58 protein-coding genes (2 of these 58 only partly in view) are annotated in these 54,631 nt (G+C 70.5%); 17 read left to right on the plus strand and 41 right to left on the minus strand.

Annotated features, from left to right (window positions below):
* Nucleotides 1–870 carry the 5' portion of a class I SAM-dependent methyltransferase gene (locus AB0K60_RS26460; RefSeq protein WP_364060452.1) on the minus strand. The gene continues 360 nt to the left of window position 1, outside the view, so the window shows 870 of its 1,230 coding nt (coding positions 1–870); its start codon is at nt 868–870; its stop codon lies beyond the left edge, outside the window.
* Nucleotides 871–980: 110 nt separating this feature from the next.
* On the opposite strand from AB0K60_RS26460, the gene rfbC reads away from it, so the two are divergent.
* On the plus strand, nt 981–1,589 hold the full coding sequence (rfbC, locus tag AB0K60_RS26465) for a dTDP-4-dehydrorhamnose 3,5-epimerase (RefSeq protein ID WP_364060455.1): 609 nt from the start codon (nt 981–983) through the stop codon (nt 1,587–1,589).
* 128 nt (nt 1,590–1,717) lie between these two features.
* On the opposite strand, the gene rfbD is transcribed toward rfbC, so the two are convergent.
* The 4 genes from rfbD to AB0K60_RS26485 all read right to left on the minus strand — a co-directional run bounded on the left by rfbD (nt 1,718) and on the right by AB0K60_RS26485 (nt 6,237).
* Entirely contained in the window at nt 1,718–2,611 is an 894-nt protein-coding gene (gene rfbD / locus AB0K60_RS26470; RefSeq protein WP_364060458.1) for a dTDP-4-dehydrorhamnose reductase, read from the minus strand.
* Nucleotides 2,608–3,552: a dTDP-glucose 4,6-dehydratase gene (gene rfbB, locus AB0K60_RS26475; RefSeq protein WP_364060461.1), complete on the minus strand. Its 945-nt coding sequence runs from the start codon at nt 3,550–3,552 to the stop codon at nt 2,608–2,610. The genes rfbD and rfbB overlap by 4 nt, the downstream gene beginning before the upstream one ends.
* A gap of 89 nt (nt 3,553–3,641) precedes the next feature.
* Complete coding sequence (locus AB0K60_RS26480; protein ID WP_364060464.1) at nt 3,642–4,709, minus strand: glucose-1-phosphate thymidylyltransferase; 1,068 nt, start codon at nt 4,707–4,709, stop codon at nt 3,642–3,644.
* A 1-nt stretch (nt 4,710) separates the two neighbouring features.
* Nucleotides 4,711–6,237, minus strand: coding sequence for a sugar transferase (locus AB0K60_RS26485; protein WP_364060467.1), 1,527 nt, complete (start codon nt 6,235–6,237; stop codon nt 4,711–4,713).
* Nucleotides 6,238–6,527: 290 nt separating this feature from the next.
* Between AB0K60_RS26485 and AB0K60_RS26490 the strand changes: the two genes are divergently transcribed.
* Nucleotides 6,528–7,286, plus strand: coding sequence for a crotonase/enoyl-CoA hydratase family protein (locus AB0K60_RS26490; protein WP_364060470.1), 759 nt, complete (start codon nt 6,528–6,530; stop codon nt 7,284–7,286).
* A gap of 57 nt (nt 7,287–7,343) precedes the next feature.
* Here AB0K60_RS26490 and AB0K60_RS26495 read toward each other — a convergent pair whose 3' ends face one another.
* Nucleotides 7,344–7,694 carry a hypothetical protein gene (locus AB0K60_RS26495; RefSeq protein ID WP_364060473.1) on the minus strand — a complete coding sequence of 117 codons (351 nt, stop codon included), beginning with the start codon at nt 7,692–7,694 and terminating at the stop codon, nt 7,344–7,346.
* Nucleotides 7,695–8,225: 531 nt separating this feature from the next.
* Here AB0K60_RS26495 and AB0K60_RS26500 point away from each other — a divergent pair.
* Nucleotides 8,226–9,356, plus strand: coding sequence for a lipopolysaccharide biosynthesis protein (locus tag AB0K60_RS26500; protein ID WP_364060476.1), 1,131 nt, complete (start codon nt 8,226–8,228; stop codon nt 9,354–9,356).
* Here AB0K60_RS26500 and AB0K60_RS26505 read toward each other — a convergent pair.
* Entirely contained in the window at nt 9,353–10,081 is a 729-nt protein-coding gene (locus AB0K60_RS26505) for a GntR family transcriptional regulator (RefSeq protein WP_364060479.1), read from the minus strand. The two genes, AB0K60_RS26500 and AB0K60_RS26505, sit on opposite strands and share 4 nt — an antisense overlap.
* A gap of 20 nt (nt 10,082–10,101) precedes the next feature.
* On the minus strand, nt 10,102–11,148 hold the full coding sequence (locus AB0K60_RS26510; protein WP_364060482.1) for an EamA family transporter: 1,047 nt from the start codon (nt 11,146–11,148) through the stop codon (nt 10,102–10,104).
* 607 nt (nt 11,149–11,755) lie between these two features.
* Between AB0K60_RS26510 and AB0K60_RS26515 the strand changes: the two genes are divergently transcribed.
* The 4 genes from AB0K60_RS26515 to AB0K60_RS26530 all read left to right on the plus strand — a co-directional run bounded on the left by AB0K60_RS26515 (nt 11,756) and on the right by AB0K60_RS26530 (nt 15,481).
* Nucleotides 11,756–14,125, plus strand: coding sequence for a nitrate- and nitrite sensing domain-containing protein (locus AB0K60_RS26515; protein WP_364060485.1), 2,370 nt, complete (start codon nt 11,756–11,758; stop codon nt 14,123–14,125).
* Nucleotides 14,122–14,484: a DUF742 domain-containing protein gene (locus AB0K60_RS26520; RefSeq protein WP_364060488.1), complete on the plus strand. Its 363-nt coding sequence runs from the start codon at nt 14,122–14,124 to the stop codon at nt 14,482–14,484. The genes AB0K60_RS26515 and AB0K60_RS26520 overlap by 4 nt, the downstream gene beginning before the upstream one ends.
* A gap of 677 nt (nt 14,485–15,161) precedes the next feature.
* Nucleotides 15,162–15,356, plus strand: a complete 195-nt coding sequence (locus AB0K60_RS26525) for a DUF5999 family protein (RefSeq protein WP_364060491.1) — start codon at nt 15,162–15,164, stop codon at nt 15,354–15,356.
* Nucleotides 15,353–15,481 carry a hypothetical protein gene (locus AB0K60_RS26530; protein ID WP_364060494.1) on the plus strand — a complete coding sequence of 43 codons (129 nt, stop codon included), beginning with the start codon at nt 15,353–15,355 and terminating at the stop codon, nt 15,479–15,481. Before AB0K60_RS26525 ends, AB0K60_RS26530 begins: the two co-directional genes overlap by 4 nt.
* Nucleotides 15,482–15,509: 28 nt before the next feature.
* Here the strand turns inward: AB0K60_RS26530 and AB0K60_RS26535 are convergent, their stop codons facing one another.
* Nucleotides 15,510–16,862, minus strand: a complete 1,353-nt coding sequence (locus tag AB0K60_RS26535) for a PAS domain-containing protein (protein ID WP_364060497.1) — start codon at nt 16,860–16,862, stop codon at nt 15,510–15,512.
* 291 nt (nt 16,863–17,153) lie between these two features.
* On the opposite strand from AB0K60_RS26535, the gene AB0K60_RS26540 reads away from it, so the two are divergent.
* The gene (locus AB0K60_RS26540) at nt 17,154–17,573 is read left to right on the plus strand and encodes a hypothetical protein (RefSeq protein ID WP_364060500.1); all 420 of its coding nucleotides are present in this window, start codon (nt 17,154–17,156) and stop codon (nt 17,571–17,573) included.
* Between the two features lies 1 nt (nt 17,574).
* The gene (locus AB0K60_RS26545) at nt 17,575–17,802 is read left to right on the plus strand and encodes a helix-turn-helix transcriptional regulator (RefSeq protein WP_364060503.1); all 228 of its coding nucleotides are present in this window, start codon (nt 17,575–17,577) and stop codon (nt 17,800–17,802) included.
* A 138-nt stretch (nt 17,803–17,940) separates the two neighbouring features.
* On the opposite strand, the gene AB0K60_RS26550 is transcribed toward AB0K60_RS26545, so the two are convergent.
* Complete coding sequence (locus AB0K60_RS26550; protein WP_364060506.1) at nt 17,941–18,924, minus strand: right-handed parallel beta-helix repeat-containing protein; 984 nt, start codon at nt 18,922–18,924, stop codon at nt 17,941–17,943.
* Nucleotides 18,925–19,347: 423 nt separating this feature from the next.
* Between AB0K60_RS26550 and AB0K60_RS26555 the strand changes: the two genes are divergently transcribed.
* On the plus strand, nt 19,348–19,605 hold the full coding sequence (locus AB0K60_RS26555) for a WGxxGxxG family protein (RefSeq protein ID WP_364060509.1): 258 nt from the start codon (nt 19,348–19,350) through the stop codon (nt 19,603–19,605).
* Between the two features lie 193 nt (nt 19,606–19,798).
* On the opposite strand, the gene AB0K60_RS26560 is transcribed toward AB0K60_RS26555, so the two are convergent.
* The 3 genes from AB0K60_RS26560 to msrA form a co-directional block, all read right to left on the minus strand.
* Nucleotides 19,799–20,215, minus strand: a complete 417-nt coding sequence (locus tag AB0K60_RS26560; RefSeq protein WP_364060512.1) for a PIN domain-containing protein — start codon at nt 20,213–20,215, stop codon at nt 19,799–19,801.
* Complete coding sequence (locus AB0K60_RS26565; RefSeq protein WP_364060515.1) at nt 20,191–20,502, minus strand: CopG family transcriptional regulator; 312 nt, start codon at nt 20,500–20,502, stop codon at nt 20,191–20,193. Before AB0K60_RS26565 ends, AB0K60_RS26560 begins: the two co-directional genes overlap by 25 nt.
* A gap of 61 nt (nt 20,503–20,563) precedes the next feature.
* On the minus strand, nt 20,564–21,226 hold the full coding sequence (gene msrA / locus AB0K60_RS26570) for a peptide-methionine (S)-S-oxide reductase MsrA (protein ID WP_364060518.1): 663 nt from the start codon (nt 21,224–21,226) through the stop codon (nt 20,564–20,566).
* Nucleotides 21,227–21,372: 146 nt separating this feature from the next.
* Between msrA and rarD the strand changes: the two genes are divergently transcribed.
* Nucleotides 21,373–22,296 carry an EamA family transporter RarD gene (gene rarD, locus AB0K60_RS26575; protein WP_364060521.1) on the plus strand — a complete coding sequence of 308 codons (924 nt, stop codon included), beginning with the start codon at nt 21,373–21,375 and terminating at the stop codon, nt 22,294–22,296.
* Here rarD and AB0K60_RS26580 read toward each other — a convergent pair.
* The 17 genes from AB0K60_RS26580 to AB0K60_RS26660 form a co-directional block, all read right to left on the minus strand.
* Nucleotides 22,293–23,288: a polyprenyl synthetase family protein gene (locus tag AB0K60_RS26580; RefSeq protein ID WP_364060524.1), complete on the minus strand. Its 996-nt coding sequence runs from the start codon at nt 23,286–23,288 to the stop codon at nt 22,293–22,295. The genes rarD and AB0K60_RS26580 overlap by 4 nt on opposite strands.
* A gap of 12 nt (nt 23,289–23,300) precedes the next feature.
* Nucleotides 23,301–24,845 (minus strand): NADH-quinone oxidoreductase subunit NuoN, encoded by a 1,545-nt coding sequence (gene nuoN, locus AB0K60_RS26585; RefSeq protein WP_364060527.1) that lies wholly within the window; start codon nt 24,843–24,845, stop codon nt 23,301–23,303.
* The gene (locus tag AB0K60_RS26590; RefSeq protein WP_364060530.1) at nt 24,842–26,386 is read right to left on the minus strand and encodes an NADH-quinone oxidoreductase subunit M; all 1,545 of its coding nucleotides are present in this window, start codon (nt 26,384–26,386) and stop codon (nt 24,842–24,844) included. Before AB0K60_RS26590 ends, nuoN begins: the two co-directional genes overlap by 4 nt.
* The gene (nuoL, locus tag AB0K60_RS26595) at nt 26,386–28,236 is read right to left on the minus strand and encodes an NADH-quinone oxidoreductase subunit L (RefSeq protein ID WP_364060854.1); all 1,851 of its coding nucleotides are present in this window, start codon (nt 28,234–28,236) and stop codon (nt 26,386–26,388) included. Before nuoL ends, AB0K60_RS26590 begins: the two co-directional genes overlap by 1 nt.
* Nucleotides 28,237–28,303: 67 nt before the next feature.
* The gene (nuoK, locus tag AB0K60_RS26600; RefSeq protein ID WP_364060533.1) at nt 28,304–28,600 is read right to left on the minus strand and encodes an NADH-quinone oxidoreductase subunit NuoK; all 297 of its coding nucleotides are present in this window, start codon (nt 28,598–28,600) and stop codon (nt 28,304–28,306) included.
* Nucleotides 28,597–29,403: an NADH-quinone oxidoreductase subunit J gene (locus AB0K60_RS26605; RefSeq protein ID WP_364060536.1), complete on the minus strand. Its 807-nt coding sequence runs from the start codon at nt 29,401–29,403 to the stop codon at nt 28,597–28,599. Before AB0K60_RS26605 ends, nuoK begins: the two co-directional genes overlap by 4 nt.
* Complete coding sequence (gene nuoI / locus AB0K60_RS26610) at nt 29,396–29,911, minus strand: NADH-quinone oxidoreductase subunit NuoI (RefSeq protein WP_364060539.1); 516 nt, start codon at nt 29,909–29,911, stop codon at nt 29,396–29,398. Before nuoI ends, AB0K60_RS26605 begins: the two co-directional genes overlap by 8 nt.
* Complete coding sequence (gene nuoH, locus AB0K60_RS26615; protein WP_364060542.1) at nt 29,898–31,256, minus strand: NADH-quinone oxidoreductase subunit NuoH; 1,359 nt, start codon at nt 31,254–31,256, stop codon at nt 29,898–29,900. Before nuoH ends, nuoI begins: the two co-directional genes overlap by 14 nt.
* Nucleotides 31,253–33,667 carry an NADH-quinone oxidoreductase subunit G gene (locus AB0K60_RS26620; RefSeq protein WP_364060545.1) on the minus strand — a complete coding sequence of 805 codons (2,415 nt, stop codon included), beginning with the start codon at nt 33,665–33,667 and terminating at the stop codon, nt 31,253–31,255. Before AB0K60_RS26620 ends, nuoH begins: the two co-directional genes overlap by 4 nt.
* Before the next feature lie 34 nt (nt 33,668–33,701).
* Nucleotides 33,702–34,997 (minus strand): NADH-quinone oxidoreductase subunit NuoF, encoded by a 1,296-nt coding sequence (nuoF, locus tag AB0K60_RS26625; protein ID WP_364060548.1) that lies wholly within the window; start codon nt 34,995–34,997, stop codon nt 33,702–33,704.
* Nucleotides 34,994–35,677 carry an NADH-quinone oxidoreductase subunit NuoE gene (gene nuoE, locus AB0K60_RS26630; RefSeq protein WP_364060551.1) on the minus strand — a complete coding sequence of 228 codons (684 nt, stop codon included), beginning with the start codon at nt 35,675–35,677 and terminating at the stop codon, nt 34,994–34,996. The genes nuoF and nuoE overlap by 4 nt, the downstream gene beginning before the upstream one ends.
* The gene (locus tag AB0K60_RS26635) at nt 35,674–37,002 is read right to left on the minus strand and encodes an NADH-quinone oxidoreductase subunit D (protein ID WP_364060554.1); all 1,329 of its coding nucleotides are present in this window, start codon (nt 37,000–37,002) and stop codon (nt 35,674–35,676) included. Before AB0K60_RS26635 ends, nuoE begins: the two co-directional genes overlap by 4 nt.
* Nucleotides 36,999–37,736 (minus strand): NADH-quinone oxidoreductase subunit C, encoded by a 738-nt coding sequence (locus AB0K60_RS26640; protein WP_364060557.1) that lies wholly within the window; start codon nt 37,734–37,736, stop codon nt 36,999–37,001. Before AB0K60_RS26640 ends, AB0K60_RS26635 begins: the two co-directional genes overlap by 4 nt.
* Nucleotides 37,733–38,284 (minus strand): NADH-quinone oxidoreductase subunit B family protein, encoded by a 552-nt coding sequence (locus AB0K60_RS26645; RefSeq protein ID WP_364060560.1) that lies wholly within the window; start codon nt 38,282–38,284, stop codon nt 37,733–37,735. The genes AB0K60_RS26640 and AB0K60_RS26645 overlap by 4 nt, the downstream gene beginning before the upstream one ends.
* Nucleotides 38,285–38,294: 10 nt before the next feature.
* Nucleotides 38,295–38,654, minus strand: coding sequence for an NADH-quinone oxidoreductase subunit A (locus AB0K60_RS26650; protein ID WP_364060857.1), 360 nt, complete (start codon nt 38,652–38,654; stop codon nt 38,295–38,297).
* A gap of 62 nt (nt 38,655–38,716) precedes the next feature.
* Complete coding sequence (locus AB0K60_RS26655) at nt 38,717–40,018, minus strand: geranylgeranyl reductase family protein (RefSeq protein WP_364060563.1); 1,302 nt, start codon at nt 40,016–40,018, stop codon at nt 38,717–38,719.
* A 195-nt stretch (nt 40,019–40,213) separates the two neighbouring features.
* Nucleotides 40,214–40,657, minus strand: a complete 444-nt coding sequence (locus AB0K60_RS26660) for a DUF397 domain-containing protein (RefSeq protein WP_364060566.1) — start codon at nt 40,655–40,657, stop codon at nt 40,214–40,216.
* Between the two features lie 27 nt (nt 40,658–40,684).
* Between AB0K60_RS26660 and AB0K60_RS26665 the strand changes: the two genes are divergently transcribed.
* Nucleotides 40,685–40,984 carry a hypothetical protein gene (locus tag AB0K60_RS26665; protein ID WP_364060569.1) on the plus strand — a complete coding sequence of 100 codons (300 nt, stop codon included), beginning with the start codon at nt 40,685–40,687 and terminating at the stop codon, nt 40,982–40,984.
* A 75-nt stretch (nt 40,985–41,059) separates the two neighbouring features.
* Here AB0K60_RS26665 and AB0K60_RS26670 read toward each other — a convergent pair whose 3' ends face one another.
* Complete coding sequence (locus tag AB0K60_RS26670; RefSeq protein WP_364060572.1) at nt 41,060–41,824, minus strand: demethylmenaquinone methyltransferase; 765 nt, start codon at nt 41,822–41,824, stop codon at nt 41,060–41,062.
* A 77-nt stretch (nt 41,825–41,901) separates the two neighbouring features.
* Here AB0K60_RS26670 and AB0K60_RS26675 point away from each other — a divergent pair, with 77 nt between their 5' ends.
* Nucleotides 41,902–43,191, plus strand: a complete 1,290-nt coding sequence (locus tag AB0K60_RS26675; protein ID WP_364060575.1) for a delta-60 repeat domain-containing protein — start codon at nt 41,902–41,904, stop codon at nt 43,189–43,191.
* Between the two features lie 7 nt (nt 43,192–43,198).
* Here AB0K60_RS26675 and AB0K60_RS26680 read toward each other — a convergent pair whose 3' ends face one another.
* Nucleotides 43,199–43,411: a DUF4229 domain-containing protein gene (locus AB0K60_RS26680; RefSeq protein WP_364060578.1), complete on the minus strand. Its 213-nt coding sequence runs from the start codon at nt 43,409–43,411 to the stop codon at nt 43,199–43,201.
* A 242-nt stretch (nt 43,412–43,653) separates the two neighbouring features.
* Here AB0K60_RS26680 and AB0K60_RS26685 point away from each other — a divergent pair, with 242 nt between their 5' ends.
* Nucleotides 43,654–43,893: a BldC family transcriptional regulator gene (locus AB0K60_RS26685; RefSeq protein ID WP_084259189.1), complete on the plus strand. Its 240-nt coding sequence runs from the start codon at nt 43,654–43,656 to the stop codon at nt 43,891–43,893.
* A gap of 252 nt (nt 43,894–44,145) precedes the next feature.
* Here the strand turns inward: AB0K60_RS26685 and AB0K60_RS26690 are convergent, their stop codons facing one another.
* Nucleotides 44,146–44,385: a hypothetical protein gene (locus AB0K60_RS26690; RefSeq protein WP_364060581.1), complete on the minus strand. Its 240-nt coding sequence runs from the start codon at nt 44,383–44,385 to the stop codon at nt 44,146–44,148.
* Between the two features lie 10 nt (nt 44,386–44,395).
* On the minus strand, nt 44,396–45,181 hold the full coding sequence (locus tag AB0K60_RS26695; RefSeq protein WP_364060584.1) for a hypothetical protein: 786 nt from the start codon (nt 45,179–45,181) through the stop codon (nt 44,396–44,398).
* Between the two features lie 617 nt (nt 45,182–45,798).
* Between AB0K60_RS26695 and AB0K60_RS26700 the strand changes: the two genes are divergently transcribed.
* Nucleotides 45,799–46,119, plus strand: a complete 321-nt coding sequence (locus AB0K60_RS26700) for a PLDc N-terminal domain-containing protein (protein ID WP_364060587.1) — start codon at nt 45,799–45,801, stop codon at nt 46,117–46,119.
* Nucleotides 46,120–46,273: 154 nt separating this feature from the next.
* Here the strand turns inward: AB0K60_RS26700 and ccsA are convergent, their stop codons facing one another.
* The 5 genes from ccsA to AB0K60_RS26725 all read right to left on the minus strand — a co-directional run bounded on the left by ccsA (nt 46,274) and on the right by AB0K60_RS26725 (nt 51,073).
* Nucleotides 46,274–47,254, minus strand: coding sequence for a cytochrome c biogenesis protein CcsA (gene ccsA, locus AB0K60_RS26705; RefSeq protein WP_364060590.1), 981 nt, complete (start codon nt 47,252–47,254; stop codon nt 46,274–46,276).
* 3 nt (nt 47,255–47,257) lie between these two features.
* A complete protein-coding gene (locus AB0K60_RS26710) occupies nt 47,258–49,027 on the minus strand; it encodes a cytochrome c biogenesis protein ResB (RefSeq protein ID WP_364060593.1) in 1,770 nt (589 codons plus the stop codon).
* Nucleotides 49,028–49,750, minus strand: coding sequence for a cytochrome c biogenesis protein CcdA (locus AB0K60_RS26715; protein ID WP_364060860.1), 723 nt, complete (start codon nt 49,748–49,750; stop codon nt 49,028–49,030).
* A gap of 4 nt (nt 49,751–49,754) precedes the next feature.
* Nucleotides 49,755–50,342, minus strand: a complete 588-nt coding sequence (locus AB0K60_RS26720) for a TlpA disulfide reductase family protein (RefSeq protein WP_364060596.1) — start codon at nt 50,340–50,342, stop codon at nt 49,755–49,757.
* An 89-nt stretch (nt 50,343–50,431) separates the two neighbouring features.
* The gene (locus AB0K60_RS26725) at nt 50,432–51,073 is read right to left on the minus strand and encodes a histidine phosphatase family protein (RefSeq protein ID WP_364060599.1); all 642 of its coding nucleotides are present in this window, start codon (nt 51,071–51,073) and stop codon (nt 50,432–50,434) included.
* A gap of 246 nt (nt 51,074–51,319) precedes the next feature.
* Here AB0K60_RS26725 and AB0K60_RS26730 point away from each other — a divergent pair, with 246 nt between their 5' ends.
* The gene (locus AB0K60_RS26730; protein ID WP_364060863.1) at nt 51,320–52,150 is read left to right on the plus strand and encodes an EamA family transporter; all 831 of its coding nucleotides are present in this window, start codon (nt 51,320–51,322) and stop codon (nt 52,148–52,150) included.
* Between the two features lie 102 nt (nt 52,151–52,252).
* Here AB0K60_RS26730 and AB0K60_RS26735 read toward each other — a convergent pair whose 3' ends face one another.
* Nucleotides 52,253–53,221 carry a LysR family transcriptional regulator gene (locus AB0K60_RS26735; RefSeq protein ID WP_364060602.1) on the minus strand — a complete coding sequence of 323 codons (969 nt, stop codon included), beginning with the start codon at nt 53,219–53,221 and terminating at the stop codon, nt 52,253–52,255.
* Between the two features lie 72 nt (nt 53,222–53,293).
* Between AB0K60_RS26735 and AB0K60_RS26740 the strand changes: the two genes are divergently transcribed.
* The gene (locus AB0K60_RS26740; protein ID WP_364060605.1) at nt 53,294–53,422 is read left to right on the plus strand and encodes a hypothetical protein; all 129 of its coding nucleotides are present in this window, start codon (nt 53,294–53,296) and stop codon (nt 53,420–53,422) included.
* A gap of 180 nt (nt 53,423–53,602) precedes the next feature.
* Here AB0K60_RS26740 and hemL read toward each other — a convergent pair whose 3' ends face one another.
* A protein-coding gene (gene hemL / locus AB0K60_RS26745; RefSeq protein ID WP_364060866.1) for a glutamate-1-semialdehyde 2,1-aminomutase crosses the window boundary here: on the minus strand, nt 53,603–54,631 show its 3' portion. The gene runs 264 nt beyond the window's last position; the window shows 1,029 of its 1,293 coding nt (coding positions 265–1,293); its start codon lies beyond the right edge, outside the window; it ends in the stop codon at nt 53,603–53,605.

Below are 54,631 nucleotides of genomic sequence, written 5' to 3' on the forward strand. Positions count from 1 at the left end.
GGCGAACCCGGCGTATCCGGACGCGTCATGCAGCCCGGCGGCCTTCTCCGCGTCGAGCACGGCGGTCATGCGCGCGCTCGGCTCGCCGTCCGTGGCGCCCTCGGGCCGGGCCCAGAGGCGGATCGAGCCGCCGTGCGTGGGCAGCGTCTCGACGTCCACGAGCGTCAGGCCGCCGCCGGCCAGGGCGCGTCGCGCGGAGGCGACGGTGTAGTACTGGAAGTGCTCGTGGTAGATCGTGTCGAACTGGTTGAGCTCCATCAGCGTGAGCAGGTGCTGCACCTCGATCGAGACCCAGCCGTCGTCGGCGACCAGCGCGCGCAGGCCCTGGGTGAAGCCCACCACGTCCGGGATGTGCGCGTACACGTTGTTGGCGACCACCAGGTCGGCGGGGCCGTGCTCGGCGCGCACCGCGGCGCCGGTCTGCGGGGTGAGGAACGCGGTGAGCGTCGGCACGCCGCGCTCGCGCGCCGCCGCCCCGACGTTCGCCGCCGGCTCGACGCCCAGGCAGCGCAGGCCGCGCTCGACCACGTGCCGCAGCAGGTAGCCGTCGTTGCTGGCGACCTCGACCACGAACGCGTCGCCGGACAGGCCGAGCCGCGCGATCGTCTCGTCCACGTACCGGCGGGCGTGCTCCACCCAGCTCGTCGAGTAGGAGGAGAAGTAGGCGTACTCGGTGAACGTCTCCTCCGGCGTGATCAGCGGCGGGAGCTGGGCCAGGCGGCAGTCGGCGCAGACCCGCAGGTGCAGGGGGTAGGTCACCTCGGGCTCGTCGAGCTGCTCGGCGGTGAGGAAGCTCTCACACGGCGGCGTCGCGCCGAGATCGACGACGCTCGACAGGTTCGTCGAGCCACATAACCGACATAACGTCACAGGTCACTCCCTGCTCGATGAAGGGGGCACATGGGTGGGTTGGTGGTAACCGGATGGTCAGCGGGCGAAATGTCCGTGGGGTGGGTGGTCGTTGTGGCATGCTTCGGCCCATGGATCCCCTCGGCATCGACGGTGCCTGGTGCTACACACCCCGCGTCCACACCGACCCTCGGGGCATGTTCTGGGAGGCGTTCCGGGCCGCCGAACTGCACGACGCGGTGGGGCACGGGCTCGACCTCGCCCAGGTCAACTGCTCGGTCTCGGCCCGAGGGGTGCTGCGCGGCGTGCACTTCGCCGACGTGCCGCCCGGGCAGGCCAAGTACGTCACCTGCGTGTCGGGGGCGATCCTCGACGTGGTGGTGGATGTGCGCACCGGGTCGCCGACCTTCGGCCGCTGGGAGGCGGTACGGCTCGACGCCGTCTCGCGGCGCGGCCTCTACATCGCCGAGGGGCTCGGGCACGCCTTTCTCGCGCTCAGCGACCAGGCGACGGTCACGTACCTGTGCTCCCGGCCCTACACGCCGGAGCGCGAGCACGGCATCCATCCGCTCGATCCCGAGGTCGGCATCGACTGGCCGCTGGACGTCGAGCCGGTGCTGTCGGACAAGGACGCCAAGGCCCCTTCGCTGGAGGAGGCGCGGGCGGCCGGGCTGCTTCCGGCGTACCAGACCTGCGTCGACTTCTACCGCGAGCTGCGCGGCCGCCCTCGCCAGGGATAGGGAGGGGACCGCCCGGTTCACCCGGCGGGGAGCCGTCGGGCACGGAACCGTCGGCCGCTCAACCACCGGCCACGGTTGCGAGATCAGCGGATGCGAGATCAGCGGATGCGAGATCGTCGGTTGGAAGATCATCGTACCGCCCCCGTCCGCCGTGCGTCCGCCGGGACCTCGTCGGGTGGGCGCAGGTGGGGCCAGGCGGCGTGGAACGCCTCCCGCCAGTGCCGCATCGGCGGCAGCCCCGCGCGGGCCCAGCCGTCGTGGCCGAGCACGCTGTACGCCGGTCGCGGCGCGGGGCGGGACAGCTCGGCCGTGCTGATCGGCCGGACCCGGCCGGGATCGAGGCCGAGGGCCGCGAAGATCTCCCGGGCGAAGCCGTACCAGGTGGTGTGGCCCGCGTTGGTGCCGTGGTAGACGCCCGGCGGGGCGTCGGCGCGGGCGAGGTCGACGATCCGGGCGGCCAGGTCGGCCGACCACGTCGGCTGCCCCACCTGGTCGTCCACGACGGCGACGGTGTCGCGCGCCCCGGCGAGCCTGATCATGGTGCGCACGAAGTTGCCCCGGTGCGCGCCGTACAGCCAGGCCGTGCGCACCACGTGGTGGCCGTGCTCCAACGCCGCCCGCTCCCCGGCCAGCTTGCCGCGCCCGTACGCGCCCACCGGGTTCGGCGGGGCGTCCTCCCGGTACGGCTCCCGCGCCGCCCCGTCGAACACGTAGTCGGTGGACAGCTGGATGAGCCGGACGCCCTGCCTCGCGCACGCCTCGGCGAGCACCCGCACCGCGTGCCCGTTCACTTCCAGCGCGTCGGCCTCGAACTCCTCGGCGGTGTCCACCGCCGTCCACGCGGCGCAGTTGACCAGCACGTCCGGCCGGTGCAGGTCGATGGCCCTGGCGACGGGCCCCGGCAGGCGCACGTCCAGGCGGCCCCGGTCGAGCGCGGCCACCTGCTCGCCGGCGAGCGTGCGCAGGTGCGCGACGAGCTCGGCGCCGAGCATGCCGTGCGCCCCGGTGATCAGCCATCTCATCGGACCGCCGCCCGCCACCAGGCCGGGTTGTCGACGTACCAGGCGATCGTCTCGGCCAGGCCCTCGTCGAAGCCGATCTCGGGCCGGTAGCCGAGGGCGCGCAGCCGGGAGTCGTCGAGCGAGTAGCGCCGGTCGTGGCCCTTGCGGTCGGGGACGTGCTCGACCATGTCCCAGCCGGCCCCGAGGGCGGCCAGGATGCGCTTGGTGAGCTCCCGGTTGGTCAGCTCGGCCGTGCCCGCGATGTTGTAGACCAGGCCGGGCTCGCCGCGGCTGGCGACCACGTCGATGGCGCGGCAGTGGTCGGTGACGTGGATCCAGTCGCGCACGTTGCCGCCGTCGCCGTACAGGGGGACCTTGCGCCCGCGCAGCAGGTTCGTGACGAACAGCGGAATGATCTTCTCGGGGTACTGGTGCGGGCCGTAGTTGTTGCCGCAGCGGGTGATCGACACCGGCAGCCCGTGGGTGATCGCGTACGCCTGCGCGATCAAATCGCCCCCGGCCTTCGCCGCCGCGTACGGCGAGCGCGGCAGCAGCGGCGACTCCTCGGTCCACGACCCCTCGTCGATCGTGCCGTAGACCTCGTCGGTGGACACCTGCACGACCCGGGGCACGCCCGCCTCCAGGCACGCCTGCATGAGCGTCTGCGTGCCCAGCACGTTGGTGCGCACGAACTCGGCCGCGCCGTCGATGGAGCGGTCCACATGCGTCTCGGCGGCGAAGTTGACCACCAGGTCGTGCCCGGGGACGAGCCGGGCCAGCAGCCCGGCGTCGCAGATGTCGCCGTGCACGAAGTCGTGCCGGCCCGCCACCGGCTCCAGGTTGGCGAGGTTGCCGGCGTAGGTGAGCCGGTCGAGCACGGTGACCGTGTCTCCGGCGGCGACCCGGGCGCGGGCGAAGTGCGAGCCGATGAATCCGGCCCCGCCCGTGACGAGGACCTTCATGCTCGGCCTTTCAGGATTCTCATGGGGGGTTCTCCTGACAAGGGGGATATGCCGTTGTGGTGAGGGGCGGCCGGAGGGGATGGCCGGGGTTAGGAGCTGATCTGCACCTTGCTGTGGTCGCCGAGCACCAATCGGTGGGAGCGCGGCGTGCCGGGGGCGCGGGTGACCTCGACGTCGTGGCCGATGAGGGAGGCCCCGATGCGGGCAACCCCGGAGATGGCGGCGCGCGGCATCATGATCGAATATTCGATCTCGCTGTCGGCGATCAGGCATCCGGCGGCGACCGAGGTGAACGGCCCGACGTAGCTGTCGGCGATCCGCGCCCCCGCGCCGACGATCACCGGGCCGACGATGCGCGAGCGCTCCACCACCGCGCCCGGCTCGATCACCACCCGGCCGATCACCTGGCTCGCGGCATCGACCCGCCCGGCCACGCGCGGCTCGACCGACTCCAGCACGAGCCGGTTGACCTCCAGCATGTCCTCGACGTTGCCGGTGTCCTTCCAGTACCCGGAGATGATCGTGGACTCCACCCGCCGCCCGGACGCGATCAGCCACCCGATCGCGTCGGTGATCTCCAGCTCGCCGCGCCCCGACGGGGTGAGCCCGGCCACCGCCTCGTGCACCTCGGGGGTGAACAGGTAGACGCCGACGAGGGCGAGGTCGCTCTTGGGTTCGAGCGGCTTCTCCTCCAGCCCGATCACCCTGCCCTCGGCGTCCAGCTCGGCGACGCCGAACTGGCGGGGATCGGCGACCTTGGTGAGCATGATCTGGGCGGCGGGCCGCTCGCGGGCGAACCGGGCGACGATGTCGGCGATGCCGCCGACGATGAAGTTGTCGCCCAGGTACATGACGAAGTCGTCGTCGCCGAGGTAGTCGCGGGCGATCAGCACCGCGTGCGCGAGCCCGAGCGGGGCGTCCTGGCGCAGGTAGGTGGCCCGCAGGCCGAAGGCGGCGCCGTCGCCCACGGCCTCCCGGATCTCGGCGTGGGTGTCCCCGACGACGATGCCGATGTCGCGGATGCCGGCGGCGGCGATGGCCTCCAGGCCGTAGAAGAGCACGGGCTTGTTCGCCACCGGCACGAGCTGTTTGGCGGAGGTGTGGGTGATCGGCCGCAGCCGGGTTCCCGAACCGCCCGCGAGGACGAGCGCCTTCACGTCAGTAGGCCCCTTCCCCGTGGGTCACCGCGCCCCAGGTCTTCCACAGGATCTGCAGGTCCAGGATGAGCGACCAGTTCTCCACGTACCGCAGGTCGAGCCGTACCGACTCCTCCCAGCTCAGGTCCGAGCGGCCGCTGACCTGCCACAGGCCGGTCATGCCGGGCTTGACCACCAGGCGGCGGCGCACGTCGCTGCCGTAGCGGGCGACCTCCTCCGGCAGCGGCGGCCGGGGGCCCACCAGGGACATCTCGCCGCGCAGCACGTTGAGCAGCTGCGGCAGCTCGTCGATCGAGTAACGGCGCAGGTAGGCGCCGACGCGGGTCACTCTTGGATCGTTCCTAATCTTGAAAAGCAGCCCGTCGGACTCGTTCTCGTCCGCGAGCGTGTCCTTCAGCTTGTCGGCGTCGGCGACCATGGTGCGGAACTTCAGCACCTGGAACTCGCGCCCGTCCCGGCCGATCCGGGTCTGCCGGAACAGCGCAGGCCCCGGGCTCGTCGAACGGATCACGATCGCGATCACCAGCATGGGCAGCGCCAGCACCGCCAGCGCGAGCACCGCCACCACCTTGTCGAAGACGCTCTTGACCATGCCGCGCATGCCGTCGAACGCCGGGTGCTCGACGTACAGCAGGGGCATGCCGGCCACCGGGCGGATGCTGGTGCGCGGCCCGGCCACGTCCATCAGCGCGGGGGCGACGAACAGGTCGGTGCCCTTGGGCTCCACGCTCCAGGCGAGGCGGCGCAGCGCGGCGCCGTCCAGCTCCGGGCAGGCGAGCACGGCGACGGCGTCCGCCGACACCTTGTCGACCACCTCGGCCACGCGGGTGAAGTCGCCGAGCACCGGCACGCCGTCGATGTCCAGCCGCACGTCCGCCATCGCGTCGCGTCCCGTCCCGGGCTCCGCCTCGGGGGGCACGCCGGCCTCGCCGTCCGGCGGCACCCGTCCGGGGGGCAGGCACGCCGCCACCACGTTCATCCCGTGGTACGGCTGCCGCCGGAACTGGATCACCAGGTCCATGACGGACTCGCGGTGCCCGACGGCCACGACGCGGCGCATGTACTCCCCTTCCATCCGGCGCTGGTGCAGGCGTCGTCGCATGCGATGCCGGAAGACGAGCGTCAGCAGGGTGGCCAGCGGCATCATGCCCATCACGAAGCTGCGCGCGAGCAGGGTCTGGGTCGCGTACGCGCCGATCGCCACCGCGGCGGTGAGGCTCACGCCGCCGTTGAAGACCGCGCGGAACTCGTCGGACCCCTCGCCGTGCACCCGCTTGCCGTACGCGCCGGCCATGCCCAGCGCGCCGGGCCACGCCGCGGCGAGGCCGAAACCGAACAGCACCTCCGGCCAGGGGATGAAGGCCCCCAGCCATAATCGCGTACCGAGCACCACCTCGCAGGCGATCATCGCGCAGGCGACGTCGCCCAGAACTAAAACCCGCGCATAAGCGCGCGTCCAAATACTCGACGGCGTTTTCGGGTCACCTCTGAGGCGCGTGGCCGCGCGCGCCTCCAACCCCACCCTCATGCCACTTCCCCACCCTGTGGTCAGAACCATGCAGACTACTGACGCACGTTCAGTCCCCTTGGTTGACGCCTGACACTTGTGTCGCACGGGAGCCGGGTTCCCTGAGAAATCTTAGAGATCACTCCTGGCACTGGGGAATAGCTAGCAATGTCCACATTCGGCCGAAGTATTCGGCTCGCCATGGGTTGACGGGAAGCGGGGAGCGGGCAACGGGGGCGCGGTTGACGGGGATTAAGAGGATGTTTTCCTCAAATTCCCTTATTACGGACTCACTGCTGTGGGAGGATGCTGTGACGAAGATAACAGTCGAACGTTCGGGACCGGTGAGCACGATCGTGCTGTCCCGGCCCGAGGTCCGTAACGCCGTGGACGGGCCGACGGCGCGCGAACTCGCCCGGGCCTTCCGCGAGTTCGACGCCGACCCCGACGCCTCCGTGGCGGTGCTGTGGGGCGCGGGAGGCACCTTCTGCGCCGGGGCCGACCTGAAGGCGATCGGCACCGAGCGCGGCAACCGCGTCTCCCCCGACGGCGACGGGCCGATGGGGCCGACCCGGATGCGGCTGTCCAAACCGGTGATCGCGGCCGTGGAGGGGCACGCGGTCGCGGGCGGGCTGGAACTGGCCATCTGGTGCGACCTGCGGGTGGCGGCCGAGGACGCGGTCTTCGGCGTGTTCTGCCGCCGCTGGGGCGTGCCCCTGGTGGACGGCGGCACGGTACGGCTGCCGCGTTTGATCGGCGCCGGCCGCGCCATGGACCTGATCCTCACCGGGCGGGCCGTACCGGCGCCGGAGGCCCTGGCGATCGGTCTGGTCGACCGGGTCGTCCCGCCCGGCCGGGCGCGGGCGGCGGCCGAGGAGCTGGCCGCCGCGCTCGCCGCCCTGCCGCAGACCTGCCTGCGCAACGACCGCCTGTCGGCGCTGGAGCAGGAGGGACTGTCCGAGGCCGAGGCGCTCGCCGCCGAGTTCCGGTACGGCATGGCGACCCTGCGGGACGGCGGCCTCGGCGGCGTCGAGCGCTTCCGCGCAGGCGAGGGCCGTCACGGAGCCTGACCGCCCACGACGCTTGCCCGCCCGCTCAGCCGACCTGGCGGCGGCGTACGGAGCGGTTCAGTCGTACTCCAGGTCCGGGAGGGGGGCCGGGGGGTCGGGGCTGCGCCACACGACCACACGCCCCTCTCCGGCGGACTCGACGGCGGCGCTCAGCCGGTCGAGGTCGAAGTCGGGCAGGTAGCGCAGCCGGGCGAGAAAGGTGGCGTCCGTCGCCGATTTCGGCACGACACACCCTTCGCCGTCCCGGTCCAACAGGACGATAAGGGCGTCGGACTCGGTGACGCCTTCTACGCGTACCTCGACCACATCCTCCCACGCGAGGGCTTCTACGCTGCCGTCCGCGTAGTGGCGGGTCACACCCTCCTCCGTGACGTACACGTAGGAATCCGGCACTGAGTTGCCGTGCATGGGCGCGATTGTGACGACATCCGGGCGTCAGGTGCAAGGGAAGTCACCATACAGCCGCAGAAGCTACATCCGGACGGACCATAAGTTGACCGTCCCGGACACGATTCCGGTCGCTTGGGGTGATCGGGTGGATACGCTGGGCGAGTGGTCGGGGAGGCGGCGGAGATTCGCCGGGTCAAGAGGCGCGGCATCGCGGGATTGGCCGGGGCGGGGGCCGGGGCGGTTTCCCAGTTCCTGATGGCGTTGGCGGTGACGCGCGCGTTCGACACGGACACCGCGGGGCGGTTCTTCGCTCTTACGGCCGTCTGTCTGATGCTGGCAGGAATTGTCCGACTGGATGCCTCTAACGGGCTGATTTATTTCGCGGCGAGGCATCACGAGGGACATAACAGGGCGATTTGGTCATATCTCCTGGCCGCTCTTCTCCCCGTCGTCCTGACATCGCTGGTCATCGCCATTGCCGTCCTCTTACCCGGGGGCGCCTTGCGCCTGGACGGCCTGGCCCACCTTTCGGTCGGACCACAACCGCCGATGAGCGGATCCGGGCACGACGCCCCGGATTCCGTGGTTTCGCCGTCGCCTCAAGGCGACGTCGCCGGCGGCCTGCTCGCCGCCGTGCGACTGCTCGCCGTGGCCTTTCCGGTCATCGTGCTCGCCGATGTCCTGACGGGGGCGAGCCGGGGGCTGGGGTCGATGCGGCCCACGGTCTGGCTCGGCGGCGTGCTGCAGCCGGCGGGGCAGTTCGGGCTCGTCGCCGCCGTCGCCCTGTGGTGGTCCCACGGCGCAGCCTCGGCGTCGGCGGGCGACCCCGTGCCCTGGCTGGTGGCCGCGTGGGCGCTGCCCTACCTGCCCGTGGCGGCGGCGGCCGCGGTCTGGCTGGGCCGCAGGGTGCGGCGGGAGCCGTACCGGCGGGGGGCGGCCGGGGAGTTCTGGCGGCACACGGGCCCGCGCTCGCTGGGATCGGCCGTGCAGAACGTGTTCCAGCGGCTCGACATCGTGATCGTGGCCATGCTCGCCGGACCCGCCCAGGCGGCCGTGTACACCGCCGCGACCCGCTTCAAGGTGCTCGGCCAGCTCGCCGGGCAGGGGCTCGCGCAGGCGGCGCAGCCCGCGCTGGTCCGCGCCCTCGCCGACGGCGACCTGGCGCGCGCGCAGGCGCTCTACCGGCGGACCACCCGGTGGCTGGTGCTGATCACCTGGCCGGTGTGGCTCGGCTACGCGGCGCTCGCCCCGGTGCTACTGGAGGTCTTCGGCCAGGGGTACGCCGAGGGCGCGGGCGTCGCGATCGTGCTCGCGGCCACGATGATGTTCGCGAGCGCCTGCGGCATGGCCGACGTGGCGCTCGTCGCGGCGGGGCGCACCACGGCGAGCCTGGCCGGCATCGCCGCGGCGACCGGCGTGACGGTCCTGCTCGACCTGCTGCTCGTCCCCGCCCACGGCGCCTTCGGCGCCGCCCTCGGCTGGTCCGCCGGGGTCGTCGTCAAGAACGCCCTCCCGCTCGCCCAGATCCGGCGCTGCTACGGCCTGCGCCCGTTCGGCCCCCGCCGGCGCGATGTCCGGAGGGTCCGGGGCGTCCGAGGCGTCCGGGGCGTTTGCGGCGTCCGGGGCACCCGGGGTGCCCGGCAAGCCGGACCCGGCGCAGCGACGCGGTCGCGGCGCTAGGCGGTCTCGTGGCGGCCCGCGCCCCACTCCAGGTGGGCGAGCACGGCTCGGCGGGCGGCGTCGGCGGGGCCTTCGGCGATGGCGTCGAGCAGGGCGCGGTGCTCGGCCACCAGCACGTCGCGGTCCTCGTACACTTCGCGCAGGCGTACCAGGCCGAGCCGGGTCTCGGCGGCGAGGGACGCGTACAGCCGCTCCAGCCGGGGGCTGCCCACGGCGCCGATCATCGCCTCGTGCAGGGCCATGTGCGCGGCGACCATGCGCGACCAGGGGGCGTCCGGGGGCAGCGCGGCCATCTCCTCCAGCGCCCGGTCCGCCTCGGGGACGCGCCGCCCGGCGAGGGTGCCCGCCATCAGCTCCTCCAGCGGTCCGCGTACGAACATCAGGTCGGCCAGGTCGGCGACGGTGACCTCGGGCACGTACGCGCTGCGGTTGCGCTCCCGGCGCAGCAGGCCCTCGTGCGCCAGCACGGCCAGGGCCTCGCGCACGGTGGGGCGGGCCACGCCGTACGCGGCGGAGAGCTCCTGCTCGGGCAGCGGGGTCCCCGGCTCGATCTCGCCGGAGAGCACACGGTCGCGCAAGGCCGCCGCGAGCGCGTCCACGGTGGACACCGGCCGCAGCGGAGCCGCCGCCCCGCCGACGCCCGTGACGCCACCGGCGCCCCTCCCCTTCGGCCGCGCGCCGCCCGTCCCGTTCCCGGACGTCGCCCCGCGCGTTCCCTCGGCCATGGCCCCCGTCCCCGGTCGCGTCACGCCTGCCCCTTCGTCGCCGATCGTCCGGAACGAGGCTGTCCCGAGCGGTACGCCGAGTCAACGTCGGCACCCGCGGCCTTCACGTCCGGTGCGCCGGGCTCCCCGCCGGACCCCAAGGCGGGCTCCGGGGCGCGCTCTGTCGCGGGCCCTGTCGCCGGTTCCGGGGCGGACGCGGTCGAGCGGGCGACGGCGACCAGCGCGAGCCCGAGCATGGCCATGCCCGCCCACGACGACGGCGACAGGCGCTCGCCCAGGACGACCAGGCCGAGCACCGCGGCCACGGCGGGCTCGGCCAGCGCCAGCGTGGCGGCCGTGGCCACCGGGGTCGTGCGCAGGCCCCTGCCGTACAGGAAGTAGGCCAGTGCCGTGGTCGCGCAGCCCAGGTATACGGCGGTGAGCAGCCCGTACGGCTCGCTCAGCCAGCCGATGCCGCCGAAGGACAGCAGCGGCAGGGACAGGATCGCGCCCCCGCCGAACATCTGCCCCATGACCAGGCCGGACGGCGCGCCCAAGGCGATCGCTCCGGCGGCGGTGACCGCGTAATAGGCGTACAGCAGTCCGCCCAGCAGCGCGAGCAGGACGCCCGTCACCACATCGCGCCCCGCCTCGACGCCCCCGCCCGCGATGAGCAGCGCGCATCCGGCGATGGCCGCCGCGGTCGCCCCGGCCCAGCGGGCGCTTGGCCGGGTGCGGTCGAAGTACCAGGACAGCAGCCCGGTGAACACCGGCCCGCTGCCGATCGCGACGACCGTGCCGATGGCGACGCCGGTACGGTCGACGGCCGCGAAGAAGCACAACTGGTACGCCACCACGGCCACCGTGGCGAACAGCATCCGCCACCCCATGCCGGTCCGCAGGACGCGCCCGCGAGCGCCGACGGTGAGCAGCACCCCGAGCACCAGTCCGCCGATCACCAGCCGGGCCGCCGCGAGATCGAGCGGACTCGCGTCCACGCCGCCGGCCATCGCCAGCGTTCCGGCGGTGCCCGCCGTCCCCCACAGAACGGCCGCGGCGATGATCGCCCATGGTCCAGCACTACGCATGACCTGATTGTCTTACAACCGGACAGTCAGTGCAAACCTGTATCCAGACGATCCGACGCGGGGGACGGCGGCGGCGCCGAGGGCCGACGCCACGGCACCCGATCTTCGGCGTATGAACATTCACGGAACGCGGGCGCCGGCACGGCCGATCACGGGTTCCGGTCCCCCTAAATCGACAGAACAGATACTTCGGACATCTTTCGCGAAACGGCGGGGCCCGCAGAGGCCCGGGCAGCACTGTCCGGCCATCGGCTCACACGGGAAAACACCTGATCAGAGACCATCCGCCCGGAATGCTCCACCGTCTCCGCCGTCCCCATCCCCGCCCCGCCCCCGCCGTCGCGACGCCGGATCCCGGACGCCCGCGCCGTCGAGGCGTCCGGCGATCCGAACGGGGAACGGTCCACCTTCACGTTTTCGCCCGCTCGAACCCGGCCGGGCGGCAGCCGTACGCGATGATGATCGTGAGTTGAGACGGACTCTTGGCCCCAAAGGGGAATTTGGGGCCAATCTGATAATTGACGGCCCTAGTGCCTACTCGCGACCATTGCTAATGTTTCACAGCCATTAACATCACACCATCGCTCGCACTGGGGGCGAACACCGCATGGCCGGTCGCAAGCGCTCGATCCGCTTCAAGCTTCTGACGATTCTGCTGGTGCCGGTCGTGTCCTTAGTGGCCATCTGGGGCTTCGCAGCGGCCCTCACCGTCAGCCGCGGCCTCGATCTGCTCCGTGTCAACAAGGTCTTCGACAACGTGGTCCTCCCCCTGCGGACCCTCACCGGCGCCCTGCAGGAGGAACGCCTGCTGTCGCTGGCCGTGCTGGGCGCCGGCGGCGGCAACGCCGACGAGGCCGGGCAGTTGCAGCAGCAGCGCGTCGAGACGAACCAGGCGCTGGCGGCCCTGGAGCGGCAGGCCCTCGCCGCCGACGTCCAGGAGGCCACCCCGGCGCTCATGCGCTGGCAGCTCAACGAGCTGCGCGACCAGCTCAAGTGGCTCTCCGACATCCGGGTCCGGGTGGACGGCCGCAACTTCACCCGGCTGCAGACGATCGAGGCCTACAGCACGATCATCGAGGACGCGCAGCGGGTCAACGACAAGCTGCTGATCGTCCCCGACCTCGACGTGATCGAGCAGTCCAAGGCCGCCACCACGCTGGGCCGCGCCCGCGAGGCGCTCAGCCAGCAGGCCGCCCTGATCGCCGGCGCGGTGGCCGCGAACCGGCTGACCGGTGAGGAGCACACCGCCTTCACCGAGATGGTCACCCAGCGCAAGCTGCTCTACGGGCTGGCGTTCCAGCAGTTCGACGCGGAGCTGCAGCAGCCGTACCTGGAGCTGCAGAACACCGACACCTACACCGCCTTCGAGGCGGTCGAGCGGCGCATGGTCAAGAACGTGCGGATCAACCGGCCGCTGCCGGTCGAGGCCGCGACCTGGCGGGCCACCACCGAGGCGCTGATCCTCCGCTTCGACCACCTCAGCCTGGTCACCAACGAGAAGATCTCCGACCGCAGCGTGCCCGCGGCGACGACCATCTTCATGCAGATCGGCGTGGCCGCCGCGCTCGGTGTCGTCGCCCTCGTCCTGACGGTCTTCGTCTCGATGCGCTTCGGCCGCCGCCTCGCCGACGAGCTGATCCAGCTCCAGCAGACCGCGCTGAACCTCGCCCAGGAACGGCTGCCGCGCGTCGTGGCCCGCCTCAAGCGCGGTGAGGACGTCGACACCGACACCGAGACCGGCACCCTGATCGCCGGCGGCACCAAGGAGATCGACCGGGTCGGCGACGCGTTCACCATGGTGCAGCGCACGGCGATCGAGGCCGCGGTCGGCCAGGCGGAGCTGCGCAAGGGCGTCGGCAAGGTGTTCCTCAACCTGGCGCGGCGCAACCAGTCGCTGCTGCACCGCCAGATCCAGATGCTCGACCGCCTGGAGGGCAAGGTCGACGACCCCGAGATCCTGGAAGGGCTGTTCGGCGTCGACCACCTCACCACCCGCATGCGCCGCCACGCGGAAGGCCTCATCATCCTGTCCGGCGCGGTCCCGGCCCGCGGCTGGCGCAACCCGGTCCAGTTCTTCGACGTGGTCCGCGCCGCCGTCGAGGAGGTCGAGGACTACCTGCGGGTCAACGTCGTGGTGCCGCAGGGCCCGGCGCTGATCGGCTCCGCCGTCACCGACGTCATCCACCTCGTCGCCGAGCTGGTGGAGAACGCCACGATCTTCTCGCCACCGAAGACCACCGTGCAGGTGCGCGGCGGCACCGTCGGGCGCGGCTTCGTCGTCGAGGTGGAGGACCGCGGCCTCGGGCTGAGCCGCGAGGAGTACGAGCAGATCAACCAGCGGCTCGCCGACCCGCCCGAGTTCGATCTGGCCGACAGCGACCGGCTGGGGCTGTTCGTGGTCGGACGGCTCGCCGCCCGGCACGACATCCGCGTCTCCCTGCGGCCCTCGCCGTACGGGGGGACGACGGCGATCATCCTCATCCCCGGCGAGCTGGTGGTGGAGACCGGCGGGCCGGAAGGCGGCAAAGGGTCCCGGCAGGAGACGGATTACTCTGTCGAGCGCCTGGTCACGGCGTCCGCGGCGCCCGAGATCACGTCCGCCTCGGTCAGTGGGGCCGCGAAGGCGCCGCCGCTGACGGCCGTCTCGGTGGAGTCGGCGACATCCGCGGCGTCCGCCTCGTCCGCGGCGTCCACCTCGTCCGCCTCGTCCGCCTCGTCCGCGGCGTTCACCTCGGCGTCCGCGGCGCCTGCGGCGTCCAACGGCGGGAACGGGGCGGCGGGGCTGCCTCGTCGGGTACGGCAGGCCAACCTCGCTCCGCAGCTCCGCAACACCACTCCGCTCCGCGACGCCTCGCAGCCCCGGAACGGCCAGGGGGTGCGGGACGGCCAGGATGGTGACAGGCCACATCGGGACGTGCTCTCCTCGTTCCAGGCAGGATGGCGGCGTGCCGGTCAGAATGGAGGGGACGCCTCGTGAGCGACGAGCGCTGGCTCGACGAAGACGCCGGGCCCCTGCTGCGCCCGTACACGATCACGCGTGGCCGTACGCGGGTCACGGGTGAGCAGTTCGATCTGCTGGCGACGGTGGTCGCGAGCCTGTCGGCGCCGGCGGCCCACGGGCTGTCGCCGGAGCACATGCGGATCCTGATGGCCGCCCGCCGCCCGATCTCGGTGGCGGACCTGGCCTCGGGGGTGGACATGCCGCTCACGGTGGTCCGCATCCTCCTGGCCGACCTGCGGGACCAGGGCCTGATCCGGGTGCGCCAGCCCAGCCAGGGGAACATGCCGGAGCCGAGCCTGCTGCGCGAGGTCATCGCGGGCCTCAAGGCCCTGTGACACCTGCCCGCGTCCGCGGGGACGCGGGCTGACCGCAGAACGACGGCCCTGGGACGGCTCGGGTTTCCCACAGGAACCCGGCTCAGGTCCCAGGGCGCTGCTGTGCACCGCGCAAGACCCGCTTCGGGCTCAACGTGCGGGGGTCCACCGGAGGAGACGGGGTCGGCGTGCGCGCGGGTCCGTCGGAGAGTTCACCGGGGTGAGGGTTCACCAAGGGATGCCTCCGGGGTGGCCGGGCGACCCCGGCTCGTTTGCCGTCGCGTCGATCGGGGCGCGCGAGCGAGCGCACGCCCCGATCGACGCGGGTCTTTCGGCGCTTGCGAGGTGCGGCGCACCCGCCGAGGGACGGCCGCCTGCCTGGAGCCGATGCCCGGCGCTACCGCCGATCCCACCCGTTGTGCAAAATCCGTCATAACGACCAACGGGATGGAATAACCACATCCCTGGACATGCTTACACTAATTGGTCAAGGGGTGTTCCCCACGAGGTCAACGAGACCGGACGGGGAGAGCGGCATCTCGCACCCGACCGGCCCCCCTTGACGCTGCTGGATGGAACCCGGGGTCCAGACAGGTGCCCACCAGGGTTTATCCCGTCGCCTTGTACGGGGTCGGCGGGGCAAGATGAACAGCAGGTGAACGAGTCGCCGTCGTCCGGCGAAATCGAGGTACGAAGCCATGTGCAATCACCAGCCGAAGTGTCCGCCGGCGGACGCTCCCGATCGTGAGGCCGCCTGCCTCGTCGCCTTCCATCCCGAGCAGGGCTGGGGACTGCTCTGCAACGGAGTGGTCGTCTTCGAGGACACCGGGGACCTGCTTCCCGACGGCCGGATCGTCCCCGTGCACCGGGGCCCCTGCGGAAGCCCGGCATGACCGTCACCGCTGACGGGCGTGCGTCCGCCCCGCAGACCGGAATCCGCGTCCGCAAGCCCAAACCGCGCACCCCGCGCCCGCCCCTCGACCTGCGGACCCCGTCGGGCCGCCGCCTGCCGTACTGACCCAACGCTCAGGGCTCGGGGCCGCGTATCAGGACTCGATCACCTCAGCGCGGATCCTGGCGACGTGCGACTGCAGCGCCGCCACGTCGAACGGCACCACCGCTCGCCGGAACTCCTCGCCGAGCTTCCGCAGCATGTCCATGGCGTTCCAGCTCGCGAAGAGCTCCTCGTCGATCGGCTGCACCAGATCGCCGAGCGTCCGCTGGGCGCGGTGCCGCCCCACCAGGATGCGCCACTGCCCGAGGAACCGCTGGAAGACCAGCAGCCGCTCGCCCGCTTCGGCGATCCCGCCGATGATCTCGCGCAGCGTGCCGTTCACCTGGCCGGCCCTGGCCGACATGTCCAGGACGCTGTCCTGTACGGCGTCGCAGAGCAGCGGCACCTCGCGCAGCGAGGTCGGCGGCGCCTCCCCGTCCACCACCTCGGCGGCGAACGAGGCGATCATGTCGGTGTGCAGGCTCGCCAGCGCGATCCGGAACCGCAGGTCGGTCACGTTCTCACGGAGGTCGGCGAGCCTGGGCGACAGCCGCTCAAGCGCCGCCACCGCGCTGGACATCGGCCCGGCCATCACCTCGGCGACGTTGCCCAGCACCGGCGTGGTCGCGGCGACCATCCGGGACGCGGTCTGCGCGGCGGCGACCGCCCGGTCCAGCCTGCGCGCCACGTCCAGCACCTGTCCGGAGGCGTGCGCGAGCCGCTCGCTGAACATCCGGTAGTCGTCCAGCAGCAGCACCAGCCCGGCCAGCATCCCCTCCAGCGCCTCCGCGCCGGCCAGCACCTGCCGGATCGGCCCGCGCGCGTGCGGCCGCGCGTAGGCGGCGCATATCCGGCCGCGCGCCGTCACCTCGCCGGTGAGCGCCTCGGCCAGAAACTCGTCGTGCGAGCCGAACCCGAGCTCGTCCAGCAGGCCCTCCAGGGTCCGCAGGCCGATGTGCGCGACCTCGCGCCGGCTCAGCCCCTCGTGCTCGGCCGCGTGACGCTCCGCGGCGAGCACGTACCGGTACGCCTGCTGGATTTTGGCGAACAGTGGGCCGGCGGGGGCCACACGGACCGACAGGAAGCCGTCGGCCGAGGGCGTCATGGTGGCGAAGACCCAGTAGTGGCCGCCGTCCTTGGCGCGGTTGAGCACGTAGGCCCCGACCGGGCGGCCCGCGAGCAGGCGGTCCCACATCAGGCGGAAGACGCCCGCGGGCATCTCGGGGTGACGCACGATGCTGTGCGGCGCGCCGGTGAGTTCCTCCATGGAATATCCGGAGATCCGCACGAAAACGGAATTGCCCGTGCGGATCCGGCCGTGGTTGTCGGTGGTGGAGAAAAACAACTCATCAGGGCGGATGGATCGCTCCAGGTCGCCGGGCGCGGTCAAATTCCCGAGTGTCATCTCCCACCTCCGTGTTCCGCCGAGAGATCACCCGGCTTGGTGCGGCAAATCTCGCCGCCGCGTTTCAGGATGACCGAATAATAGATTAGAGGGTCGCTTCATCCTCATTTGGGGGTATGTGACCTATAACACCGGCCTACACCCTGTGAAATCTGTCACCTCACGACACCGAAAGCTCCGCACGGGCCGGTCTCCACGCTCGGCGGCCCCTGACGTGCTGTTAGTTATTGTTGACATCATGTCGGCAATATTTTACATTGGCAGCGTCGTCGCCGTCGTCATGGAGCGGGCATGTCCCTCGAAGAGAAACGCGCGTGGATCTACGCCGTGATCGCCGTCGTCGTGCCGGCGGTCTACTTCACCTCGGTCCTCACCCAGTTGCCGGGCACGGACGCCACCCGGATCGCGTACGTGCGCCCGTTGCTGACGGCCGTCGGCGTCGCGATCGTCCTGAACATCATCGCGCACATGGTGGCCGCGATGCTCTCCCCCAAGGACGTCGGCCCGAAGGACGAGCGCGAGAAGCAGATCGACCGCCTCGGCGAGTACGTCGGCTTCTTCGTCATGAGCATCGCCTCGGTCCTCCCCCTCGTCCTGGCCATGATCGAAGCGCCGCACTTCTGGATCGCCAACACGCTCTACCTGGCCTTCGTGCTGGCCGCGCTCACCTCGTCGATCGTGAAGATCGTCGCCCACCGCCGGGGCTTCTGACATGGGCAAACCCACCAAGGTCACCAACTCGATCCGCGCCCTGCGCTTCCAGCACGGCGAGATGACCCAGGCGGAGCTGGCCGGCCGCATCGGCGTGACCCGGCAGACCGTCATCGCCATCGAACAGGGCCGCTACTCCCCGTCCCTGGAGATGGCCTTCCGCATCGCCCGCGTCTTCAAGGTCCCCCTCGACGAGGTCTTCCACTACCCCGACACCGACGACGACTGAGCCCGGCGTCGCTGCGGCGCCGCGTGAGCCGCCCGAAGACCCGCTCCGGGCCGCTCACGCGCACGCGCCGGGACGCCATGTGGCGCCCGGATGCGCGACCGTACGGCCCGCCGGAGCGATGAGTCTCTCGCGGGAACGTCAGGTGCAGCGGCCCTTGTTGGTGAGGCGGCCACCGGTGACCTTGTTGTCGCAGGTGATCGTGTTGCCGCCGACGGTGTCGTTGATGCCGACGCCCTTGCCGCCGGCGAGGTCGATGACGTTCTTGCGGAAGACGTTGCCGGTGCCCCAGCCGTCGATGATCTCGTGGGTCTGGAAGCCGTCCCGCAGCGTCTTCTTGCCGCGGTTGCCCTCGATCACGTAGTTGTTGCCCTTGACGTCCACCCAGGAGTCGTTCAACTTGTCGCCGCCCATCACCGACCCGTCGAAGACGTTGCCGACGATGCGGCCGCCGCTGGTGCCCTCCTTGACGTCCACGGCCTCGGCGGTGGCGCGAATCACATTTCCCCGCACCACGTTGCCATTGCTACGGTCCATTTGCCCGCCGGAGTAGCGCTTCCAGTTCGACTTCGCCGAGCCGAGATAGACGCCCTCGCCGAACTTCGCCTTGCTCAGGCCGACGTTATAGATCTTGTTGTACTGCACCGTGTTGTCGGAGCTGAAATTGCGCAGATGTACGCCCTCGTGACCGATGTTGTGCACGGTCAGGTTCTGAATGACGACGCCGGTGGCCCGGTCCGCCATGACCCCCTTCTGCCCGTTGCGCACGATGAAGCCGACCAGCCGCCAGTGATCGGCCCCGTCAAGGTGGAAGACGTACCCCTTGTTGACGTTGCCGCCGTTCAGCACCGACTTGGCGGTGCCGCAGAGGAAGATCGGCTTGGCCGGCGTGCCCGACTTCCGGGCGACGAAGTTGCCCCGATAGTCGCCCGGCCGCATCTGGATGACATCCCCCGGACGAGCCGTCTTGATCGCCTTCTGCAGCTCGGCGGCACCGGCGACGGTCTTGTTCGGCCGCGGGCAGCTCACCCTGTCGGCGCCGTTCGGAGCCGACGCGCCCGCCACGGACGTGGACGCCGACGCGAGACTCACCCCTTGGAGTCCCGCCGCGTTCCCTCCGCTCATCCGATCAACGCCGGAGCCGCCCCCCAGTAAGACCCCGGCGACCGTGGCGAGTGAGCCGGCCAGCCCGGCAGTGAACGTGATATCGGCTTTCATGCTTCGTCTCTCCGCACAGATCGCACCGTCGGCAGTCAGTGGACTGGTCCAAAATTTCCGGCAATTCACCGCGAGACTACCGAGAAACGAGTGGCGAGATGGCCGAAGTCGCCCAAGCCGTCACCGGACGCCACCTCCCGTCCCACGACCTGACGGCGGCCGTACGCGGAGGAGTGTGCCGTGTTTGGGCGTGATGGATGATGGTAGGTGTGTCCTAGCAGGAAAAATGGAGATCAACCCGCATACGGGGGATGTCTCCGGGAGCAACCGGCCCGGGGACCCAAGCAGGCGGTCTCCACAGCCGTGAGGCCGCCGGATCGGGGGATCCACATGCGCAAGACTCTCATCGGCATGGGAATGGCCTTCTTCCTGGTGCTCGCTCCTGCGGCCGCGGCGTCGGCGGAGGCTCCAGCGACCGTGTCACAGAGCCAGACCGTCTCGGCGCCACAGCCGGATCGACAGGAGAGCAGCGGCGGCGGCTGGGGCCTGTGGGGCCTGCTCGGGCTGCTGGGCCTGCTCGGCCTGGGCGGCATGCGCAAGCCGCGGGAACACGAGCGGGCCGATCACATGAGGTCCACGCGCCCGTAGCCTCACGGGAGCGGGACGACACCCGAAAGCGGGCATCCCGCCAGGCGCGGGAGCCCGCACCCGCTCAAAGAAACCGTCCGAGCCCCTGCCGGGCCATCAACCCCGGGCACGCGCCGCTGTCAAACCAAACGCTTGTCCCCCCAGCCTGACGACGGCCGTGCCGCCGGGCGTCGCCGAACTCCCAGCCCGCGCCTCATACCGCCACCACCTGCACGGTCTTCCCGCACAGCCTGCTCATGTCGTCCTCATCGGACGTAAGCACGATGACCGGCCTCGCCGAGCGCAATGCGGTGGCCGCAACCACGGCGTCGATGGCGTATTTGTGACCGTGCAGGCGCGCATCGCGCAGAAGGCGCACCGCCAGCGACGAGATCTCCTCCGTCACCGGCTCGATCTTTAACCGGGACAGATACCACCGGAGGCGATCGGCCTTGGCCCGGACGTCCTGCGCCTCGATCGGCGTCATCGCGCTCACGACGACCCTGAAGTCGTTGTCCTGCGCCTCACGCACGATCGCGGTCACCCGCTGGTCGGCCGCGCACCACTTCACCAGCCCTTCACAGTCGAGAACCACGGTGCCCGCGTTCAGCCGGCTTCTGACGCGGGCCACTCGTGCTCCTCCTGCAGTTCAGGGGCGGACCTGACGCGCCGGAACAACTCCGCCGCCTCGTCGCGCAGCGACTGCGGAATCGGTCCGGCGAGGATCTCGTTCTCCTGGAGGGCCTCCTCCAGAAGGTCTCGCTCGATCTGCCGCTCCACAGCGGCATCGACATAGGCGGAAAAGCCCCGGGCCCCCACCCGCTCCCGGACGGTCCTGATGTTCCCCGCCCGTAGGGAAACGCTGACCTTCTCCGCCGGCCCGTCACCCGGACCGAACTCGTGCTCTGACGCCTTCACGAGGACAGTTTACTACTTCAAGTAGCAAACGGCCGCCCCTGGACCAAAACGCAGCACGTCCCTACGCCTCGCCGGAGGTCAGGCCGACGGGGCAGGCGACGCCGGTGCCGCCGATGCCGCAGTAGCCGTTTGGGACCTTGAACAAGTACTGCTGGTGGTATTCCTCCGCGTAGTAGAACTCGCCGGCCGGGGCGATCTCGGTGGTGATGGGGCCGTAGCCGGCGGCGGTGAGGACTTGCTGGTAGGCGTCTCTGGAGGCGGTGGCGGACTTCTCCTGGGACGGGGAGTGGGTGTAGATGGCGGAGCGGTACTGGGTGCCGACGTCGTTGCCCTGGCGCATGCCCTGGGTGGGGTCGTGGGCCTCCCAGAAGACCTTGAGGAGTTCCTCGTAGCTGACCTTGGCGGGGTCGAAGACGACGCGGACGACCTCGGCGTGGCCGGTGAGGCCGGTGCAGACCTCCTCGTAGGTCGGGTTCTCGGTGTAGCCGCCCTGGTAGCCGACGGCGGTGGAGACGACGCCGGGGGTCTGCCAGAACTTGCGCTCGGCGCCCCAGAAGCAGCCCAGGCCGAAGTCGGCGATCTCGGTGCCCTCGGGGAAGGGCGGCACGAGGGGGGCGTCGAGCACGGCGTGGCGGGCCGGGACCGCCATGCGGTGCGGGCGACCGGGGAGCGCGTCCTCGCGGGTCACCATCGTTGTCTTGTCGCGGCCGAAGAGCCAGCCCATCGTTTGTCCTCCCATGCACACTAGGTGGCACGCTAACCGGTGCAACCGGCGGGCTGTCGCGGATGTTCCGTGCGTAAGAACCTCTTAAGAATTGGAGAAGAAGTACTAATTTGTGGTTAAGCGCGACAGGAGCAAAACTGGGCTACATGCCTGAAACGCGACGTGGGATCTTGTATGCCGTCGCGGCGTACGTGATCTGGGGGCTGTTCCCCCTCTACTGGCCACTGTTGAAGCCCGCCGGCGCCGTCGAGATCCTCGCGCATCGCATGGTGTGGTCCCTGCTGTTCGTCACCGTGGTCCTCGCGGTGCTGCGGCACTGGTCGTGGGTGCGGGGGCTGCTCGCCCAGCCGCGCAAGCTCGGGCTGCTCACGCTCGCGGCCGTGTGCATCACGTTCAACTGGGGGACCTACATCTACGCGGTCAACGTCGGGCATGTGGTCGAGGCCGCGCTGGGGTACTTCATCACGCCCCTGGTCAGCGTGCTGTTCGGGGTGACGCTCTTTCACGAGCGCATGCGCCCCTGGCAGTGGGCCGCGGTCGGCATGGGGACCGTCGCCGTGGTCGTGCTCACCGTCGGGTACGGCAGGCTGCCCTGGTTCGCGCTGATCCTCGCCTTCAGTTTCAGCACGTACGCCCTGATCAAGAAGAGCGTGAACATCAGCGGCACCGAGAGCCTCGCCGTGGAGACGCTGGTGCTGTTCCCGCCCGCCCTGGCGTACCTGGGCGTGCTGGAGGCCGGCGGGGCCGGGACCTTCGGCGATCATGGGTGGGCGCACGCGCTGCTGCTGGTCGGGGCCGGGGTGGTGACGGCGGTCCCGCTGCTGTTCTTCGGGGCGGCGGCGATCCGCGTCCCGCTGTCGATGATCGGCCTGCTGCAGTACATCGGGCCGGTGCTGCAGTTCCTCATCGGCGTGCTCATCGTGCGCGAGACCATGCCCGCGGCCCGCTGGGCCGGGTTCACGCTCGTCTGGCTCGCCCTCGTCGTGTTCACCTGGGACGGCATCCGAGCGGGCCGCGCGGCCCGCCGAGACCGCCGGCGAGCCGAGGAACCGCAGCCCGTGGACGCCTAGCCGGTACGCTCCACGACGAAGTCGCACAGGGCCGTCAGGGCGGTCTTGGCGGGGATGTCGGGGAGCCCGGCGATGTCGGCCTTGGCGCGCTCGACCCAGGCGAGCAGCTCGCCGCGGGCGCGCTCCATCGCGGGGTTGGCGCGCAGCAGGGCGAGGGCCTCCTCGACGCGGTCCTCGGGGACCGGACCGGCCAGCAGCTCGCGCAGGCGTGCGTCGGCGGGGTCGGTGGAGGCGAGCACGTGCAGGACCGGGAGGGTGCGGATGCCCTCGCGCAGGTCGGTGCCGGGCACCTTGCCGCTCTCGTCGGCGGTGGCGGCCACGTCGATCAGGTCGTCGCTGAGCTGCCAGGCCACGCCGATCGCCTCGCACGCGCCGGTGATGCGCTCGACGATCGGGGCCGGGGCGCCCGACAGCAGAGCGCCGAAGTGGCCGGAGGTGGCGATGAGGGAGCCGGTCTTGTCGGCGAGGACCTCGATGTAGTGGCGGACCGGGTCCTCCCCCTCTGCGGGGCCGACGGTCTCCCGGATCTGGCCGCGGACCAGGCGGGAGAAGGTCTGGGCCTGGATGCGGATCGCCTCCGCGCCCAGGTCGGCGAGGATCTCCGACGCCTGGGCGAACAGGTAGTCCCCGGTGAGGATGGCCACGGTGTTGTTCCACCGGGCGTTGGCGCTGGGCGAGCCGCGCCGTACGGTGGCCTCGTCCATCACGTCATCGTGGTAGAGCGTGGCCATGTGGGTGAGTTCGATCACCACGGCCCCGGGCACGACGCCGGGGGCCGTGGGATCGCCGAACTGGGCCGCCAGGAGCACCAGCATGGCGCGGAAGCGCTTGCCGCCGGCGACGATCAGGTGACGGGAGGTCTCGGTGACGAAGGCGTCCTGGCTCTCGACCGAGGAGCGTAACAGCTTCTCCACGGCCGCCAGGCCGCTCGCCAGATCCTCCGCGAGCCGCTCGTCAACGTAGGGAAGGTCTACCACCGGCGGCGCGGCCATCAAGCGTTACTCCTATCGGACGAACAGCGACTCGGCGGCCGTGCCCGCGAGGTCGAGCACCGGCCCCGGGAAGATTCCCAACACCACGGTAGCCAGTGCCGCCAAACCGACGACAGTCGAGGTGCCGATGGTGGGCACCGCGATCGTCGGGCCGTCCGCCGCCGGGTCGCTGAAGAACATCAGGACGATGACCCGGACGTAGAAGAACGCGGCGATGGCGGAGGCGAGCACGCCGACCACCACCAGCGGCCACGCCTGGACGCCGCCCGCGGCGGCGAAGACGGCGTACTTGCCGAAGAACCCGGACGTGAGCGGAATCCCGGCGAAGGCCAGCAGGAAGAACGCGAACACCCCGGCCAGCAGCGGCGACCTCTTGCCGAGGCCCGCCCACCGCGACAGGTGGTTCGCCTCGCCGCCGGCGTCGCGCACCAGCGTGACCACCGCGAACGCGCCCACCGTGGTGAAGCCGTACGCGGCCAGGTAGAACAGCAGGCCCCGCAGCGCCGCCTGGTTCTGCGCGGCGTCGCCGATCGCGACCACGCCGACGAGCAGGAAGCCCCCGTGCGCGATCGAGGAGTAGGCGAGCATGCGCTTGATGTCGGTCTGCGTGATCGCCAGGATCGCGCCGACGATCATCGTGAGGATCGCCACGCCCCACATGACCGGCTCCCAGTCCCACTGCAGGCCGCCGAGCGCGACCCAGAAGACCCGGAGCACGGCCCCGAAGGCGGCCACCAGCGTGCCCGACGCCATCAGCGCGGTGATCGGGGTGGGCGCGCCCTGGTACACGTCCGGCTTCCACGCCTGGAACGGCGCGGCGCCGACCTTGAAGAGCAGGCCGACACCCAGCGTGGCCACGCCGACGTACAGCAGCGTGTCCTCACCACCGATCCCGGCGAGCGCGTCGGAGATGCCGCCGAGGTCGACGGTGCCGGTGACGCCGTACAGCAGGGCGGTGCCGTACAGGAAGAACGCCGAGGAGAACGAGCCCAGCAGGAAGTACTTCATCGCGGCCTCCTGCGACAGCAGGCGGCGGCGCCGGGCCAGGCCGCACAGCAGGTACAGCGGCAGCGACATGACCTCGAGGGCCACGAACATGATCAGCAGGTCGTTCGAGGCGGGGAACAGCAGCATGCCGCCCACCGCGAACAGCGCCAGCGGGTAGACCTCGGTGTGCGCGGCCCCCGTGCTGAGCGACTCCTCCTCCTCGGCCGAGCCGGGCAGGGCGGCGGCCTGGGCGACGAAGTGGTCCTCGTCGTTGATGAGCAGCACGCTCACGGCGGCGAGCACGAGGATCGTGCCCCAGATGAACAGGGTCGCCCCGTCCACCGCGACCGCGCCCATCGCGGCGGCGTTGCGGCTGCCCTGCAGGCCCTGCCACAGCGTCAGCACGAACGCGGCGATCAGCGACAGCAGAGTCACCGGCATGTGGAGCGACTTGCGCAGGTAGCGCGGTGCGAACGCCTCCACCAGCACGCCCACGACGGCCGCCCCGAAGACGACCAGCAGCGGCGCGAGCTGGGCGTACTCGATGACGGGCGGTTGGATCTGGTTCACTGGCCGGCCCCTTCCTGCACGGCGACGTTGACCGACGGCGCCGGATCCTGGGTGACGCCGGCGTTGGACAGGGTGTTCGCCACCGGCGGGTTGATCACGTCGAAGACCGGCTTGGGATAGACGCCCAGCGCCAGGATCGCGACGACCAGCGGGGCCACCACCCACTTCTCCCGGCCGTTCAGGTCACCGATCGTCTTCACCGACTCGACCGGCGGGCCGCCCGCGATCCGCTGGTACAGCCACAGCATGTAGATCGCCGACAGGATCACGCCGAGCGTGGCGATCACCGCCGCGACGACGTACGCGTCGTTCTGGAAGGTGCCGATCAGTACGGTGAACTCCGAGACGAACGTGGACAGACCGGGCACGGCCGTACCGGCGAGGCAGGCGAACAGGAAACTGCCCGCCAACACCGGGCTGACCTTCTGCACGCCGCCGTAGTCGGCGATGTACTGCGAGCGGCGCCGCTGGATGAGGAACCCGGCGACCAGGAACAGCGCCCCGGTGGCGAAGCCGTGGTTGACCATGTACAGCGTGGCGCCGGCGCCCGCGGTGCTCGTCATCGCGAACACGCCCATGGCGATGAAGCCGAAGTGCGAGATCGAGGTGTAGGCGATCAGGCGCTTGATGTCGGTCTGGCCGATGGCCACGATCGCGCCGTAGATGATGCCGATCACCGACAGGGTGATGACGAGCGGGGTGAAGAACTTCGAGGCGTCCGGGAACAGCTCCAGGCAGAACCGCAGCATGCCGTAGGTGCCGACCTTGTCGAGCACGCCCACGAGCAGCACGGCCGCGCCCGCCGGGGCCTGGGCGGCCGAGTCCGGCAGCCAGGTGTGGAACGGCCACAGCGGGGCCTTCACCGCGAAGGCGATGAAGAAGCCAAGGAACAGCCAGCGCTGCGTGCCCGGGTCGCTGATCACCCCGACGAGCTCGGGGTACATGAACGTGTTCTTGTCGGCGATCACGTACAGGCCGATCACCGCGACGAGCATGAGCAGGCCGCCGAGCAGCGAGTACAGCAGGAACTTGACCGCCGCGTAGGAGCGCTGGGCCCCGCCGTACGACCCGATCATGAAGTACATCGGGATCAGCATGGCCTCGAAGAAGACGTAGAAGAGGAAGATGTCGGTCGCCGCGAAGACGCCGATCATCATCGCTTCCAGCACCAGGATCAGCGCGAAGTACGTCTTCACCGAGCGCTTCGCCGGGGCCTCCGGGGTGCCCTCCGCCTCGTTCCAGGAGGCGAGCACCACGATCGGGACCAGGATCACCGACAGCAGGATCAGCACCAGCGCGATGCCGTCCACGCCGACGCCCCAGTGGATGCCGAACGCGCGGACCCAGTCGTAGGTCTTCTCGAACTGCAGGCGGCCCCCGTTCGGCGAGAACTGCAGGGCCATCGCCACGGCGAGCGCGAGCACGACCAGCGACACCACCAGCGTGAGCCGCTTGGCGAGCCTGTCGTTGCCCTTGGGCACGGCGGCCACGCCGAGCGCGCCCAGCGCGGGCACGGCGATCAGGAGGGAGAGCCAGTCCATCAGAAGCTCCCTACGGCAAGCAGAGCACCGACGACCACGGCGGCTCCGACGAATATGGACAGCGCGTACGAGCGCACGAACCCGGTCTGGACCCGGCGCAGCCGGCCGGACGTGCCGCCGATGCCCGCGGCCAGGCCGTTGACGATGCCGTCCACGCCGCGGTTGTCGAAGAAGACCGCCAGGCGGGTGAGCCACTGGCCGGGCCGCATGAACAGCGACTCGTTGATGGCGTCGCCGTACAGGTCACGACGGGCGAAGACGGTGAGGAACGAGCCGCGCGGGGCGACCTCGGGCACGGGGGCCCTGCCGTACCTGGTCCAGGCGAACGCCGCGCCGGCCGCGACCAGCGCGAGCGTGACCAGGCCCGGCACGGAGATCGGGTGGAAGGCGAGCGGCTCCTCCGGCGTGCCGACCGCGGGCGTCAGGAACTCGGCGAAGGCGCCCGTGCCGATCATCAGGCCACCGGCGGCGACCGAGCCGACCGACAGCAGGATGAGCGGCCAGGTCATGACCGCGGGCGACTCGTGCGGGTGCGCGTCGGACGCCCAGCGCTTCTCGCCGAAGAAGGTCATGAACATCACGCGGGACATGTAGAAGCCGGTGATGCCCGCGCCGATCACGGCGGTCCAGCCGAGGATCGCGTTGTGCTCGATCGCGGCCTCGATGATGCTGTCCTTGGTGAACCAGCCGGACAGCAGCGGGAACCCGATGATCGCCAGGTAGCCGAGGCCGAACGTGACGAACGTGATCGGCATGACCGTGCGCAGCCCGCCGTACCGGCGCATGTCGACCTCGTCGTTCATGGCGTGCATGACCGAGCCGGCGCCGAGGAACATCGCGGCCTTGAAGAAGCCGTGCGCGATCAGGTGGGCGATCGCGAAGGCGTACCCGATCGGGCCGAGCCCGGCGGCGAGCACCATGTAGCCGATCTGCGACATCGTCGAGCCGGCCAGCGCCTTCTTGATGTCGTCCTTGGCGCAACCGATGATCGCACCGGCGATCAGCGTGGCCGCGCCGACGATCGTCACGACGAGCTGCGCGGTCGGCGCCGCCTCGAAGATCGCCCCGGAGCGGGTGATCAGGTAGACGCCGGCGGTGACCATGGTCGCGGCGTGGATGAGCGCCGACACCGGGGTCGGGCCCTCCATCGCGTCCAGGAGCCAGGACTGCAGCGGGAGCTGGGCCGACTTGCCGCACGCGCCGAGCAGGAGCAGCAGGCCGATGACGGTGAGCGTGTTCTGCGAGGCGCCGTCGACGCCCTGCAGGATCGGCCCGTACGCCACGGTGCCGAACGTGGTCCACAGGGTGAAGACGCCGATCGCCAGGCCGAAGTCGCCGACCCGGTTGACCACGAACGCCTTCTTCGCCGCCGTCGCCGCCGAGGGCTTGTGCTGCCAGAACCCGATCAGCAGGTACGAGGCGAGGCCGACGCCCTCCCAGCCGACGTACAGGCCGACGTAGTTGTCGGACAGCACCAGCACGAGCATCGCCGCCACGAACAGGTTCAGGTAGGCGAAGAACTTGCGCCGCTTCTCGTCGTGCGCCATGTAGCCGATCGAGTAGATGTGGATCAGCGATCCGACACCGGTGATCAGCAGCGCGAACGAGATCGACAGCGGGTCGATCAGCAGGCCCGTCTTGACGTCGAGCGAGCCCGCCGGGATGAAGTCGTACAGCATGACCTGGCGGCGCCGCTCGGCCTCGTCGAAGCCGAGGAGCTGGGCGAACGCGAGCACCGCGACCACGAAGGAGCCGAGCGACAGCGCGGTGCCGAGCAGGTGCCCCCAGCGGTCGGTGAAGCGGCCGAACAGGAGCAGGACTGCGGCGCCGAGGGCGGGCAGCGCGATCATGAGCCAGGAGGCGCCGATCACTCCACCGGAATGCGAGATGATCTCAGCGGGTTGCACGGGACACCTCTTAGTTCTTCAGCAGGTTCGCGTCGTCGACGGATGCGGACCTGCGGGTTCGGAAGATCGTCACGATGATCGCGAGGCCGACCACGACCTCCGCCGCCGCCACGACCATGACGAAGAACGCGATGATCTGGCCGTCGAGGCCGCCGTGCTGCCGGGCGAACGTGACGAAGGCCAGGTTGCAGGCGTTGAGCATGAGCTCCACGCACATGAACACCACGATCGCGTTGCGGCGCAGCAGCACGCCGACGGCCCCGATGGCGAACAGCAGCGCGGAGAGCACCAGGTAGTGAGTGGTCATTCGCCGCTCTCCTTCTCGACCGCGCGCCGGGCGCGCACGGCTTCGCGAATCTCCTCGGCAGCGGGCTCCCCCGCGGCGCCGTCGGCGCCGGCGACGCCGTCGGCGATGCCGCGGTGGCGGGCGAGCGTCCGGTTGACCGACAGCTCCGAGACCGTGCCGTCGGGCAGCAGCGCCGGCATGTCGATGGCGTTGTGCCGGGCGTAGGTGCCGGGGCCGGGCAGCGTGGACGGGTTGCGGCCCTTCTCGGCGAACGCCTGGAACCGGGCCCGCGAGATGTCCTTCTGCGTCGGCTTGGGGGCCGTGCGCTCGCGGTGCGCGAGCACCATCGCGGCGAGCGCGGCGGTGATCAGCAGCGCGGAGGTGACCTCGAAGGCGAACACGTACCGCGTGAAGATCAGCCTGGCGAGCGTCGCGACGTTGCCGCCGGGGTCGGTGGCGATCGACGGCGCCCGGTCCCCGACCACCGCGTTGCCGATCGCGAGGGCGAGCAGCGCGGCGAAGCCGAGCCCGGCGATGATCGCCCAGAAGCGCTGGCCGCGGATCGTCTCCACCAGCGAGTCGGAGGAGTCGACGCCGACGAGCATCAGCACGAACAGGAACAGCATCATCACCGCGCCGGTGTACACGATGATCTGCACCGCGGCGAGGAAGGGCGCGTCCTGCACCGCGTACAGCACGGCGAGGGAGAGCATCACCGTGCCGAGCATGAGCGCGGAGTAGACGGCCTTCCTGCTGAGCACGACGCCGAGCGCCGCGGCCACGGAGACGACCGCGAGCACCCAGAACGTGATGGTCTCACCCATTGTCTCGTCCCAGCCGGTAGTAGTCCTCTTCGGTGTCGCCGAGACGCATCGGGTGCGGCGGCGTCTCCATGCCGGGTCCGAGCGGGGCGAGCAGCATCTCCTTGGTGTAGATGAGGCTCTCCCGGCTGGCGTCCGCCAGCTCGTACTCGTTGGTCATGGTGAGCGCCCGGGTCGGGCACGCCTCGATGCACAGCCCGCACAGGATACACCGCAGATAGTTGATCTGGTAGGTGCGCCCGTACCGCTCGCCGGGCGAGTACCGCTCGGTCTCGGTGTTGTCCGCGCCCTCCACGAAGATCGCGTCCGCCGGGCAGGCCCAGGCGCACAACTCGCAGCCGACGCACTTCTCCAGCCCGTCGGGCCAGCGGTTGAGCTGGTGGCGACCGTGGAAGCGCGGCGCCGTGGGGCGCTTCTGCTCCGGGTAGTTCGTCGTCACCGGCTTCTTGAACATGTGGTGGAAGGTGACGCCGAAGCCCTTGACGGGGTTCAGCCAGTCAGTTGCTCCCACTGGGCACCTCCTTGCGAGCGGCCCCGTGGTAGTGCGGCAGGTCCAGGGGCGGGACGGGGAAGCCGCCTGCCGTCGGCTCCTCGCGAAGCCGGGTGAACTCCTCTTCGACGCGGGCCTTCTTCTCCTCCGCCGCCTTGTCGGCGACCGAGGTGAAGCGCCACACCAGCACGATGACGCCGACCACGACCAGGGCCGCGACGGTGTAGACGACCGCGCCGTGGTTCTCCGACACGCGCAGCGCGCGCATCGTGGCGACCAGCAGGATCCAGCCGAGGTTCAGCGGGATCAGCACCTTCCAGCCGAAGTTCATGAGCTGGTCGTACCGGATGCGCGGCAGCGAGGCCCGCACCCAGACGAAGAAGGCGAAGACGAGCACCAGCTTGATGAAGAACCAGAGCATGGGCCACCAGCCCTGGTTCGCCCCGTCCCAGATCGAGATCGGCCAGGGCGCGCGCCAGCCGCCGAAGAACAGCGTGATCGAGATCGCCGAGACAGTGAAGACGTTGACGTACTCGGCGAGCATGAACATCGCGAACTTCAGCGACGAGGAGTACTCGGTGTGGAAGCCGCCGACCAGCTCGCCCTCGCCCTCGGGCAGGTCGAAGGGCACCCGGTTGGTCTCGCCGAGCATGGTGACCACGTAGATCAGCAGCGACGGGATCAGCAGGACCGCGAACCACGACGGCGTCGAGATCGTCAGGCCGAACAGGTTGACGGTGCCGCCGGTCGCCTGCTTGGCGACGATCTCCGAGGTGGACAGCGTGCCCGCGTACAGGAACACCGCCACGAAGGACAGGCCCATCGCGATCTCGTACGAGACCACCTGGGCGCTGGAGCGCAGGCCGCCGAGGATCGCGTACGGCGAGCGGGACGCCCAGCCGGCCAGCACGATGCCGTACACGCCGATCGAGGCCATCGCCAGCACCAGCAGCACCGCGACCGGCAGGTCGGTGAGCTGCAGCGGCGTGCGCACCCCGAACATCGACACGACCGGCCCGAACGGGATCACCGAGAAGGACAGGAACGCCGGGACGGCCACCAGGATCGGCGCCAGGATGTAGACGGCCTTGTCCACGGTGCGCGGGGTGATGTCCTCCTTCAGGCCCATCTTCAGGCCGTCGGCCACCGACTGGAGCACGCCGAACTTGCCGGCGCGGTTGGGGCCGTAGCGGTGCTGCATGCGGCTGATGAGCTTGCGCTCGAACCACACGCCCAGCAGCACGCCGAGCATCAGGAAGACGAAGATGAAGACCGCTTTAATGATGGAGATCCACAGCGGGTCTTTGCCGAAGTCCGCGAGAGTAGGCCCGGGCGCCGCGGCGGCGGCGAGCAGCGGCGGGATCATGACACGCTCCCTATCTTGACGACGTCACCGGCCGCCGCGCGCAGGTCGCGGCTGACCGAGCATCCGGCCGAGTGCGCCGGCAGCCAGACCACCCGGTCGGGCAGGTCGGCCACGCGCACCGGCACGGTGACCGCGCCGAGCCCGCTGCTCACGGTGATCTTGTCGCCGTCGGCGACGCCGATCTCCGCGGCGGTCGCGGCCGACACCAGCGCGCGGGTCTCGCGGGCGGTCCCGGCCAGGTACGGCTCGCCGTCCTGCATGCGCCCGGCGTCCAGCAGCAGGTGCCAGGTGGCGAGGACGGCCTCGCCCGCCTGCGGGGCGGCGGGCACCGCGCCCGACACGTCCGGGGCGGCGGCGCGTGGGCCCCGCCAGGCGCCGAGCGCGGCGAGTTCGGCGCGGGCGGCGGCGGCGTCGGGCAGGCCCAGATGCACGTCCATGTGGTCGGCGAGGGCGGCGATCACCCGCAGGTCGCTCATGAGGCCCGGCTTCGGCAGCGCGGCGTCGAAGGAGCGGCCGCGGCCCTCCCAGTCGACGAACGTGCCGTCCTTCTCGGCCACGGCGGCGACCGGCAGCACCACGTCGGCCCGGTCGGTCACCGCGCTGGCGCGCAGTTCGAGGCTGACGATGAACGGCGTGTTCTCCAGGGCCGCCAGCGCCGCGTTCGGGTCCGGCAGGTCGTAGGGATCGACGCCGCCGATGACCAGCGCGTCGATGTCCTCGTTCACCACGCCGGCGAGGATCGCGGCGGTGTCGCGGCCAGGCCGGCTGGGCAGCGAGGCGACGTTCCACGCCCGCGCCACCTCGGTGCGGGCGGTCTCGTCGGTGACCGGGCGGCCGATCGGCAGCAGGTTGGGCAGCGCGCCGGCCTCGACCGCGCCGCGCTCGCCGGCCCGGCGAGGCACCCAGGCAAGGCGGGCGCCGGTGGCGCCGACGAGCCGTACGATCGCGGACAGGGCGCCGCGGGCGCCCGCGAGCCGCTCGCCGGCGAGAATGATCGCGCCGGGCTGCCGCAGCGCCTCGGCCGCGACGGCCAGCTCGCCGGAGATCAGCTCGCCGATCGCCTCGGCCTCGCCGCCGGGCACGATCGGGATGAGCGTGCCGCCCATCTTGGCCAGCCCGTCGGTCGCGTACGGCGCGAGCGAGAAGACCTTCAGGCCCTTCTTCTGCCACGCCTTACGCAGCCGCAGGAACACGATCGGCGACTCCTCCTCCGGCTCGAAGCCGGCGAGCAGCACCGCGGGGGCCTTCTCCAGGTCGGCGTAGGAGACCTCGATGCCCTTGCCGGCGACGGCGTGGGCGAGGAAGTCGGCCTCCTCGGCCGAGTGCGGCCGGGCCCGGAAGTCGATGTCGTTGCTGCCGAGGGCGACCCGGGCGAACTTGCTGTAGGCGTAGGCGTCCTCGACGGTCATCCGGCCGCCGACGAGCACGCCGGCCCGGCCGTGCGCCCGCGCGAGGCCCGCGGCGGCGGCGGCGAGCGCCTCCGGCCAGGACGCCGGGACGAGCACGCCCTCCTCGTCGCGGACGAGCGGGGTGCTGAGCCGGTCGGGCTGGGTGGCGTAGGTGAAGGCGAAGCGGCCCTTGTCGCAGTTCCACTCCTCGTTCACCTGCGGGTCGTCGCCGGCGAGGCGGCGGGTGACCCGGCCGCGCCGGTGGTCGGTGCGCAGCGCGCAGCCGCTGGCGCAGTGCTCACACGCGCTCGGCGTGGAGACCAGGTCGAACGGCCGCGCCCGGAACCGGTAGGCGGCGCTGGTGAGCGCTCCCACCGGGCAGATCTGGATGGTGTTGCCGGAGAAGTAGGACTCGAACGGCTCGCCGTCGGCGGTCCTGACCTGCTCCTTGGCCCCGCGCTCGAAGAACTCGATGAGCGGGTCTCCGGCGATCTGGTCGGCGAAGCGCAGGCAGCGGCTGCACTGGATGCAGCGCTCGCGGTCGAGCAGCACCTGCGTGGACAGCGGCAGCGGCTTGGGGAAGGTGCGCTTGTCCTCCTCGAACCGCGACTCGCCCTGCCCGTTGGACATGGCCTGGTTCTGCAGCGGGCACTCGCCGCCCTTGTCGCAGACCGGGCAGTCCAGCGGGTGGTTGACGAGCAGGAACTCCATCACGCCGCGCTGCGCCTTCTCGGCGACCGGGCTGGTGAGCTGGGTGCGCACGGTCATGCCCTCGGTGCAGACGATCGTGCACGAGGCGGCCGGCTTGGGCATGCCCTCGATCTGCACCAGGCACTGGCGGCAGGCCCCGATCGGGTCGAGCAGCGGGTGCTCGCAGAACCGGGGGATCTGGATGCCGAGCAGTTCGGCGGCCCGGATCAGCAGCGTGCCCTTGGGCACGGCGATGTGGAACCCGTCGATGGTGACGTTCACCATCTCCGCGGGCTGTTCGACCGGTCCGGCCGAGGTGGTCTGCGCGGTCACGAGCACCTCCTTGCGACCGGGCCGCGGGTGGCGATCATTGGTTGCTCCATGCGGTGGATGCGGCGGGATCGAACGGGCAGCCGCCGATCTCGAAGTGCTTGAGGTACTCGTCGCGGAAGTACTTCACCGACGAGTGGATGATGCTGGTGGCGCCGTCGCCGAGGGCGCAGAACGAGCGGCCCAGGATGTTGTCGGCGATGTCGGTGATCGTCGCCAGGTCCTCCTCGGTGCCCTGGCCCTTCTCCAGCCGCTTGAGCACGTGCTTGAGCCAGTAGGTGCCCTCCCGGCAGGGGGTGCACTTGCCGCAGGACTCGTGGGCGTAGAACTCGGTCCACCGCATCGTCGCGCGGACCACACAGGTGGTCTCGTCGAAGATCTGCAGGGCCCGGGTGCCGAGCATGGATCCGGCGGCGCCGACCGACTCGAAGTCGAGCGGGACGTCCAGGTGCTCGTCGGTGAAGATCGGCGTGGACGATCCGCCCGGGGTCCAGAACTTCAGCCGGTGGCCCTCGCGGACGCCGCCGGCCATGTCGAGCAGCTCCCGCAGGGTGATGCCGAGCGGCGCCTCGTACTGGCCGGGCCGGGTGACGTGGCCGGACAGCGAGAAGATGCCGAAGCCCTTGGACTTCTCGGTGCCCATGCCGGCGAACCAGCCCGCGCCGTTGGCGATGATGCTCGGCACCGACGAGATCGACTCGACGTTGTTGATCACCGTGGGGCTGGCGTACAGGCCGGCGACCGCCGGGAACGGCGGCTTGAGCCGGGGCTGGCCGCGGTAGCCCTCCAGCGAGTCGAGCAGCGCGGTCTCCTCGCCGCAGATGTACGCCCCGGCGCCGGAGTGCACGACCAGTTCGAGGTCGAAGCCGGAGCCGAGGATGTTCGTGCCGAGGTAGCCCGCCTCGTACGCCTCGCGCACGGCCTGCTGCACGCGGCGGATGACGTGCAGCACCTCGCCGCGGACGTAGATGAAGGCGTGGTTGGCGCGGATGGCGTAGGCGCTGATGATCACGCCCTCGACGAGCACGTGCGGGTTGGCCATCATCAGCGGGATGTCCTTGCACGTGCCCGGCTCCGACTCGTCGGCGTTGACGACGAGATAGTGGGGCTTGCCATCATTTTGTGGGATAAATCCCCACTTCATGCCGGTGGGGAAGCCCGCGCCGCCGCGCCCGCGCAGCCCGGAGTCCTTGACCGCCTGAATGATCGCGTCGGGGTCCATGCCGAGCGCGGTGCGCAGGGCCTGGTAGCCGCCGTTGCGGCGGTACCCCTCCAGCGTGAAGGCGTCCGGCTCGTCCCAGTCGCGGGTGAGGACGGGGGTGAGGGTGGTCATTCGGCATCCTCCTTACGCGGCGCCGTCCACCCCTTCTCCTTGGCGAGCCTCAGGCCCTCCAGCGACGGACCCTCCGCCGCCGGGCCCTCGCCCGCCAGACCGTCCGGCAGGCCCGCGAGCACCCGCGAGGCCTCCTTGAAGGTGCACAGCCGCTTCGGGCCCCGGGTGGGGGCGACATCCCTGCCGGCCCGCAGGTCGTCCACGAGTTGCTTGGCGGACTCGGGGGTCTGCTGGTCGAAGAACTCCCAGTTGACCATCATCACGGGCGCGAAGTCGCAGGCCGCGTTGCACTCCAGCCGCTCAAGCGAGACCTTGCCGTCGGGCGTCGTCTCGTCGTGGCCGACGCCGACGTGCTCGGACAGCTCCTCCCAGATCTGGTCGCCGCCCATCACCGCGCACAGCGTGTTCACGCACACGCCCACGTGGTACTCGCCGGCCGGCCTGCGCTTGTACATCGTGTAGAAGGTGGACACGCCCACCACCTCGGCCTTGGTGAGGCCGAGCATCTCGGCGCAGAACGCGTGGCCGGCGTCGGAGACGTACCCGTCCTCCGACTGCACCAGGTGCAGCAGCGGCAGCAGCGCCGAGCGCGGCTTCGGGTAGCGCGCGATGATCTCCTTGGCGTCCCGTTCCAGGCGCTCGCGCACCTCGGGCGGGTAGCCCTGGTTCGATTCACTCACCTGTCTACTCCCCCCATGACCGGGTCGATCGAGGCGATCGCCGCGATCACGTCGGCGACCATCCCGCCCTCGGTGGTGGCCGGTACGGCCTGCAGGTTGGTGAAGGACGGGTCGCGGAAGTGCACGCGGTACGGGCGGGTGCCGCCGTCGCTGACCACGTGCGCGCCCAGCTCGCCGCGCGGCGACTCCACCGACGCGTACGCCTGCCCGGCCGGCACCCGGAAGCCCTCGGTCACCAGCTTGAAGTGGTGGATCAGCGCCTCCATCGAGGTGCCCATGATGTGCGCGATGTGATCGGGCGAGTTGCCCATGCCGTCGGGCCCGAGGGCGAGCTTGGACGGCCAGCCGATCTTCTTGTCCTCGATCATCACCGGCTTGCCCTTGAGCTCGGGGCCGGTGAGCCGGTCGAGCGCCTGCTGGATGATCTTCAGCGACTCGTCGACCTCGGCCATCCGCACCAGGTAGCGGCTGTAGACGTCGCAGCCGGTCTCGGTGGGCACGTTGAAGTCGTAGGTCTCGTAGCCGCAGTAGGGCTGCGACTTGCGCAGGTCCCACGGCAGACCGGCGGCGCGCAGCATCGGGCCGGTGACGCCCAGGGCCATGCAGCCGGTCAGGTCGAGGTAGGCCACGTCGCGGGTGCGGCGCAGGTAGGCCGGGTTCTCGTCGAGGACCTTGCGCATATCCTTCATGCGCTTCGGCATGATCTTCAGAAACTCGCCGATCTTGTCCACCGCGCCGGCGGGCAGGTCCATCGAGACCCCGCCGGGCCGTACGTAGGCCATGTTCATGCGCAGGCCGGTGATGTACTCGAACAGGTCGAGCACCATCTCGCGCTCGCGGAAGCCGTAGATCATCACCGAGGTGGCGCCGAGCTCAAGGCCGAAGGTCGCCAGCGCGACCATGTGCGAGGAGATCCGGTTGAGCTCCATCATCAGCACCCGCAGGGCCTGGGCCCGCTCCGGCACCCGGTCGGTGATGCCGAGCAGCTTCTCCACCGCCATGCAGTACGCCGTCTCGTTGAAGATCGGCGACAGGTAGTCCATGCGGGTGACGAACGTGACCCCCTGGGTCCACGTCCGGAACTCCATGTTCTTCTCGATGCCGGTGTGCAGGTAGCCGATCACCGGGCGGGCCTCGACGACGGTCTCGCCGTCGAGCGTGAGCACCAGGCGGAGCACCCCGTGGGTGGAGGGGTGCTGCGGGCCCATGTTGACGACCAGGTGCTGGTCGGAGGCCTCGCTGATCGACTCGACGAGCTCGTCCCAGTCCTGGCCGTTGACCGTGTAGACCTTGCCCTCGGCCGCGTCGTCGTGGAGCGCGGTCATGAGTACGACCTCCTCTGGTCCGGGGCGGGGATCGTGGCGCCGCGGTACTCCACCGGGATGCCGCCCAGCGGATAGTCCTTGCGCTGCGGGTGCCCGTCCCAGTCGTCGGGCATCTCGATCCTGGTCAGCGCGGGATGGCCGTCGAAGACGATCCCGAAAAAGTCGTAGGTCTCCCGCTCATGCCAGTCGTTTGTGGGGTATATCGAAACTGTGGAGGGAATGTGCGGGTCGGCGTCGGGACACGCCACCTCCACCCGGAGACGTCGATTGTGGGTGATCGAGCACAGGTGGTACACCGCGCGCAGTTCCCTGCCCGTCTCGTGAGGGTAGTGCACCCCTGAGACTCCGAGCGACAGTTCGAAACGCAGCGCGGCGTCGTCGCGCAGGTGGCGCATGACGTCGGGCAGCTTCTCCCGCTTGACGTGGAAGGTGAGTTCGCCGCGGTCAACCACGACCCGTTCGACCGCGTCGGCGAAGGCGCCTTCGAGGGCGCGGTCGAGGTTGTCGGCGATCTCATCGAACTCGCCGGGCTCGGCCGACCGGTCCGGCCCCCCGTACGGGCGGGCGCTGGACAGGGCCGGCGCGCGGCGCACGACCAGGCCGCCGTACCCGGAGGTGTCGCCGGTGCCGTGCACGCCGAACATGCCGCGCCGGGCGATCGGCTGCTCGGGCAGGTTGCCGGCGGGGAGGTTGGCCTCCGGCTCGTTCTGCGGCGCGCGGTTCTCCTCGGTCATCTTGCGGCCCCCCGGTCCACCAGCGGCAGCGGGTGCAGCGCCTGCGCCTCGAGCTCCTCGATCTGCCGTTCGCGGTGCACGCCGAACTTCATGTTCTGGATCTTGTCGTGCAGCTTGACGATCGCGTCGATCAGCATCTCCGGACGCGGCGGGCAGCCGGGCAGGTAGATGTCGACCGGCACGACGTGGTCCACGCCCTGGACGATCGCGTAGTTGTTGAACATGCCGCCGCTGGAGGCGCACACGCCCATCGCGATGACCCACTTGGGCTCGGCCATCTGGTCGTAGATCTGCCGCAGCACCGGCGCCATCTTCTGCGACACGCGCCCCGCGACGATCATCAGGTCGGCCTGGCGCGGCGAGGCCGACGCGCGCTCCATCCCGAACCGGGCCAGGTCGTGGTTGGGCCCGCCGGCCGCCATCAGCTCGATCGCGCAGCAGGCCAGGCCGAACGTGGCGGGCCACACGGAGTTCTTCCGGGCCCAGCCGGCGACCTGCTCGACGGTGCTCAGGATGAAGCCGCTGGGGAGTTTCTCTTCCAGACCCATGTTGAACCTCTCAGTCCCAGTCCAGGCCGCGGCGCCGCCAGACGTAGGCGTACGCGACCAGGACGGTGACGATGAACAGCACCATCTCGACCAGTCCGAAGACCCCGAGCGCGTCGAACGCGACCGCCCACGGATAGAGGAAAATGATCTCGATGTCGAATACGATGAAGAGCATCGCGGTGATCATGTACTTCAGCGGGAACCGGCCGCCGCCGACCGGCTGCGGGGTCGGCTCGATGCCGCACTCGTAGGAGTCGAGCTTGGCGCGGTTCCACCGCTTCGGCCCGGTGAACGGTGCGATGGTCACGGAGAAGACGGCGAAACCCGCGGCGAGAACCGCGAGCACCAGGATCGGCACGTAGAGGTTCATCCGCACGCATCCCGTCTCATGAGTCTAGGCAAAACGATCATCGGTCTTCGATTCGGGAGGAGTCATGCCGGTGGCGTGACCTTGGACAGGGCATTGATGATCCGGTCCGTCGCGTCACCTCGCCGGTCCGTGAGATTAGCAAGCAGCTTGAGCACGAATCTCATGACACGAGGGTGCGGCAGGCCATGACGAGTGGCGAATTTCATCACGCTGGGATGGCCGATCGCCTCGACGAACAGCCGCCCCAGCGTAAAGTACCCGCCGTAGTTTTCCTTCAGGATGCCGGGGTACGCGCGCAGCACGCGTTCGCGCTGCGCCGCCGTGGGCCGGCCCAGCGCCTGCACCACGGTCTCCGCCGCGATCTTCCCCGTCTCCATGGCGTAGGCGATGCCCTCGCCGTTGAAGGGATTGATCATGCCCCCGGCGTCGCCGACGAGCACCAGCCCCCGGGTGTAGTGCGGCTGCCGGTTGAAGGCCATCGGCAGCGCCGCGCCCCGGATGGGGCCGGTCATGTTCTCCTCGACGTAGCCCCACTCGGAGGGCATGTTCTTCACCCAGCGGCGCAGCAGATCCCGGTAGTCGATGTTCTGGAACGCCGCACTGGTGTTGAGCAGGCCCAACCCCACGTTACTCGTTCCGTCTCCGACACCGAAAATCCACCCGTAGCCGGGGAGCAGACGGTCGCCGTCCCACAGTTCCAGCCAGGACTCCAGATAGTCGTCCTCGTGCCGCGGACTGGTGTAGTAGGTGCGTACGGCGACGCCCATCGGGCGGTCGTCGCGCCGGTGCAGTCCCATGCCCAGCGACAGCCGGGAGGAGTTGCCGTCGGCGGCGACCACCAGCCGGGCCCGGTAGATCTTCTCCTCGCGGTCGCCGCCGTCCGCGCCGTCGGACCTCGCGCGGACGCCGACGATGTGGCCGCTGAGCTCGTCGAGCACGGGGGCCACGACGTTGACCCCCTGCAGCAGGGTGGCGCCGACGGCGACGGCATGGCCGGCCAGAATCTGATCGAAGTCCTTGCGGGTGCGCACGAGGCCGAAGTCCGGGAAAGTGGACAGCTCGGGCCAGTCCAGCTCCAGGCGGACGCCGCCGCCGATGACCCGCAGGCCGCGGTTGCGGATCCAGCCGGGCGCGTCGATGTCGACGCCCATGGCGAGCAGTTGCTTGACGGCGCGCGGGGTGAGCCCGTCGCCGCACACCTTCTCCCGCGGGAAGCGGGACTTCTCCAGCACCAGGGTGCGCAGCCCGGCCTGCGCGAGGTAAAAAGCGGTCGTCGAACCGGCGGGGCCGGCCCCGACGACGATGACGTCGACGTCCAACTCTCCCCGCAGCCCGGGCTCTCGCCCGCTTGTCCGCTCGCTCACTGGACCTGTCCTGTCCTCTTGGCACCAGGTCCCGGGGGTTTTGGGAACCTTCGTGCCTTTGTGAACCCCTTCACAAACTTGTCGCGCCGAAGTCTAGTCCCTTTTCGCTGCCCAGTGTGAGTGGGCCGATTCCCGGCCGTACGGGCCGCGAGCGCACAGAGCGGACAGGGCGTCCCAGCCCTTGATCGCAACCTCTCACATCGCGGTCACGACGGCCCGCCACTCACCGGCGCCGAAGGTCGGGACCACGTCCTTCGGCCGCTTCGAGTCACGCATGCCGACCTTACCGCCACCGAGCGGGGCACACTCCACACCCTCGCCGTCTCCGTGTCCGAAGCCACTGTCGAACCCGCTTGCCGAGCGGGGGCGGTCGCGCCCTGGCGCGCCCTGGTCGCCCTGGTCGCCCTGGTCGCCCTGGTGCGCCCTGAAACGACCACGGTGAGAGATCTCGCCGGGGAATTGTCCGGTGCCGCTTTTTCCCCCATTGTGGAAGACGGTTCGAAAGGAGAGCCCGCGTGCGCGGGCGGCGCGAGAGCTAGGAGGTTCGCGGAGTTGGGACGGCGACGAGGCCGTCCTCGGCAGGGACGAGCATTCGGGTGCGACCAACGCACATGCACCTGGCACATCGGTGACCACCACCGATCCGGTATCGACAAGGAAGTCGGCATGGCGGAGGGCAAGCGGAAGGGCAGGAGACCCAGAGAGTTGTTCGGCAGGGCGATCGAGAAGCTCGACCGGTCGTTCTGGGCGCGTGACGACGACATCGCCCAAAGGATGAACTGGCAGATTCTTCGCGGGCGGCGCGGCCGTCGCAAGTATCGGGATCTGCGGTTCGACGTATTGCTCATCGTACGGGAGACCCGGGCGCGGAAGACGGCGACGACGTTCGCCCCCCGGCACGGGCACGGGCTCGGTCCCGGCGGAATCGGAGGGCTTCCGTCCTCCGGGCCGTTCAACCTCGGCTGAGCCCGGTTCGCCGATCGGGCGATCGGCGGATGACCGACGAGCGAAGCTGACCCGGAGCGGGTGGGGGACTTCGGGTCAGTCCTCGGACTCGGACGCCGGCTTGATCGTCGGCTTGTGAGTAGGCTTGTACGCGCGATGCAGGGCGACGATGCCCAGGCTCAGGTTGCGCCAGGCGACCCGGGTCCAGCCCGCGTCGCGGACGACGCCGGCGAGGGTGGCCTGGTCCGGCCAGGCCCGGATGGACTCGGCGAGGTACTCGTAGGAGTCGGGGTTGGAGCTGAGCAGCCTGGCCACCGGGGGCAGCAGCCGCATGAGGTACTGCGAGTAGAGCACGTCGAACGACTTCGGCGTGGGCCGGGAGAACTCGCAGATGACCAGGCGGGCGCCCGGTTTGGCGACGCGGAGCATCTCGCGCAGGGCGGCCTCGGTGTCCTGCACGTTGCGTAGCGCGAAGCTGATGGTCACCGCGTCGAACACCGCGTCGGCGAACGGCAGGCGCAGCGCGTCCCCGGCCACGAAGGTCACTCCGCGCACCCCGCCGCCCGACAGGCCGGAGTCGCCCCGGCGCCGCACCCCCGTACGCAGCATGCCGAGCGAGAAGTCGCTGGCGATCGCGCGCGCGCCGAGCGTCGTGAACTGGTCGGTGCTGGTGCCGGTGCCCGCGCCGAGGTCGAGCACGAGCTCGCCGGGCCCGGCGTCCACGGCCGCCGCGGTCGCCTTGCGCCACAACCGGTCCTGCCCGAGCGAGAGCACGTCGTTGACCAGGTCGTACCGCCGGGCGGTCCGGTCGAACATGGCCGCGACCTCGCGCGGCTTTTTGTCCAGCGATGCACGCGTCATGCGGCAAGCCTAGTGCCACTTTCCAGAGTTCACCGAAAGTAGCGGTGCGATCACGGTATGCCTGGTAAGAAGTTGCCGTGCTCTCGCGGAACCGGATCATCCTCATTTCCATCGGCTCGGCCGTGCTCGCCGCCGGCGCGCTCGCCCCGACCCCTTCGATCGCGGCCAGCGGGCCGGTGCCGCACCACGCGGTCGTTTCGGCCGATCCCGTGGACTGGACGCCGCACGTGCTGAACGGCATCGTCAACGCGCTGGCGCTGGTCAACGGCAAGGTGGTGGTGGGCGGCAAGTTCTCCCGGGTGCGTAACGCCGGGGAGTCGCGGGAACTGGCGCGCGCCAACCTGTTCGCCTTCGACCTCGCCACCGGAAAGATCGACGAGAGGTTCGCCCCGGAGCTGGACGGCCCCGTGCACGCCCTCGCCCCCGGCGCCGCCGGCACGGTGTACGTCGGCGGCTCGTTCGACACCGTCAACCACTGGCCCGCCCACGCCCTGACCAGGCTGAGCATGAGCGACGGCCGGGCCGTGTACGGCTTCGCGCCCTGGGTGTCGGGCGGCGACGTCTCCAGCCTGGTCGCCCGCGGCTCACACCTGTACGTGGGCGGCGACTTCCACCGGATCGGCGACGCCCAGCGCTCGGCCATCGCCCGGCTGGACGCGCGCAGCGGCGCGGTCGATCCCGCGTTCGCCGTCACGCCGGGGCGCCCGCGCGGCGGGCAGCTCAAGGTCTACGCGATGGCGCTCGCGGGCGACCGGCTCGCGGTGGACGGCTCGTTCACCACGCTGGACCGCCTGTCCCGCCCGCAGCTCGGCCTCATCGACGTCGGCTCCACTCCGGCGCGGGTGGCCCCCTGGCGCACGTCGGCCTACGCCGCCGACTGCTGGTCGGTGTTTCCTTCTTACGTACGAGGGCTGGATTTCTCCCCCGACGGTAAGTACTTCGTCGTAGTAACGACAGGAGGCCCAAAACACCGTGGCGGCACCGGTCCGACATGTGACAGCGCGGCGCGTTTCGAAACTCATTCTACTGGCGGCGATATCCGTCCCACCTGGGTCAACCACACCGGGGGTGACTCGCTTTACTCGGTCGAGGTGACGGGCGCGGCGGTCTATGTCGGCGGTCATCAGCGATGGCTGGACAACCCGCATGGTTCGGATACGCGCGGCCCGGGCGCGGTGTCGCGCCCGGGAATCGGCGCGATTCACCCGGTCACGGGCCGCGCGTTGCCGTGGAACCCCACGCGCACCAGGGGCATCGGGGTCAAGGCCTTCCTCGCGCATAAAGGCGGTCTCATCGTCGGAAGTGACACGACCCGTCTCGGTCGCGAGTACCATGCCCGGGTCGGTATGTTTCCGACGGGGCGCTGAACGCGATTCATGGCCCCTCGGATGACCCGCGTCTTCTACTGATCGTTTTGCTCAGCTCGTCACGTTGTCCGGACAGCAACACATAGCTGGCCAGGCCACTGACGACGAAGGCCGCCACAAGCAGCCAGAACCAGTCGCGAAGGCCGGTCAGATAGAGCACTCCGAGGGCAACGGCAAACAGGCCGAGCCGTGACAGGGTGTAAACCAGAAGCGGACGCACAGCGTCGAGGTTACGTCACTCTCACGATGGAGCGGTCTCACTTCGCACGCGGCGCGAGCGCTGCTAGTCTTGCCCAACACGGTGCTTTCATAAAGAAACACCCATGAGCGCCCCAAAGAGGCTCTATCATATAACAATCGGGCAGTCGGCCGATAACATCCCGTGATCTTTGACGAAAAGCACGGATATATCAGGCTTCGCTCGGCACACTGGTTACCTGTCCGCCCGCAGCAGGACGCGGGATGCGAGGGGGAGAGATTGTGGAGAGTAGCAGCGAGCGTCTGCTGACCCCTGGAGAGGTTGCCGCCCTCTTCCGGGTCGACCCGAAGACGGTGACTCGCTGGGCGGCCGCCGGCCGCATCAGCAGCATCCGTACCCCCGGAGGGCACCGGCGCTTCCGCGAGTCGGAGGTGCACGCCCTCCTGCGTGGCGAGGACGTCTTGACGGCCGAACGGCCGAACGGCGACTCACCTCGCGTCTGACGGTCACACCGTCACACCGGTGATCCTGCGTCCCCCGGAAGCCGCAGGGTCACTGGAGTGGGGGACCCGAGAACGCCGCTCGGTCACCCCCCGGCGTGCACGCCGTACCCACGCTCTTGTCCTGCTGTGCCTAGGGTGCGCTTTTTGTCCTGACATGCCGGAGACGCCCCACGTCCACCGGCGCGGCCGCGGAACCCCCCGGCCGCGCGTCGATGGCACATCTCGACGCATCGAGACGCACGACCCGGTCTTCTAGCCGTCCTGCTCCGCTTTGAAGGCCAGGAACGCCCGCTCCAAGTCGTCGTTCTCCTCCCGCCACCGATGCCGCATGGCGGTCAGTTCCTCCTCGCTGACCGCCTCCGCCAGCCAGCGCTCATAGTCCGGATCTCCCGGTAGGACCTCCACGTACGCGTTGCCGATCAGGCGCCCGTCATCGCTGGCCAGGGTCTGCGGCACACGCAGGGTCCCGTCCGCGAGCCGGATCACGTACATCAGAGATCACCTAGATTCCGTAACGCCGGTTGAAGAACAACATCACATTGAGCGCGGTCCTGGTGTCGCCGCCGAGCATGTCCACCAGGGCGGGACGTTGCCGGGAGGCGATCGCGGCGAAGGCGTCGGCGAAGAACTCCTTGCGTCCCAGGCCGCCGCCCTGCTTGTGGAAGCCCGAGACGAGCAGGGGCAGGCACTGCTCGTAGAGCGCCTGGAACTCCGGCGAGTCCGACACCCAGTCGCCCGGCGGCGCGTCGACGTCGTCGAGCGCGTGGCCGACCTCGTGCATCATCACGTCCGGCGTGGGCGACGGCCGGTCCCCCACGACGATCTTGCGATCCCCGTACGCGCCGGCGCAGATGTCCCACGTCGCCCGGCCCGACGGCAGCGGGGCGCCGCGGAGATACCCCATGTCGTCCAGGTCGGGCACGCCGCCGGGGCCGACGTAGATGCCCTCAAGCCCGGCCGCGAGCTTGCGCTTCAGGCCGTCGGGAAGTCGCGCCAGGCTGTCCACCGCTCGCACGATGTCCGGCGGCGGCGGGCCGTCGGCGGCGTCCCACTGGCGGTGCAGAACCTGTTCCAGAGCCCCACAGTGCCGCCTTCCGTCACCCAGGTCCGGCATGTCCGGAGGGTGCGGGTCGGTCTCCACCGGCCGGTCGTCCAGTTCGAAGTCCCGCCAGGTGTACACCGGCCGGTCCACCACCGGCGCGGTCACCGCCCGATGGGTCCGCTCCGGACGCTCCACCCGTTCGGGGCGCTCGCCCCGCTCGGGCCTGTCCCCCCGTTCCGGCCGCACGCTCCGATCCGGCCGATCGGCTCTTCTGAACCAGTCGGTCCACTCGGTGCGCTCCGGCCTCGCTGGTCCGTCGGCCCGCTCGCCGCGCGTCGCGTGCCGATCGGGTTCGTCCCGCGCCTCCACCCCGCCGCGGTGAGGCGACGTGTACGGCCCTCGCTGCCACCAGCGAGGACCTCGCCGATGACGACCTCTGTCGCCCGATTGCGCCATCGCGCCTCTCTGTTCTCCAAGGTCGAGTCCGCCGCAGCCCCACCCACGCGCGGGCCGAGCGCCGCACCCCGTCCCCCGGGGCGGGCCCACCGCCCGGCGCGCCTTCGGCTCGCCGTACCACCGGTCGTGTCCGGCCGGCTTCCTCTCCCAATCCTCGCCGAGAAGTGCTGTACCGTCCCACGGTACGACGCACGTCTCACCGAAGTCACCCGTTATGCCGTGTTCACTGCCAGGGCGGCTCCGAAGGCGGTTCGGGGCGGTTACGGGGCGTACGTGGCCGCCGATGGAGTCGCCGGTCGCGATCCAGGGGCGCTCGTGGTGTTCGTGGGGACCTCTGGACGGGGCCGTTTCGATCCCTAAGCGACTTCAAAAGGCGATCTATGCCCGCTATGCCTTACGCTGCGGACATGCCTGTTGTTATCGGTCTGGCGCTGCTGGCCTTCTGGCTCTACTGCCTCTTCGACGTCATCACCACCCCCGAGGAGCACATCCGCAACCTGCCCAAGTTGCTGTGGGTGCTGATCGTGGTGCTTCTGGTCACGGTCGGCGGCCTGCTGTGGATGCTGCTGGGCCGCCCGCTTCAACAGGAGGCGTACACGCCCGGGGCGTCCGGCTCCGGCGGCGGTGTTCCGGGCTCGCCGAAGCGGCGTCCCCCGGCCCCCCGGGGTCCCGAGGACGACCCCGAGTTCCTCCGCAGCCTCGAACGACGCCTGCGCGGGGAGGAGTGAGAACCGAGGCGATCAGGCCGTGAACGCGCTCCCCGCCCGATCCGCACGGCCGGGCGGGGTGGAAAGCGTACGCCGAGCGGCGCTCGGCGCGGTCTCCAAGCGGAGGACGCCAAGGACGTGAAAGCCGCGTGAAAGAACGCCGCGTCGGCCGCCGTCACCCCGAGACGTCGGCGTAGGAGTGCAGGCCGCTGAAGAAGATGTTGACGCCGACGAGGTTGAACAGCAGGCAGCCGCAGGCGACCAGTTGGATGATGATGCCGGCCTTGCCCCGCCAGCCCGCCGTGGCCCGCGAGTGCAGGTAGGCGGCGTACGCCAGCCAGGTGACGAACGACCAGACCTCCTTGGGGTCCCAGCCCCAGTAGCGGCCCCAGGCCCGGTCGGCCCACAGCGCGCCGGCGATGACGGCGAAGCTCCAGATCGGGAAGGCGATCACGATGACGCGGTGCACGATCCGCTCCAGGTCCTCCCGTTCCGGCAGCCGGGCCGCGCCCGGCTTCCTGATCAGGTACAGCACGCCGGTGACGCCGGCGAGGATGAACAGGCCGCTGGCGGTGATGGCCGCGCCCACGTGGATGGCCAGCCAGTAGGAGCTCAGCGCCGGGACCACGGGACCGGCCTGAACGTGCAGGTAGAGCACGGCGAAGCCGAGCCCGAGCGCCGAGGTCAGCGTGACGAACGCGCCGAGGAAGCGGATCGGCTGGCGCAGCGAGAGCACCAGGAACGTCGTCACGGCGGCGAAGCAGATCGCCACCACGAACTCGTACATGTTGCCCCACGGCCAGCGCCCCACGGCGAGGCCCCGGGTGGCGATGCCGGTCAGGTTGGCGGCCCAGCCCAGCCAGGCGAGCGCGACCGCGACGCGGCCCGCGGTGGGCGCCCAAGGCGCGGCGGCGGGCCCTTCCTGGAGGTCCGTGCCCGTGTCCGTGCCCGTGCCCGTGTCAGTGCCAGTGCCCGTGTCGGCCGGTGCGCCGACGGTGACCAGTTCGCGTACCTGCCGCGCGTTCGCCTTCCGGCGGGGGGCGCCGAAGGCCAGCTCCAGGGCGTACCCGATCATGGCGGCCAGGTAGAGCAGGACCGTCGCCAGGATGAGCTGGTCGCTCAGTTGGGCGAGTCCGGTGTTGACCTGATTGCCCACCGTCTACTCCTTAGCGGGCGCGACCGCGAACCGGTCGCGCAGTGTCGTGACGATCTCGTCGAATTCCTCGGTGAAGCCGGCGTTGCCCTCGGTGCGGGACAGGCCGCCGACCTCGATCCTCGCGGTGCCCGTGCCCTCGGCGTCGCCGTCGGGGCGGCTCACCCGTACCCACACGCGGCGGCGGCGCACCATCAGCGACAGCACCAGCGCCACCACCGCCACCACCGCCGACGCCAGCGCGGGCATGCGCCCGGGGTCGTAGGTGATCTGCAGGCTGATCCACTCCTTGACCCCGGTGAACGCGATCGTGCCCGCTCCGTCCGGCAGCGTCAGCGACTGGCCGGGCAGCAGCGGCGCGGACTGCATGACCAGCGGCTTCAGCTTGTCGGTGTCGAGCTGGTAGACCGACTGCGGGCGGCCGTCGTCGAGGCCGAGGTCTCCGGAGAACGCCCACACCTGCATGGTCGGGTTCACCGCGGCGGGGAACACCGAGACGTAGCCGCCGCCCTGGGCGGGGGCGGTGCTGGGCAGGAAGCGCGTCAGGAAGCCGAGCTGCCGAGGCCGGGCGTCGGGCACCTTGACGACGCATTCGGAGGTGAGGGTGCGCTGGTCGGCGGGCAGGCACGGGACCGGGCCGTCGTACGCGACCTGGCCGTCGCCGTCGGTGATCTTCACGACCGGGGCGTAGCCGTGGTTGAGCAGGTACGTCTGGGTGCCGTTGACGTTGAGCGGCTCGTTGACCCGCAAATCGTGGACGCGCTCGGGCGCTCCCGGCCGGTCGGTCACCCGCAGCCTGGCCCAGTAGTCCAGCGCCTGGCCCTGGTGCTCCCCCGCGGTCTGGTACGTGGCCTGGAAGTCCTCCAGCGTGAACGAGAACGGCTCCAGCGACTCGGCGTTCACCCGCGGGCCGGGGACGTAGCGGTCGTAGGCGGCGACGGTGTTGGCGAAGCCGTCGCCCTCCACGACGAGCACGTTGCCGCGGTAGCCGTACAAGGTTCCGGTGCCGACGGCGAGCAGGATGCCGATCAGCGCGATGTGGAACAGCAGGTTGCCGGTCTCGCGGAGGTAGCCCTTCTCGCCCGCGACCCAGTCGGGGCCGGTGGCGACCCGGTAGCCCTTGCGGCGCAGGCGGGCGGCGACGTCCGCCACCTCCGCCCGCCCCTGGAAGGCGGCGTGGCGCGGCAGCCTGGACAGGTTGCGCGGCGCGGCGGGAGGTTTGCGGCGCAGCTCACGGTAGTGCGCGAGCGAGCGGGGCAGCACGCAGCCGACGAGCGAGACGAACAGCAGCAGGTAGATCGCCGCGAACCAGGGGGCGTGGAAGACGTCGAACAGGTACAGCCGGTCCAGCCAGGCGGCGAGGCCCGGGCTGTCGGTGAAGTACTTGGTGACCTTCTCCGGGCTGATGTTGCGCTGCGGAAGGATCGAGCCGGGCACCGAGGCGACCGCGAACAGGAACAGCAGGATGAGCGCGGTACGCATCGAGGTCAGCGTCCGCCAGCCCCACCGCAGCCACGCCACGAGGCCGAATCCGGCGGGGCGCACGGGTTCGGCGGTCACCTCGGCCGCGAAATCACCGCCCGTGCGCTCGGTCTCCGCGGCCTGGTCCTGCGTCGGTCCTGCGTCGGTTTGTACGCCGTCGGCCGCCGTGGCCCGAGGCTCCACGACGGGCTCGGCGGGGCCCTCCGGCCGCGACGCGGGCTCGCCGACCGGGACCTGGAGGCCGACGACGCGCGCGTCGTCGCGGGTCTCTCCGGAGGCTTTGCGTGAGGTCATTCAGATCACCGGCCTGAATCCGCCGATCCACGCCTGCATCCCCGCGATGAGTTCCGTCCAGAGGCCGGTCACGAGCAGCAGGCCCACGGCGACCAGCATGCCACCGCCGATACGGGTGATGAGCCGGGTGTGCCGCCGCACGGCCCGGAACGCGTGCAACGCCTTGCTGTAGGCCAGCCCGGCGAGCACGAACGGCAGGCCGAGCCCGAGCGCGTAGGCGAGCGCCAGCACCGCGCCCCGGCCCGCGCTGCCCTGGTCGAGGGAGAGCGTCATCACGACGGCGAGCGTGGGGCCGATGCACGGCGTCCAGCCGAGCCCGAACACCACGCCGAGCAGCGGCGCCCCGACCAGCCCGGCCGCGGGCACCCGATGGATGCGGTAGTCGCGCTGCAACCCGGGGATGAGCCCGAGGAACGCCAGCCCGAGCACCACGGTGAGCGCGCCGAGCACGCGGGTGATGAGGTCGGCGTTGGCGAACAGCGCCCCGCCGAGGCCGCCGAACAGCGCGCCGCCGAGCACGAACACCGCCGCGAACCCCAGCACGAACAGCGCGCTGCCCAGCACCATGCGCCCCCGTTTGGGGTCGCCGCTCATGCCGGTGACGTACGACAGGTATCCGGGCACCAGCGGCAGCACGCATGGCGACAGGAACGACACGACCCCGGCCGCGACCGCGATCGGCAGGGCCACCAGCAGCGATCCCGCCGCGACCGTGTCGGCCAGCCCGTCAGGTGGGGCCACTGCCCTCACCGCTGACCTTGGTGACGACGTCGAGCAGTTCGGAGTGCTTCACCTCGCCGAGCGCGCGGGCGGCGACGCGCCCCTGCCGGTCGATGACGAGCGTCGAGGGGATCGCCGCGGGCGGGACCGTGCCCTGGAAGGAGAGCGCGATCCTGCCCGGCTGATCGTAGATGCTGGGGTAGCCGAGTTGCCGGGCGCGCTGGAAGGCGAGCGCGTCGGCCTTGCGGTCCTTGAAGTCGACGCCGAGGAACTCCACGCCCTGGGCTTTGGTACGGGCCGCGATGTCCTTGAGCGTGGGGGCCTCGCTGCGGCAGGGCGCGCACCAGGACGCCCAGAAGTTCAGCACGACCACCTTGCCCTTGCGGTCGGCGAGCGACGTGGCGCCCCCTTCGAGGGTCTCGCCCTCGAACGCGGGGGCCGGTTTGCGCTGGGCGGCGTCGAACAACTGCACGCGGCCGTCGCCGGCTACGAACCGGGTGTCGCCGGACGGGTCGGCCGTGCCCTGGCCGCCCGCGCAGCCGGCGAGCGCGGCCATGGCCAGCGCGGCGATCAGGACATTGGCTTTCGTGGACACGGAGGATGATCTCCTAGCACTACACTCGGTAGAGCGCCCACAGTACCGTGTGCAGCGGTCGCTACCGGAATCGGGGTTTCGCCGTCGAATCAGGCACCGGGGGTGGGCTCGGGCCCCTTCAGCAGCGCGCCGGCGGGCTCGCTGTAGCCGATGCTGACCAGGCGGTCGCCGTCGAAGGTGAAGCTGGTGAGGCTCGCGACCGCGCACTGGCGGCGGCGCGGGTCATGCCACAGCCGCCTGCGCTCGGCCGCCATCCGGATGACCCAGATGGGCAGCTGGTGGGTGACGAGCACCGCCTCGTGGCCGCGGGCGGTCTCGCGCGTCTCGTCGATGACGGTCTTCATCCGCCGCATGACGTCGACGTACCGCTCCCCCCAGGAGGGGCGAAAGGGGTTCCACAGGTGGCGGTAGTGGCGGGGGCTGCGCAGCACTCCGCGTCCGACGCCCAGCACCATCCCCTGGAACACGTTGTCGGCCTCGGTGAGCCGGTCGTCGGTCTTCACCTCAAGGCCGAACCGCTCGGCGATCGGCGCGGCCGTCTCCTTCGCCCGTTCCATCGGCGAACTCGCCAGCAGGACCACGTCCCGCTCGGCGAGCGCCTTGGCCACCAGCTCGGCCATCTGCCGCCCGGTCTCCGACAGGTGGTATCCGGGCAGGCGGCCGTACAGGATGCCGCCGGGATTGTGCACCTCGCCGTGCCGCAGCAGGTGCACGATAGTCGTCTCAGCCATGGTGGCCTCCAGCTTACCGTTACGGGGTCGTCAGCCGACGTTCACCGGCGGCCGCGGCTCGATCGGCCGCGTTCATCGGCCGTGTTCATCGGCCGCGTTCATCATGTGATGTACGCGGTGGCGGCGGCCCGAGCCCGCGTCCACCTGTGCGGTCCGTGCGTCCGGGCCGGGGAGAATTTAGAGACGCTCTTTCCAGAAGGGCACGGGAGTCACTACTACTTAATGGTGAGTGGCCTCGCGGTGGTGATGATCCTTGGCGCCGCCGTCGCCCACGCCGGCTGGAATCTGTTCAGCAAACAGGCGGCGGCGGCGGACGGTGTGGTGTTCCTGTGGCTGGTGGCGCTGTGCTCCGTGGTCGTGTGGACCCCGCTGGCGATCCTGTTCGGGTCGGCGCCGACGTGGGGCCAGTTCCTCGCCATGCTGGCCAGCGCGCTACTGCACCTGGGATATTTCGTCGTGCTGCAGCGCGGCTACCGGCACGGCGATCTGTCCCTGGTGTATCCCCTGGCCAGGGGGACCGGGCCGATGCTGTCGAGCGTGGGGGCCGTGCCGCTGCTCGGCGAGCGGCCCACGCCGCAGGAGATCGCCGGGATCGCGCTGATCGGCCTGGGCATCTTCGCGCTCGGTCTGCCGCGTGGCGGGGCCACGAGGGCGGGGGTGGCGGCGTTCGGCTTCGGCGTGGGCACGGGCCTGTTCATCGCGGCGTACACGCTGTGGGACGCGTGGGCGGTGAAATCGCTGGCGGTCAGCCCGCTGGTGTTCAACGCCGTGGCCGAGTGGGGACGGGTGCTGCCGATGGCGCCGTGGGGGCTGTCGCGCCGCGCGCTGATCGGGCCGCTGTGGCGCGCGCACCGATGGCGCATCATCGGTACGGCGGTGCTCAGCCCGTTGTCCTACCTGCTCGTGCTGACCGCGTTGGAGATCGCGCCGGTCACGTCGGTCGCCCCGATGCGCGAGGTGAGCGTGCTGATCGGGGTGATCCTGGGCGGCAGGCTGCTCGCCGAGGGCGACCTGCACCGCCGCCTGGCCGCCTCCGCCGTGATCGTCGGCGGGGTGTGCGCGATCGCCCTCGCCTGACGGCGTCCACGGGGTCCACGGGGTCCACGGGGTCTACCGGCGGGTACGGGAGCCTGACCGCCGTGCGACGGCGTCCGACGGGCCGCCGCTAGCTGGCCGCCTCTAACGGTTCGTCTCGGAGGCGTCGGCGACGATGGTCACCGACGCCGAGCCGATGTCCTCCGGCGCGGCGTCGGCCGGCGCGCCCGCCTCGCGGATGGCCTCGACCGCGGCCCGGATCGCCGGACGGCGTGCGGCGTCGGCCCGCCACAACGCGAACACGCGGCGGACCGGACGCGGCAGGATCGGCACCATGCGCACGTTGTCCGGCACCCATACCCGGCCGAGCCGGGGCACGATGGCGCAGCCGTGCCCGGCGGCGACCAGGGCGAGCTGCGTGTCGTACTCGTCGGCCATGCAGGTGATCTCCGGCTCCAGCTCGGCGGAGCGCAGGGTGAACACCAGCCAGTCGTAGCAGATCTGGCCGGGCGCGCTGCTGATCCACTTCTCGTCGGAGAGCTCGTTGAGGTGCACCTCCTTGCGCCCGGCGAGCGGGTGCGAGGCGGGCAGCGCGACGTCGGCGATGTCCTCCAGGATCGGCGCGCGGGAGAGCCCGTCGGGGATGGACATGGGCTGGTTGGTCCAGTCCTGCACCACGACGAGATCGAGCTCGCCTCGGGACACCTCGCGGATCTGCCGCTCGGGCTCGCGCTCGTACATCAGCAGATGCAGGCCCGGGTGCCGCTCCTTGAGCAGGGCGAGGGCCTGGGGCATGATCCCTCGGGCGGCGGTGGGGAACGCGCCGATGGACAGACGGCCGACGACCGCGCCGCGCATCGCCTCGAAGTCGGCCTCGGCGGTCTCGACCAGGGCCAGGATGCGCTCGGCGTGTTCGGCGAGCAGCCCGGCCGCGTCGGTGAGCTTGACGCCGCGGCCGTTGCGCTCCAGCAGCGGCGCGCCGGTCTCCCGCTCCAGCTTGGCGAGCTGCTGGGAGATCGCCGAGGGCGTCACCATGAGCGCTTCGGCGGCCGCGCCGACGGATCCGTAGACGGCGACCGCGTGCAGGGCCTTCAGCCGGTTCAAGTCCAACATGTAGTGATACTAAACCATGATGTCAAGATAGTCTCGATTGTCCTTCACTGTTTAGTATCGGATAATAAAGACATGCGAAGCATCAACGAACTCTTCACGAAGCGAGTCCATGTCAAGCGTCCCGAGATCTCCTACCTGGCCACCCTCGCCGCCGAGGCCCGCAACAGCCGTGCGGCCGCGGCCAAGCGCAAGAGCCGCTAAGGAATCCGGGACCCGACCACCACACGGTCCCACCGGCAGCCGCCCCGGTCGGCACCCCGATCGGGACACCGGCCCGGTGGGCACAAGCCCCGGCGATCCGTCCTGTGGACGACCGGCCGGGGCCCGAACCTCCTCATCCGCCGCGGGCGAACCCTCGCCGGGCCGCCCGCCTTACCAACCTCACAGGGTCGCCGCGGCGGCCTTCGCCGCGACCGGCAGCGCCTCCACGACCCGCGACACCGCCGCGTCATCGTGCGCCGCCGACAGGAACCAGGCCTCGTACGCCGAAGGCGGCAGATACACCCCCTGATCGAGCATGGCGTGGAAGAACGCCGTGTAGGCGGCGGTGTTCTGCCGCCGGGCCGCGGCGAAGTCCGTGACCTCCTCGTCGACGAAGAAGATCGAGAAAAGGTTGCCCGCGCTCTGCAGCCGATGCGGCACCCCCGCCCCGGCCAGCGCCGCCGACGCCGCCGCGCCGATCGCCGAGGCGGCCTCGCCCACCCGCCGGTAGACCTCCTCGTCGCAGGCCCGCAGCGTCGCCAGCCCGGCCGCGCAGGCCAGCGGATTGCCCGACAGCGTCCCCGCCTGGTACACCGGCCCCTCGGGCGCGAGCGCCGCCATCACCTCGGCCCGCCCGCCGAACGCCGCGGCCGGCAGCCCGCCGCCCATGACCTTCCCGAACGTCATCAGGTCCGCGTCCACCGGGTCGAGTCCGTACCAGCCCGACGGCGACACCCGGAAGCCGGTGAGCACCTCGTCCATGATCAGCAATGCCCCGTGCCGCGCGCACAGCTCGCGCAGCCGCCGGTTGAACCCCGGCAGCGGCGGCACGACCCCCATGTTCGCCGGGCACGCCTCGGTGATCACGCAGGCGATCTCGTCGCCCGCCTCGGCGAACGCCGCCTCCACCGCCTCGACCGAGTTGTACGGCAACACGATCGTGTCGGCCGCCGACGCCCCCGTCACCCCGGGCGTGTCCGGCAGCCCGAATGTGACCACGCCGGACCCGGCCGAGGCGAGCAGCGCGTCCACGTGCCCGTGGTAGCACCCGGCGAACTTCACCACCTTGGACCGCCCGGTGAACCCGCGCGCGAGCCGTACCGCCGACATGGTCGCCTCGGTGCCGGAGTTGACCAGCCGCACCTTCTCCACCGGGGCGACCCGCGCGACGATCTCCTCGGCGAGCTCCACCTCGCGCGGGGTGGCCGT

This window comes from Thermopolyspora sp. NPDC052614, assembly GCF_040678635.1.
Taxonomy (GTDB): Bacteria; Actinomycetota; Actinomycetes; order Streptosporangiales; family Streptosporangiaceae; genus Thermopolyspora.

What these genes read in the sequence shown, in the direction of transcription:
- rfbC (WP_364060455.1), top strand. Translation starts at nt 981, where the DNA reads ATGGATCCCCTCGGCATCGACGGTGCCTGGTGCTACACACCCCGCGTC.
- rfbD (WP_364060458.1), bottom strand. Translation starts at nt 2,611, where the DNA reads ATGAGATGGCTGATCACCGGGGCGCACGGCATGCTCGGCGCCGAGCTC.
- rfbB (WP_364060461.1), bottom strand. Translation starts at nt 3,552, where the DNA reads ATGAAGGTCCTCGTCACGGGCGGGGCCGGATTCATCGGCTCGCACTTC.
- AB0K60_RS26485 (WP_364060467.1), bottom strand. Translation starts at nt 6,237, where the DNA reads ATGAGGGTGGGGTTGGAGGCGCGCGCGGCCACGCGCCTCAGAGGTGAC.
- AB0K60_RS26495 (WP_364060473.1), bottom strand. Translation starts at nt 7,694, where the DNA reads ATGCACGGCAACTCAGTGCCGGATTCCTACGTGTACGTCACGGAGGAG.
- AB0K60_RS26500 (WP_364060476.1), top strand. Translation starts at nt 8,226, where the DNA reads ATGAGCGGATCCGGGCACGACGCCCCGGATTCCGTGGTTTCGCCGTCG.
- AB0K60_RS26505 (WP_364060479.1), bottom strand. Translation starts at nt 10,081, where the DNA reads ATGGCCGAGGGAACGCGCGGGGCGACGTCCGGGAACGGGACGGGCGGC.
- AB0K60_RS26510 (WP_364060482.1), bottom strand. Translation starts at nt 11,148, where the DNA reads ATGCGTAGTGCTGGACCATGGGCGATCATCGCCGCGGCCGTTCTGTGG.
- AB0K60_RS26515 (WP_364060485.1), top strand. Translation starts at nt 11,756, where the DNA reads ATGGCCGGTCGCAAGCGCTCGATCCGCTTCAAGCTTCTGACGATTCTG.
- AB0K60_RS26525 (WP_364060491.1), top strand. Translation starts at nt 15,162, where the DNA reads ATGTGCAATCACCAGCCGAAGTGTCCGCCGGCGGACGCTCCCGATCGT.
- AB0K60_RS26530 (WP_364060494.1), top strand. Translation starts at nt 15,353, where the DNA reads ATGACCGTCACCGCTGACGGGCGTGCGTCCGCCCCGCAGACCGGAATC.
- AB0K60_RS26535 (WP_364060497.1), bottom strand. Translation starts at nt 16,862, where the DNA reads ATGACACTCGGGAATTTGACCGCGCCCGGCGACCTGGAGCGATCCATC.
- AB0K60_RS26540 (WP_364060500.1), top strand. Translation starts at nt 17,154, where the DNA reads ATGTCCCTCGAAGAGAAACGCGCGTGGATCTACGCCGTGATCGCCGTC.
- AB0K60_RS26545 (WP_364060503.1), top strand. Translation starts at nt 17,575, where the DNA reads ATGGGCAAACCCACCAAGGTCACCAACTCGATCCGCGCCCTGCGCTTC.
- AB0K60_RS26550 (WP_364060506.1), bottom strand. Translation starts at nt 18,924, where the DNA reads ATGAGCGGAGGGAACGCGGCGGGACTCCAAGGGGTGAGTCTCGCGTCG.
- AB0K60_RS26555 (WP_364060509.1), top strand. Translation starts at nt 19,348, where the DNA reads ATGCGCAAGACTCTCATCGGCATGGGAATGGCCTTCTTCCTGGTGCTC.
- msrA (WP_364060518.1), bottom strand. Translation starts at nt 21,226, where the DNA reads ATGGGCTGGCTCTTCGGCCGCGACAAGACAACGATGGTGACCCGCGAG.
- rarD (WP_364060521.1), top strand. Translation starts at nt 21,373, where the DNA reads ATGCCTGAAACGCGACGTGGGATCTTGTATGCCGTCGCGGCGTACGTG.
- AB0K60_RS26580 (WP_364060524.1), bottom strand. Translation starts at nt 23,288, where the DNA reads ATGGCCGCGCCGCCGGTGGTAGACCTTCCCTACGTTGACGAGCGGCTC.
- AB0K60_RS26590 (WP_364060530.1), bottom strand. Translation starts at nt 26,386, where the DNA reads ATGGACTGGCTCTCCCTCCTGATCGCCGTGCCCGCGCTGGGCGCGCTC.
- nuoL (WP_364060854.1), bottom strand. Translation starts at nt 28,236, where the DNA reads ATGATCGCGCTGCCCGCCCTCGGCGCCGCAGTCCTGCTCCTGTTCGGC.
- nuoK (WP_364060533.1), bottom strand. Translation starts at nt 28,600, where the DNA reads ATGACCACTCACTACCTGGTGCTCTCCGCGCTGCTGTTCGCCATCGGG.
- AB0K60_RS26605 (WP_364060536.1), bottom strand. Translation starts at nt 29,403, where the DNA reads ATGGGTGAGACCATCACGTTCTGGGTGCTCGCGGTCGTCTCCGTGGCC.
- nuoH (WP_364060542.1), bottom strand. Translation starts at nt 31,256, where the DNA reads ATGATCCCGCCGCTGCTCGCCGCCGCCGCGGCGCCCGGGCCTACTCTC.
- nuoF (WP_364060548.1), bottom strand. Translation starts at nt 34,997, where the DNA reads ATGACCACCCTCACCCCCGTCCTCACCCGCGACTGGGACGAGCCGGAC.
- AB0K60_RS26635 (WP_364060554.1), bottom strand. Translation starts at nt 37,002, where the DNA reads ATGACCGCGCTCCACGACGACGCGGCCGAGGGCAAGGTCTACACGGTC.
- AB0K60_RS26640 (WP_364060557.1), bottom strand. Translation starts at nt 37,736, where the DNA reads ATGACCGAGGAGAACCGCGCGCCGCAGAACGAGCCGGAGGCCAACCTC.
- AB0K60_RS26645 (WP_364060560.1), bottom strand. Translation starts at nt 38,284, where the DNA reads ATGGGTCTGGAAGAGAAACTCCCCAGCGGCTTCATCCTGAGCACCGTC.
- AB0K60_RS26650 (WP_364060857.1), bottom strand. Translation starts at nt 38,654, where the DNA reads ATGAACCTCTACGTGCCGATCCTGGTGCTCGCGGTTCTCGCCGCGGGT.
- AB0K60_RS26665 (WP_364060569.1), top strand. Translation starts at nt 40,685, where the DNA reads ATGGCGGAGGGCAAGCGGAAGGGCAGGAGACCCAGAGAGTTGTTCGGC.
- AB0K60_RS26670 (WP_364060572.1), bottom strand. Translation starts at nt 41,824, where the DNA reads ATGACGCGTGCATCGCTGGACAAAAAGCCGCGCGAGGTCGCGGCCATG.
- AB0K60_RS26685 (WP_084259189.1), top strand. Translation starts at nt 43,654, where the DNA reads ATGCGAGGGGGAGAGATTGTGGAGAGTAGCAGCGAGCGTCTGCTGACC.
- AB0K60_RS26690 (WP_364060581.1), bottom strand. Translation starts at nt 44,385, where the DNA reads ATGTACGTGATCCGGCTCGCGGACGGGACCCTGCGTGTGCCGCAGACC.
- AB0K60_RS26700 (WP_364060587.1), top strand. Translation starts at nt 45,799, where the DNA reads ATGCCTGTTGTTATCGGTCTGGCGCTGCTGGCCTTCTGGCTCTACTGC.
- AB0K60_RS26710 (WP_364060593.1), bottom strand. Translation starts at nt 49,027, where the DNA reads ATGACCTCACGCAAAGCCTCCGGAGAGACCCGCGACGACGCGCGCGTC.
- AB0K60_RS26725 (WP_364060599.1), bottom strand. Translation starts at nt 51,073, where the DNA reads ATGGCTGAGACGACTATCGTGCACCTGCTGCGGCACGGCGAGGTGCAC.
- AB0K60_RS26730 (WP_364060863.1), top strand. Translation starts at nt 51,320, where the DNA reads ATGATCCTTGGCGCCGCCGTCGCCCACGCCGGCTGGAATCTGTTCAGC.
- AB0K60_RS26735 (WP_364060602.1), bottom strand. Translation starts at nt 53,221, where the DNA reads ATGTTGGACTTGAACCGGCTGAAGGCCCTGCACGCGGTCGCCGTCTAC.
- AB0K60_RS26740 (WP_364060605.1), top strand. Translation starts at nt 53,294, where the DNA reads ATGCGAAGCATCAACGAACTCTTCACGAAGCGAGTCCATGTCAAGCGT.